Source organism: Fusibacter sp. JL298sf-3, from assembly GCF_053842995.1.
The window spans coordinates 400,780-458,450 of sequence record NZ_CM132608.1; the positions used below are offsets into that span (position 1 = coordinate 400,780).

A 57,671-nucleotide genomic window follows, 5' to 3' on the forward strand; every position below is an offset into this window, starting at 1 on the left:
GATATCCCTTCCTTTAAGTTCTTTACCATCAGCGGTACCGGACGTCCTGATGCCCCGGAGTTCGCTGAAAAAGTCGAAGCACTCTACGCCCTGTCCTATGCGATTCGCATGATGCCTAAAACCGGAGTTGTACCTGAAGGCTACTTTGAGTACACCGTTTACCCCCTTGAAGGCATCTGGGATTTAACAGAAAGAGGTCGCAAGTTCGAGACACTCAAAAAAGAAGAACTCGTTTACACGCTTATGATTCGACAGCCGTTTTTTGTCACTGAGACACTCTTTCAAAGTGCGCAGGAAAAAACTTTTCAAAAGAAGAAAAACCCCGCTATAAAAAAAATCGCCTTCGAGACGATTGCTGAAGGGTTGTGTGTTCAGGCACTGCACAAAGGGCCCTTTGAATCAGAGCGCGAGACTTTTGAAAAAATGCGCGCTTTTGTCGATGCCGAACAGTTGTGCATTCGGACTTTGGCTCATCGAGAAATTTACTTATCCGACTTTAGAAAAACAGCCCCTGAAAATCTTAAGACTGTACTCAGATGGCGCGTTGCACCACTTTCATCTGTCTAGCCCTTTCCTACAGTAAGCAACCCATCTGCTTACTGTAACAAGAGTTGAGCCAAAAAACTTACCGCGAATATTCAACGCGGAAAGCTTTCAGCGAAAATCGGTTAGGGATGCCGAGGGCACTACTAATGTTCATTCAACAGCTAATTTTCTCCCCCCACTATTTTACAACATATTTTTAGTTGAACTCTATGGCCAAATATGCTACACTTTCAATAAATAACAGTTGTAATTTATTGAAAGTTGAAAAGAGGCCCCTATGCAAACAAAAAAAGAAACCGTAGAAGAAGCGCTGTTAAAAGCTGCTGAAGCGGAATTTTACGAGAAAGGCTTTGAAAAGGCATCTCTCAGAACAATTGTGAAAGCCGCAGGCACCACAACTGGCAACTTCTACAATTACTTTAAAGACAAACAAAGTATCTTCAATGCCCTAGTCGCAGAGGTCGCTCTACAGCTCGAGCAGTTGCTGGACCACCATGAGGACCATGGGCGCCCCGATGAACTGTGGCAAGTACAGGATATCACCATTTGGAGAAATACACTCAAACCATTTTTTGCTGCGTTAATGCCCGTCTTTGACAAGCGCGTGGTTTTATTGCTCGAATGCAGTGACGGCACCCCTTACGCAGGGACGAAAGCCACTGTAACGCGCTTACTGGCCGAACACTTTGAATCTCACATCCAACGGTTTGCACCGGAATACCCTATGCCCGAAATGGGCGCGATTTTAGCGGCACTCACCCTCGACGGTATTGTGGCCATTATAAAAACGCATGCCGAAACTTCAAAATGTACCGACCTCATCGTCGAACACATCCTATTTGTCGCTTTAGGCACGATGGGACTTCTATCTGAGAAAGGAGATGCGTCATGTTAACCGTTAAATCCCTGAGTTTTCAATACCCCAAAAGCAAAACTGAAGCCGTTAAAGCGGTAGACTTCGCCATAGAAAGTGGTGAGATATTCGGTTTTCTTGGGCCGAGCGGTGCCGGAAAAACCACTACCCAAAAGCTGTTAATCGGTCTGTTGAGAGGCTATAGCGGTTCTATTCAAATTCTGGGAAAAGAACGTGCCGAATGGCGGAACGATTTCTACGAGCACGTCGGCGTGGCATTTGACTTCCCCAATCTTTACACCAAATTGTCTGCACGTGAAAATTTGAAGCTGATTGCATCGTATTACAGCGGTCCGACAGCTTCTATCGACGACTTACTCGATCAAGTCGGCCTTTTAAAAGACGCCGATCAAAAAGTCGAAGGGTACTCCAAAGGCATGAAAATGCGCCTCAACTTCATTAGGGCGTTGCTGCACAAGCCGAAACTGCTCTTTTTAGATGAGCCGACTTCCGGCCTCGACCCCGTCAATGCCAAAATTGTCAAAGACATGATTGCCGACTTAAAATCGGAGGGCAAAACGGTTTTCATTACCACACACAACATGACCGTCGCCGAACAACTTTGCGACCGCGTGGCATTTATCCACAATGGCGCCATCAGCACTATCGACAGTCCGCTCACTCTAAAAAAACTGCACGGCAGTCCCGTCGTCGACGTGACTTATCTCGAGGAAGGTTTAGAGGAAACGGCAGAATTTCCACTGGAGACGCTTGGGACAAACGCGGCATTTGTCAAACTCATTCAAAGCAAGCCCATTGTACGCATCCACAGTGGTGAAACGACACTGGAAGACATTTTTATCAAACTCACTGGGAGGGCCCTCCAATGAAAGCTTTTTTAAACGCGCTTAAAAGCGACAGTCGGTTTCAACTAAAACAAGGCTTTTATACCATCTATGCCGTAGTAGCCGTCTTGTACATCATCATTTTGAGATGGCTACCTCTCAGTTGGCGCCTCGAAGTGATGCCGTTTGTTCTCTTTACAGATCCCAGCGTCCTCGGACTGTTTTTTATCGGCGGTATCCTGCTCCTCGAAAAGCAACAAGGCATCGTCGACCTCGTACACGTCACGCCGCTCAAGACTTCGCATTACCTTTATGCAAAACTTTTGAGCCTCGCGACTCTAGGGCTGTTTGTCAGCCTAGTTATTACTGCGGCCGTCGGCGCTTCTGTCGCCTATATCCCTTTGGTTCTCGGTATCGTTACGACCTCGATTCTGTTTACGGCCCTCGGCGTTTTTATTGTGACGCGCGCCACGTCTCTCAACGCTTTTTTTATGTACATGATTCCGGTGACTCTCGTCGCCATGACGCCTTGTTTTCTAATCTACTCGCCTTACGACAGCTTTTGGCTGAATCTGTTGCCCAGTGTTGCAGGGTTTAGGCTCGTCTACGGTGCCTTCCACGGTATTCAGTGGGGGGAAAGCCTCTTTTGTACGCTGTGGTTGGTGGGCATCGACCTGTTGCTCGTCCAGAAAATGGTTCGCGTTTACCTGACCAAAATGGTCTATGGAGAATAGGAGGTTCTTATGTCTATACGTTTAAAAAGCGAAGTCAAACAATTGCTACGCGAACCGATTATGGTTCTGTTTTGCCTTTTACCTCTGCTGACGCCGCTGGCATTTAAAGGGTTAATGCACCCTTATCTCGCACACTATTACCCCTTCGCCGTCGAGCACTACACGCCTTATTTTCATTACATGGCATTTGTTTTGGCACCGGGACTTCTTGGGGTTGTCGTCGGATTTAGAATGCTTGACGATCGCGACGGTCACATCTTCGAACTGATGCGTGTTACCCCACTCGGCGCTTCGGGGTATCTCTACTTGCGCCTCGTGTTTACGGCAGTGCTCACCGGTTCGTATGCCCTCTATACTTACGTGCTCTTTCGTCCGTCTTACCTTCTCCCAACCGCTTTAATCGGCCTTGTCATTCTACTCGCCCTATACGGTGCCGTTCTCGGCTTGTTGCTCTTCGCTTTGGCGCCGGACAAAGTCAAGGGGTTGACTTATGCAAAAGGCTTGAACCTGCTGCTGTTGTTTGGATTTGTCGACTTGCTGGATCTAGGGGGGCTCACATGGCTGGCGCGGCTTACCCCGACCTACTGGACATGGCGCTATATCGATGCGCCATCAATAACCGGACTTGCCATAGCTGTCGTCGTTCACGGCATTTGGCTTTCAGGCTGTCTTCTTCAGTTTAAAAAAAGCAACCACACAGCGCTTTAAGCTACGTGGTCGCTTTTTTACTTAAATCTTAAACTGATCAATCATTTGATTTAAATCACTTACAGCACCTGAAAGTGTTTCACATTGTGCCGTAATCACCATTGCAGATGATGCATTTTCCTCCATTGAGGCGGTAACCTCTTCTGCCCCAGCGGCATTGCCTTCGGCTACAGATGCCAACCGCTCAATGCGATGGACAAGTGCATTTTTGTGCTCAGTCATTTCTTGAGTTGACCGGACAATCCGCTCTTTAATCACCTTGACAGCATCTGTCGCATTGGATATCGCTTCAAAGCGCTCATCTGTGTTTTTAACCCCTTCAGCTTGTTTTGCAACGACGCTACGCGCTCTTTCCATCTCCTCTATGGCTTCTTTGGAATCGGACTTTAACTCTGAAATTATCTTTTTGATTTCGTCAGCCAGCTTTATAGAATCTTCGGCCAACTTTCGAATTTCTTCTGCGACAACTGCAAATCCCCGGCCTGCTTCTCCCGCTCTTGCCGCTTCAATAGCGGCGTTTAAGGCCAAAAGATTGGTCTGATCTGAGATGTTTTGTATCATACCGCTCACCGCTTCTATTTTCTCTGCGTTTTCTCCGTTTTTATGGATAATGTCAAAAACAGAGCCGGCTACAGCTTCGTTTTCTTTGGTAGATGTCAAAAGTGCCGACAAGAGCTCCAGTCCTTTGTACTTCTCGGTTTCGATGCTCTCAGTCGCTTTGTCGAGCTGATCGACAAGTTTAAAATTTTCTTCGACGACGGTATTCATCACGGCAACACTCTGCGCCGCCGCTTCAGAATCCGACGCTTGCTCGGTTATCCCAGAAGCAATATCCTCCATGGCCTTAGAAATGTCTTCAGTAGCGTGAGCCGACTGTTCCGAAGCCGTAACCAAATTTTGAGTTGAGGCGGCAATCTCTCCCGTGCTGGATTGTAGCTGCATCATTAAAGACGCGAGGTTGCTGCGCATCTTCGAAAGTCCTGCCGCCATTTTCCCAATTTCATCTCGACGCGAATCGTCACTTCTGTGAAAAGCTCTAACGGTAAAGTCGTAAGACGCCATCCAACCGATTTCCTCTGTGACTTCTTTAATTGGCTGAGCAATTTTCGTACTGGCGTAAAAGACTACGCCCACGCCTATCAAAAGAGAGACGATGAAAAAGATGGCTAGAACTTTAAACAGCGCTTTTATATTGGCCAACGCTTCTTTTTCAGACATTTCTACTGCTAAAATCCAGCTGCCTTCTCCCACCGGTGTAAACGCTACCAGTCGATGAACATCTTCGTACTCGTACTCCCCTGTAAATAGACCCTCGTTTTCAATAGCCCCTTTTAAAACCTTTGCCAAAGACGCAAACTCACCATTGGCGCCCGGATTTTTAATAGCGTTGTACTGCTGACGAACCAACTCCATATCGCGGTCGCCAATGACCGTCCCCTCGTCGTTAATAAGAAAAGCCGTTCCGGTTTCTTTATACGCTATCGCCGAAACTACTTCACTTAAAAAATCTCCACTTTCAACCCCGTAAAAGACGCCGATAACTTGATTGTTTTCATATACCGGTGTTGCAAAAACCACAACGGGTTCCCCAGTTGTCTTACTAAACAACACGTCGGATACATTGGATTCTCCTTTAACTGCCTTTTTAAAGTAACTCCGATCGGCAATATCTGCTGTCGGCTGTCCCTTGCGAAGTTCTATAGCACTTCCGTCTGTTTCTGCAAATCCGAAAGTGACAAATCCCGCCCGTTCAGCTTCTGCTTCCAAAAATCGCACTTTCTCCTCTAAAGACATGCCGCTTTCAAGTGCCATCAACTGCGCTATGCCGTCGACGTATTCGAGTTTGCCAAAGCCGATGGCCCGTATATACTCCGATTCTGAATAGGCGATAGCACTCAATGTCGAATAGGCGCTATCGGTCATATCTTCACTTACAATTTTAAGTACGGCTGCCCCCACGGCGATTAAAACTAGGCATATAATCAATGTGAACACCGCCGTCAATCTCATTTTTATTGATTTCATAACGCCCCCCTAAAGCACATCTGAAAATTTATTGAGACACGCTCGACACGCGTCGGGATGCCCCAACTGTTCGGGTTCAATGCCCATTTTAATCTGAGAGGTCAAATATTCGGTTAAAGATCGTGTGTTCAACTGAATCTTATGCGTTGCGATTAAGGCCACACCTTTGTGCTCGTGAATAACAAACCCGTTTTCAAGTGCGTGCTCGATAACCTCTTCCCATTTACTATCGAACGCTTCTTGCTGTTGCGTCATCTTTTTCATCTATGGCCGTCCTCCCTTTAATTAATAATAGTCTGCCGTCGCCTGCGGATAATGTGTTTTAACGTCTTCAATAGCCACGGGTCTGGAGAAAAAACACCCTTGAAAATATTCGAAACCGATTTTTTTTAGTGTCATATACTGCAGCGCATTTCCCACGCCTTCCACAATGACTTTCACCCCGTGAAAACTGCAAGTTTTTAAAATAACCTCTAATATTTTTTGACTTTTTCTATTGTCTTGGACATCCACGACAATGGTTCGGTCAATTTTTAAAAAATCTAAATTGAGTTCAGCCAACATTACGATATTGGCCGAACCGGCACCGAAGTCATCTAGGCCCACGCGAATGTCTAGTGCCCTCAGTTCTTTTACCACCTTGCTTAAAGATGTTACGTGCTCTACAGGTACATTGCGTTCAGTGATTTCAATCTCTATAAACGGTCTCAGATCACTATCCAGCAAAGCGTTGACGATTTTCTTTAAGAAATCTTCACGCAACAATGTCGTATGACACATATTAATCGCAATTGGCACTATGGGAGCCCCCGCTTCTTTCCAAAGGCTCAACTGCTCTACTGCTTTGTAGAAAACAAAAAAATCAATTAGGTGAGAAAGTTTGTTCTTCTCAAGCACTTTAATAAAGTCTATAGCGCTGTCGCATTTGTTGGGCGCGCCCCCATCTACTCGAATCAAAGCTTCAAGTCCCGAAACCGCACCTGTAGCACCAAATACCTTGGGCTGATAGACGATGTAGACGTCACCGGTCTCAATACGCCTTAGAATCTCGCCGTAACTCAATAGGACATTTCGCTGTGTCAGACGGTACGTCTGCTTCACTGTAATACAGCTTTTGCCGTTATTTTTAGACTGGTATAGACGCTCGTCAGCAAGACCGATTAAACGCTTTGGCGTCAGTACATCGCACTCGGATGCCATTACACCACCAATGCTGAACGACAGCTGATTTAACACCTCTATTTCTGAAACGACAGCGCTGGCAGTGGTCAAGTACTCTTCTAAGCGCTTTAAAAAAGTATGACATGTGATGTCGTAAAAAACGACGATGAACTCATCGCCGCCGTAGCGCACCACATAGTCCCCGCCTGTACTCCGAAGCCCGTTTTTTAAATGATTGACTACGCCGACCAATACCTCGTCTCCCACCGGATGTCCCCAGTTGTCGTTAATCGACTTGAAGTTATCGATATCCACTATGGCAAGTGCCATATCCGTTCCCAGTTGTGCTGTTTTCTTCAGCGCTATGGGCAACTGCTCATTCAGGTACTTTCTGTTATACGCCCCTGTCAACTCATCGGTATACAGTTTTGCTGTCGCCAACTCGAACTTGTGAAAAAAACTGTGCACGGTTTCGTTGTTCGTCTTAAAAAAGTTTCTATCCTCGAGTTTTACAGCGTTCTCAAGCACCAGTTCGCACCCTTCCACATTCACATAGCGAAGCACCACAAAGTAAACATCTTTTCCTAAAAACTCAAATTTGGTATACCGATTTTGTTCCACTAGCGCGCGGGCGGAAAGGCAATTCTCGCAAGCATCGGATTTTTGCCATACGTGAAAACAAGAATAGCCTGTTCGGCTGATGCCACAGGTCTCAAGTTCACAGACCTTCCGTTCAATTGGATCAACCAGTCGTACGCTGTCGAACATTTTTCGTGCGTAATAAATTTCTTTTTCAATTTCCTCTCGCGTCATACACGTCCTCGTCATGGTGTCTCACCTAACCATCTGTTTGTCTCAGTACTATAACACATTTCCCCGCCTGCGCCTTCCATTCGTCATCATCAACCGGTTTATCGGCTTATTCTGCATCTACTCCCCCCACTTCTAAATAAAACGGCATAACGGCCTCTTCAGCTAACGGTTTCGCAAAGTAATACCCCTGAAAGATGCTTACGCCCAACTTTTTGAGGGTCGCCACTTCCGCAGCAGTCTCCGTCCCCTCGACTACCACTTCCAAACCACAAGAAGTAGCTAAAGCGACTATGCTCTTGACGATTTGCTGTCGATGTAAATCGCCGTCAATCCCTTGAATAAGCATGCGGTCAATCTTCAGAACGTCAAAAAAATCCTTGAGAACATAGCTCAGTGAAGCGTGTCCCATGCCAAAATCGTCTATTGCCACGCGAATTCCCCTTTGTTTGAGACGATGGATATGCCCATAGAAGACAGCATCTGTACTAACCAATGTATTTTCAGTGAGTTCGATTTCCAGATAGTGATGGTCTATTGACAGGTGCTCTATCATTTCGACCACACCCTCTGAATAGTCGACATCCTTGCTCAATACATGCGGGTCAATATTGACGGCAATAGGCAGCTTGACACCGTATGCAGTACGCCATTGATGCCATGTGCGCGCATTTTCTTCCGCTACCACAGACATAAACAGCACCTCCAGCTCAAATCGATTGACAATCTCCATCACGAGCATTGGCGAGATGGGCCCGGCTTTTGGATGTAACCAGCGTACCAAAGCCTCCACACCCACGACGCCAACCCCACTTTTAACTTTGGGCTGGTAAAGAAAATACACGGCCCCAGTTCTGTTCTTCAACGCGTGTTCCAAATCGGACTTTAAATACACCAATGTGCGATAAATGGCGCTGTACTCGTACTGGTCGACTTTACGCTTATCTGTTTTAAGCCATGTCTCAACCACGTCGACTTTTTCCGCCAGTCGCTTGTTGTTGTTCACCACCTCGCGCTTGACAAAATAACCATAGACGCTATAGGAAATCCAAAGGTTAGCGCCTTGCAGAACTACACCCCAAACCGACTCCGTTAAATAATACCCCGAAAAGAAAATCGGGGTGACCCAACTGATGTTCTCGTTGACCACCTGTATGGCACCTATGGCGATAAAGAAGTACGTCGTCAGTGTTAAAGCAATCGGCACAAATATGAAGGGCAGAAGATAATTCAAATTTAAAATAACCGGTATGCCAAACAGCAACAGTTCGTTGATGTTAAAAATGGACTGCAAGAGGCCCATCCAATAAATACGCGCCGTCTTACCTTCGTTTCGATGTCTGAAAAAAGCCAAGACAAGTCCGAGTGTTGCACCGCTGCCTCCGAGATAGACGAATGTGTCGATCATCTTTTTACTCATGTTCAGCATATCCAGCGCGCCCCCGTAATGGTCCATGACTATGCGCCCGCCGTGTAGGCCCACAAACCATAAAAACTGAACGGAGAGAGGCAGAGTTATCAAGCTGTGTTTGCCATTGTACAACCAGTCGAATTGGCGCCACAAGTCAATTCGTACAGTGTCTATTCCCGATAGAAACAGCACTTTTATCACCAAGACGAGGGCCATTAGCACCGCTATCGGCAAAATGGCATCATACGCGTCTTGTACAAAGGGATTCAAGAAAGGATTTTCCCATTTCGACAAGCGTTTCTTTAAGGCGTACAAGCCGATATAACATTTTACGCCGATGGCGCTTAAGACAATGGCGAGAAAAACACTTGAAAACGCCGGTTCGAGCTTCGGGATAAGCGCTGTTTCTCCTGCGCCTATTAAAAAAGCCATCGATAAATTCGATAGGACAAAAAAAATGGGTGGAATATCGCATTTTCTTATAAACGCCAATTTTTCACCGTAAAAATACGTCACGAGTATAAAAACATAAATCGGTATTGCCAACAAAGTGACACTTTCTATGCCGTGAAGCATTTTATAAACGGCCTGCGTCTCATGAAGACCAAAATACGTTCGACCTACATTGTCCACCGCTACTGCTGTCGCACCGATTAAAAGTGCAGGCATCAGACACCACATTGCCGATCTCACAGATTGAAAAATCGGCCACTCACTGTAATTCTTATGCATAAACGCCCCCCACGACTCACCCACCAAAACTCTTTTTATTTTACAACATTTTATCTTAATTGATAAAACGTCGTCCTATTTGACGTGTTTTTCGTGATAGACGACACCTAGGGTTCAAGGCTTGTTGTCAAACAACATTTGATGCGCTTTCAGCTTTTCAAATCGCCTTTCGCTGACGTGTTCTCGCGTTGAACATTCGCGAGAAAGCTTTTGGCTCAAGGCTTGTTGTCAAACAACATTTGACCCACTTCCAGCGTTTCAAATCGCCTTTCGCTGACGCTTTCTCGCGCTGAACATTCGCGAGAACGCTTTAGGCTCAAGGCTTGTTGTCAAACAAATTGCCGCAGTGTTGTCACTGCGGCAAACGGTTTACGCTTTCGAATAAGGTTTGTATAATTTTACGACAAAAGTCTCTTTGCTTTCGATTTGAACGAAGCCACCATAGGCCTGTATGATTTCCTCCACAATTTTTAGACCTAGACCATGCCCCTTCGCCTTTTTCCGCGACAACAGCTTTCGGTTTTTCGCCTCGACAATGCCATCAAAAGCATTTTCAACGACGACGACACTCCAACCGGCACTGTTCTTGGAACGAATTCGAATAAAGCGGCAGGCCCTTTCAGGTACCTTTAGGTTGGCCTCAATGGCGTTGGTCAACAGGTTGTTGTAGATGCGTATGGCATCGATGTCCTTGATGCCGCAGGTGGTTTGTTTCATCAGAAGTTGAGCCTCAAACCTGATACCGTGACGCTCACATGTACGATGCGTCTCCTGAAGCATGGCATCCAATAAGATATTGTTAGAGTAGCGATGAATGCTGAGATCGTGTGCCGCAACCACTTCTTCGAACTCCGAAATGAGATGTAATTTACGAGGGTACTCCTCCGTAGAGACCGCTTGGTGAAGTGCTTGAATAAGACCGGTATAGTCGTGCCTAAGTTTTTGATAGTGCTCCAGCTCTTTTTGAAAGGCGGTGTAATGAGCTTTCTGTGATTGAAGCTGTGTCTCCAGTGCCTCAATGACGTCAAACGTATGTACCGGTGTTACTGAACGCTTGTAAAATGAAAGACTGGAAAACAAATTGCTGAACAAGATCATGGCGTAGACGATCAAATAAACCAATGGGTGTAAATCGATAAAGTAAACACTTCTGACGAGTAATTGTAGCAGTGTCAAAATAAAAACACTGACGTTTACAGACATGAGCTCACGCGACTTGTAGTTAAAGGTCACCGCCCCCCTATTGGGCAAAAGGAACCGAACGATTCCAATGAAGAACAACATGCAAAGAAGGCGTGAAACTGAAGATGTAATGGAAAAGAGCATTCGGTCTACGACGACTTCATCCAGCGGAATCCCAACCATAAAAGAGACGAGCGAAGTCGTCGCGCCTATAAATGCCAACTGATAGAAGTTGTTCATTAAGCTCAAGTACAGTGCCTGTATAGGCGTCGCCTTGAAAATCCAGAGTACTTCTAAAAACACCAAAAGCAGATAGAGAAAATAGATCTTCGATTGATGAATGTAAAAAATACGCTGTACGATAATCCCCAAGAGATTGATTGTAACTGCCGTCGCCACTTTAACCGCCGTATAAGTTCTAGCTTCTAAAAAGTGGTCGATGTACCAAAAGACCACTAGACAGTGCAGGCCGATCATAGTCAGTCCTATGACGGTTGCGTAGCTGTATGACGTCCCCATAACCCCTCCCTCATTAATAGACGTCTATACATTGACGCTCTAAAAAATTGCCATAATTTTCTCTAAAACTGTTTTTGTACTTTCGACTAATCGGTACGTGTGCTTGATTTTGTAAGATGATTTCATCTGCACTCACCGACTGAATAGTTTTCATATTGACAATAAAAGAGCGATGGGTCCGCACAAACTGCGTACCGCTCAACTTGCTTTCAAGTTCGTCCATCGTCAAATAAAATTGTACTGGATCCTGTACCGATTGGTGTCCATTGGCGTGAACAATCCGCCTTTTAATTTCAAAATAAGCGATGTCGTTGAGGTAGAGTCGAATATTCTTTTTAGACGTTTGGATCACCAGATATTGAAGTGCTGTTGTACGCACTTTTTCCCTTACTTTAATAAAGGTTTCGCGAAACTTTTCACTGGCGAGCTGCTCTTTTAATATATACTGAAACGGTTGCGTTTCAAAGACGTCAAAAACGTGTGTACGGGAGTTTGTCAAGTAGATAATCTCTCCTTTGTAGCCGAGCAACCGAATCTCTTCAGCCAGATGGATGCCGTTCATCGAAAGCAAATCAATGTCTAAATAGGCAACTGTCGCATTTGTCAACCAGTCGCTGCTGTTGAACAACATGTTTTCCCCGGACTGATATGTGACAACGTTCACATCGTCTCCGATTGAAGCTGCAATAGATTCCAAACGTTTCCTGCAGCTCTGCAAAAACGCTTTTTCATCATCACAGATTATAATGTCCATTCGGCACCTCCTTATTTTTTTAGTACGTTCATTATACAAAAGTCATTTTTTTTAAACAACCCCTGTTGTCGTATTTTTTTTAACAATTTGATATTTCGGTATATATTACAACCAAAAAAAGGACGCACCGACAACCTGCGCGCCCCTCTTTCCACTTCTTATTTTAGAACATCTTTCAAGACCAACGTCTTGGTTAAACTCATTTCCTCCAGTGTGCTAGAAACACCTTCCGTCCCAAGACCACTGTGTTTGTAGCCTCCAAAGGGCATTTCAAAAGATCTGAAAAAGCTCGACCCATTGATTACCGCTACCCCCGCTTGAAAACCATGTGCCACCCTAAATGCACGGCTCATATCCCTCGTAAAAACACAACTGCTAAGACCATACACTGAAGTGTTTGCTATAGCAAGAGCTTCCTCTTCCGTTTTAAATGAAATAATGGGAATCACCGGCCCAAAAATCTCCATATCTCTCGCTACAGCACTCTCAGGTGAAACGGAATCTATCACAGTCGGCATATAGAAAGCGCCTTTTCGAAGCCCTCCACACACCAAGCGTCCACCGGCTTCGACAACCGCCTGTACTTGCGCTGCCACCGCTATCGCCGCTTCTTCTGTTATCAGGCACCCGACATCGGTTGAATCGTCCATGGGATCGCCCACTGTCAGCTGTTCCAAACGGTCTACAAGGCGTTTTATAAAAGGCACTTTTACCGACTCGTGAACGATAAATCGCTTACTCGCACAGCAAATTTGTCCTGTGTTGTATAGACGTCCACTGATAGCTGCCTCTACAGCCAAATCGAGTTCTGCATCTTCAAAGACGAGAAAAGCGTCGTTGCCACCGAGCTCCAAAGCGACGTGTGCCAAGTGCCCAGCTGCTCTTTTTGCTACGTCTTTCCCCACTTCAGTGCTGCCTGTAAAGGAGACGAATGTCACAGCTTCATGAGCGACTACAAGAGGCCCGACGATTGCACCATCACCCGTTAAACATTGAATGGCCCCTCTAGGGACACCGGACTCGGCAAGTAATTCCGTCAACCTGAGAACAGTTAAAGGATTCTTTGACGACGGTAGCACAACCGCGGCATTGCCCATAATCAGTGCAGGTGCAACCTTTTGGTCAAAGAGATCACACGGAAAGTTAAACGGAATAATACACGCGACAACACCTACCGGTTCTCTTACGGTGACTTGCATCGTCTGTTCCTGGCCGGGCTCAGTGCCACTAGGTATACTCATGTCGTACAAATGCTTTGCGCGTTCTACAAAAGCGTTAAAGGCTATGCGAATGTTGCCGATTTCAGCTTGAGCCTCTCTTATGGGTTTCCCTGTTTCTCTTGACAAAAGTTCTGAAAGTGCCGTATGTTCTGATTCAACTGCTTGAACAAATCGGGTAAGGACATTTGCCCTTTGATACAGCGGCACAGAGGCCCACGCCACCTGTCCGCGCTTGGCCCAGTCCATGGCAATTTCTACATCTTGAGCCGAGGCTTTTGGCACCGTATCAATACACGCCCCAGTCGCAGGGTTTAATACTTTGAGTGTTTGTCCATCAGAAGCGGCAACGCGCTGTCCACCAATTATCATGTTCATCTTCTTCCTCCTATTCTTCAAAACTGGTAAAAGACAGCATCAAGCCGCCACAAGTGTTTAGTCCGTCTTTTTCATAACCGTATTCGCCAAAAGTGAAGGTCACAATAAACGGCGTATCTCCGGCAACCGATTGAATATGTTTCTCTACTTCCGGCAGTCTGTCGCCAATGCCGACTTTTCTGCCGCCGCAGTGAACCAGATGATAGGCCCCAATTGCACTGGGGGAACGCTCTTCAAGTGTTATCATACTTGAAGAAACAGCGTCTATAAGCTCGTCGACAGTGGCTTCCACCTTAATAACAGTTGTGTGCTCAGAGACGTCGTTGCCTATCAACATAGAAAAATCGTCGTGTCCCAACATGGGGTGTCTTATAGCGACGAGATCCCCTAGTCGATCTTTTACACCGATGGGGTGAAGGATGGTTTCTATCAGCAATTGGCCTTTCAATAACTCCGCGACATCTTTTTGCATCCAGCGTGCATAGGTCACCAGTGCTTTTTCACCATTGATTTCACAAAGCTCTCGTCTCGACTTAGCTTTTGTTATAATCCCGCATTTGTCCGTTTCTCTGTAAGCGCCGGTAAACACATTGGTCATTTTTTTCTCGGAGTAAAAAAAAGCCACAGCGACCCCTTCAGAGACGCTTTCACATCCGGCAAAGACTTGCCACTCACCACAAATCTTTCTGTCGGCAGCACTTCCTCCAAAAAATGGAACGCGACCTATGACTTCCGTAATCCCCTTGAGATACAACTCTTCATCGCCAGGTGTCGCCGACATGTAAAAGTAATCCGGAGCCGTTTTTTTTCCCGCTGATACCAAAGCGCGTTTAGCCACTTCTACACCGGCAATCTGCGCGTCCAATCCTTTTTCCACACAGGCCACACCGGTGGTTAAAGAATCATCTGACAAGCCCATTATGCCGATAAAGCCGTCGTCCCCCATAGCCATCCCCTCCTGCGTTATGACGCCTTCGAAAGAGGTCCCACCGACCACCTGCGCGCCGGGAGCCGCTTCTGCTATCGATTTGAGCAGCACTTTGTGATCGAATGCGGAACAGGTGTAGACAAAGAGCAATTTAAGCGGAAGATTCTTCTCGAGAATTTTGCCCATTGCTTCTCGAACCGCCAACCGCTCGTCTGTCACTACACTAGAACCGGTTACAGCTTTTAACATAACTACCTCCTATTACATCCGACGCTCTCACTGCATTCAGTTTAAAAAAAAGCCTCTCATTTGTCTATCCCACCTTTACCATATGACAAACCTACTGTTCCACAATACGGAATCTCAACTGTTTTCTCATCGTTAAAAATCGTTTAAAATAATTTGTCGTTTTACAACAGCATTCATACAGAAAGGATGACAGTATGTACCAACAATCAGCCGCACACCGTACATTAAATCTCATTAAGGGCAAATGGAAACTTTCAGTTTTGATGTTAATCGGACGCGAAGGTCCCAAGCGTTTTGGCGAACTCTTAAATTGTTTTCCCGGCGTCTCCCACAAATCACTTGCCCAACAGCTCAGCGCCCTTACCAACGATCAACTTCTCATACGAACGGCTTACACCTGCGTGCCGCCAAAAGTGGTCTACACTTTATCGGATCGGGGAATGAGTTTGCTGGAGGTCATCTACGAAATGGAACGTTGGGGGCATCAACATGGCGATGCTTAAATTTACCATATAGCAATATGTATTCGTTACATTTTTTCTGTTATTTGTCTCATTCTGTTATAAACAGAGCCCTTTTGTGCTAAACTTCACAACAAAGCTTTTGATACGGTTGCAACCACACTTTCACTCAACAAAAAGAGGAGGATTTACCATGAAACAAAAAAATCTTTTGGCTCTGATACTCGTCTTTGCCATAACAGTACCGTTACTTACCGCTGTGCCCTCGCTGGCAGCCGTACAAAGTGACTTGTATGAAAAAGCACCGCTTATCTTACCGTTTTCATCAGATGAAGGCCTTATTAAAAGTGTTGTGACAGATAAAACATTTATTAAAAATCACGCTGAGCTCGCCGATGCAATGGGTTACGTATACACTTCAGGCTCAGACGATTACCTCCCGGGAGAAGGCGCTTATACGGTCAACTACCTTGGCGACGGGCGCTATGGGGTAAAATTCAACTACGACAAATCCGACCGCTACGCTCAAGGCAAGTGGGCAGACCAAAGATTCGAAATGATCTTCTCCAACTTTAAAGTGAACATCGACGGCAACACGTTGTCATTTGGAGAGCCGAGAATTACCAAGCTCGAACCGTCTGCAGTTTTCGTCGACATTGTCGAAAATCAAGACCCGGAGGCAACTGTGACCAAACATCCTAAATTCGTCTACACAACAGAATCGACGTGGGAGCGCACAGACGAATACACTTTTGGTCAAAGTCTCGGTATTGAAAATAAGTACGCCTTTAACGCGGGCTTTATGGGCACAGAAACGACCTTCTCGCTCAATCTCGATTTCACTCAAGGGTGGTCGACAAGCAAGGGAAGCTCTGAGAGCAAACAGTACGAGGAGGTCTTAGACGTAGAGCTTAAACCGCTTCACAAAAGTGTAGTCAAGTTTTTGGCTACGAAAGAAGAAGCTGATCTCCCTTATTCTGCCGATGTCTATGTGACCTACGACGTCACTTTCAAAGGTCTTTTGGGAGAAGAGAACCTTCACAACGCTCCGCCTGAGACCATTAACACCGACGAAGACTACTTTGCTGCACGTCAGCCGATTAGCGATGTGGTCGTCGAGACTACCTTCGGTGGCAACGGAAAGTCCGCAGCACAGGACTTACTCGACCAGTACCTATACGGACATGTTCAAGGATTCAGCGATTGGAACTTCAGCGCATATGAGGGCTATGGCTACCACGTAACCGTCCTCGACGCGCTCTCAAATATTATCAAAAAGAGATACGGCGGCGTCGCCACAGGTACTTTTAAGGCGCTTTCAAAAGTAACAATTCAAGGCATCGTCGAGCCGCAAGTTCCCACTTCATCGCGAGTTAAGCGTTCTTCAGAGCCATTTGGAGAGCTTACTGACGCTGTACAAGGTCTTTCCAACTTACACGATATCATCGTCACTGTCGACTAAACGCTATGTTAACAAGATATCCAGGACATAGAACAGCACTTGATAGGTTCTTGCGTATCAAACCGTTTGGTTAAGCCGTTGTTTTATCAACTCAAACAGGCATCCCCTTTTTATGAGAGGGGATGCCTGTTTTTTTCAGTTGAAGGTCTTTAATTTAAAAGTGCTGCAGCAATTGCCTTTCCAAACGCTTCGGCACCGTCGGGACCATCCGCTGTTATGATGTCTTTGTAGGGGACGACAGGGGCTTCTTGGTAAACGACCTCATGGGCCATCAATTGATGAATCATTATGTCCACCGGATAGCAAGTGCCCTTCCGCCCCGCTAACAAACCGGTTTGCGCTATGACGACAGCACCTGCACAGATACCGGCGACGAGTTTTTGAGAAGCGTAGGCGTCCCGTACAAACTTCAACAGATGCTCATCGTCCCAAAGGTGCTCAATGGTGCCGGTGCCGCCAATAATCGCAACGCAGTCGAAAGCGTTAACGGCAACTGTCTCGTAACAGACTGCCGCCTCGGCAGAACCACCGTAGTCCCCGTCGACAGTGGCAACCGTCGTACTCGCTACGGTGACTTCTATGTCCGCCGCTTCGAGAACAGCTTGGGGTTTAAACAGCTCGTCTTCATTAAATTTAGTCGGCGGGATAATCAGTAAAACTTTTTTCTTCATTTACTCACACTCCTTTTCAAATGATGTCATCATGCTAACACGAATGTAAAAAGTTGCAAATATCGCACTTTTTTGTGCGTTAGTAACCACGAGATTATAATAAAGCGCGCTCAAATAATTGTTTACAAAAAAGTTTAAAAAAAAATGTCCCTTTTTGTACTTCTAAAAACATGATACTTGTATAGGGGCTTTTATCGGTGGTACGAATAGAACTTGCAGAGTAGAAAGGAATTAGAATATGATCGTTAAAATGAACATGATACAGATGGCGGCTGTCTCCGTTTTGGTACTGCAATTGGGCAAATGGATTAGAAACAAAGTGGTTTTTTTGGACACATATTGTGTTCCCGCTCCGGTGGTTGGGGGATTACTTTTTTCTTTGCTGGCACTAGCCGCTAAAAACTTCTTTTTTTTAGAACTTCAAATGGACACGATGCTACAAGACTTTTTTATGATTGCTTTTTTTTCAACGGTCGGGTATATGGCCTCTATTAAAAAACTTAAAAGTAGCGGCAAAGAAGTGCTCTTTTTTTTGCTGGTCACCAGTCTTCTCGTGGTCTTTCAAAATTTAGTCGGTGTCTTTCTCGCCAATGTGTTTGACTTAAACCCACTAATGGGGTTGGCGACGGGGTCTATACCGATGACCGGTGGACATGGGACTTCCGCTTCTATGGCAAAAGTCTTTGAACAGTACAATCAACCGAGTGCATCGACGATTGCAATAGCTGCGGCCACTTTTGGCTTAGTTGCCGGTAGCGGTATGGGGGGGCCATTGGCTTCCCGCCTGATTCGTAAACACCATTTGCGACAGTGCACAGTGGAAGCTCAGCCCATTAAACACAATGAAGTGAGTCACCTAACGCCAGTTACTGCTCCCCGCCTCTTATCCGGCATGTCCGCCATATTAATCGCCATGGGGCTCGGCACCCTTATAGAGGGTGTGCTCAGTAAAACCCATATGAGTTTTCCGCCGTACCTCAGCGCTATGGTGGCAGCGGCACTGCTACGCAATATCTCAGATGCGCTACACGGTATCGAACTCAAGCACAATGAAATCGAAATGCTGGGAAATACTTTCCTGTCTTTATTTCTATCCATGGCCTTAATGGGGTTGAAACTTTGGGAGCTCGCCGATTTGGCTCTGCCGTTTGTCGTTATGCTCATAGGACAATCCGTGCTCATGGCCGCGTTTGCTTACTTTATTACGTTTAATGTTATGGGGCGGGATTACGATGCCGCCGTTATGGCTGCGGGACATTGTGGCTTTGGTATGGGGGCAACCCCCAACGCCATTGCCAATATGGAAGTGGTCACCTCCAAATACGGCTTCAGCTACAAAGCGTTCTTTATTATCCCCTTAGTCGGTAGTCTATTTATCGACTTTATCAACGTGACCGTCATTTCAATTTTTATCAACCTTTTTAATTGAACGACACACTGTGTAGAATAAGCAAAATGCTGTTTAGTACCTTTTGACGTTTTGGTGGACATAACAAATGACGCATAGTTAAAAAATAACACCGATAAAAGTACCATAAAGCAACAAGGCACCGTTTGCCCACCGAAGGCGGTGCAACTTTTGAAGACACCTGAAATGTAACCCATCCCTTGAATCAGAAAGAGGTATTTCAATGCCAGTATACAAAGACCGAGCTCGAGAAACTTGGTATGCAAAATTTAATTACAGCGACAGCACGGGATCCGTTAAGCAAAAATTAAAGCGGGGGTTCCATACGCCAACTGAAGCAACAGAATTTGAGCATGACTTTCTTACAAAAACACAGACGGCACCTACTATGCGTTTTTCGCACCTAGTGGCACTCTACATGAAAGATTGCAAACTCAGGCTGAAGCCGACCACTTATTTAAGTAAAGAATACGCCATTGATTCAAAAATAATGCCCTTCTTCGAGGCAATGCCCCTAGAGAAAATCACCCCCGATGCTATTAAAAAGTGGCAAAGCAGCCTGCTTCTCAGTGAAAAAAACTACGCTCAAACCTACCTCAAATTTCTCAACAATCAGTTGTCTGCCATTTTTAATTACGCAATGAAACACTATGAGTTGGCCGCAAATCCTGTGAAAATCTGCGGTTCCATAGGCAAACAAAATGCCGGGAGTATTGACTACTGGACTTTTGAATCGTTTAACGCGTTTATCAACTGTTCAGACAAACCCATGTACACGACACTCTATGAGATTTTGTATTGGACCGGTATGCGTATTGGCGAGTGCTTGGCACTTACATTAAGTGATTTGGACTTTGATAAAAAGACCGTTACTGTCAGCAAGAATTACGCAAGGCATCAAAAACAAGACTTAATTTTGGAATCGAGTACAGCTAAAAACAAGAGAACCATCGCTATCCCCGAGTTCCTCTGTACCCATATAAAACAGTATTTAGCCACGCGCTCTGACATCAAAGCACCTGAGAGAATTTTTACGATTATCAGAAAAACGGTGGACAAACACTTTTCTAAAACGCTTAAAGAAACGCATTTAAAAAGAATTCGATTACACGATCTCAGGCATTCACACGCCTATCTATTAATTGAACAAGGTTTTTCCCCAGCGCTCATTTCTGAGAGGCTCGGACACGAAAATATTCAAACGACACTACAGACTTACGGCCATTTGTACGATGTCGAACAGGCGAGCATCGCGGAAAAATTAGACAAACTCTACAGCGCTGTTAGAACCCTAGAACACTAGTGTCCTGTCTCGTTGAGATTTAATTAAAAATACCAGATAATCTGTATCCATGCAAGGCAAACTATCGACGACAATGCGGGATAGTGTCGAGAAATTTTAACGCCGCAATGATGCAGAGTAGATGAGCAGTTTTTTTAATTGTGAACGATACAGGACACAAGGACGGTAACCATTCAAAAACAATCTGTACGCAGTCACTGGCATACAGATTGTTTTTTGAGTTATAGAATCGTCTCTGTCGACACCGGAAAGCCCATCTCCTGCGAAAGCTTTTCCGCTATTGACTTCACGTAAGCGGCTACAGCGTCTATCCGTTCGTTTGTCAAGGTGTCGGTAGAACCACTGGCGCTGATTGCAGCGATGATTTCACCGCGATAGTCGTAAATCGGTGCGCTGATACAACGCAGTTCTCTATCGTATTCACCATTGTCTATCGCCCACCCTCTCTGCCGCACCCCGACCAACTCAGATTTTAGAGCGGCTATCGAGGTCGTTGTGGCTTCGGTGAAGGCTTCGAAGTTACAATTGGAAAGGGCGGCCTCTAATGCTTCTGCCGAAAATCTCGACAACAGACATTTCCCCAGTGAAGAACAGTAGGCCGGCACTCTAAACCCAATTTGAGAATAGAGCTTTATCCCAGAGAACATGTCCATTTTTTCCACATAAACCACCTCGTCGCCATCTAAAACACCGAGATGTGCCGTCAAATTGAGCTTAGAAGAAATCGCTCTCAAATAGGGACGCGCTTCTGTTTGCAGTTCTAAACTGTTGATGTAATAGCTGACGACTTCTATGAGTTTTAGCCCCACCTTGTACCGATTGTCTTCAGTTTTATCGAGGTAACCTCTGTCGTACAGCGTACCACAAAGCCTGTGCACCGTACTTTTCGACAGTTCGGTCTGTGCACTGAGTTCTGTAATGCCCATTCCGGAACGCTCGGTGCAAATTTGTTCTAAAAGGTCCAAAGCGCGTTCGATAGACTGTACATTTTGTGAGTTCTTTGACATAGCCGCTCCTTTATTTTTTTAGAATAGTATAACATACGCTTATTGTCCCAACGCATCGTACCACGCTTCATAAGCGCTTTCAAGTGCTGCTTCAACGCGCTCTTTGTCGGCGTGCAACGCCCCCAAACGCTCGTAATCATCTCCACAACCTGTCATTTCACTCTCAAGTCTTCGCAAAGTGTCTTCGAGTTCAGTCACTTTGGATTCAAGTGATGCTGTCGTCGGCGCTTTGACAGGCGGTTTCTGAGGCGCCTTTTTCTTAGGTTCAGGAGGCGCTTCTGTCACTTTAGGACGAGAGGCTTCTCTATAAGTGTCGTAATTACCGTCGTATGAAACCAACTCACCACGCTGTATGGCAACGACCCGCTGGGCAATGGTGTTGATAAAGTAGCGGTCGTGAGAGACAAACACCAAGGTCCCTTCAAAAGCGTCAAGTGCCGCTTCCAGTGTTTCTATAGCTTCTATATCGAGGTGGTTGGTCGGCTCGTCCAAAACCAGCACGTTGACATCTTCATAAAGAATCTTCGACAGTTTAAGGCGGATGCGCTCACCACCGGAGAGACCGGCCAACGGCGCAAAAACCCGTTCACCGAAGAACATGTATCGCGCCAAGTATTCACGCGCCTTCCCTTCGGCAATATCCAGGCCCTCTCGAAACGCTTCCAGTACAGAGAGGGTCTCGTTTGGAAACTCAATTTCCTGCGGCAGATAAGCGCTTTTGACATTGGCGCCAAAAACTGCTTTCCCCGCATCTGGGGTCTCCATTCCCAGGAGCATTCTGAGCAGTGTGCTCTTGCCGCTGCCGTTGGCACCTACCAGCGCAACGCGCTCTCGGTAGTAAATTTTAAGATTGGCCTGTTTAAAAAGAGATGTGGTCCCATACTGTTTTGAAAGCGCTTCTACGACGACGGTTTCTTCTCCGGTACGAGAGTGTACTTCCAAATCCAGACGCATTTGCGCCCCTTTGAGGGTAGGGTTTTTAAGGGCTTCTGTCTTGTCGAGCATCTTCTGAATACTGGCGGCGCGTTTGAAAAACTTGTTGTTATCTGCGCGTATTGCCCAGTCGCGCAGCTGCTTAACCTGCGCTTCCATTTGCTTCACTTCCTTCTTCTGATTGAGGTAGTCGGCATATTGAGCGCGTATGGCTTCTTCTTTCTGATGCTTATATGCGCTGAAGTTGCCCTTGTACGTCTTAGCGGCCTTGTCTTCAATCTCCACGATTTTGTTAACCGTTTTATCGAGGAAATAGCGGTCATGGGAAACGATAATTACAATTCCGGGGTAATCTGAGAGGAAAGCTTCAAGCCACTCGATGGCCTCTGTGTCCAAGTGGTTGGTCGGCTCGTCTAACAGCATAATGTCCGGTTTGTCCAACAAGAGCTTGCCGAGGACGGTTTTGGTCTTTTCGCCGCCGCTCAGTTGTCGAAAAGGCTTTTTCAAAAAAGAGTCGTCAAAACCGAGGCCTGTGACGATTTTCGCCAGCTTTTCTTGTGCTTCGTAGCCCCCTGCCGCTTCATACGCCAAGGTGACAGCGCTGTAGCGGTTCAACAGGCGCGACAATGCGTCGCCTTCTACCGCCTGCATATCTCGCTCGATTTGTCGCATCTCGCTCTCGAGTTCAAAGCACTTTTTAAAACTCTCTTTGAGCACATCGTACACCGTATGTGTCTCGGGGTAGCTCGGTATCTGGTCGAGATAGGAAATCGTCGCCTCTTTAGGTCTTCCTATGTAGCCCTTGTCGTACCCTCTGCTCCAAGAACCGATGTAGATGTTAAGTGGAATAAGCCCTGCAATTAACTTGAGCACGGTACTTTTGCCGCAGCCGTTTTCCCCGATTATGCCGACGCGCTCCCCTTCGTAAGCGCTAAAGCTCAAATCTTCAAAGAGCAAATGTGTGCCCATGTATTTCATAATGTGGTGTAAAGAAAGTTCAAACATTGAGTTCCTGCCTTTCAAAAATGACACTTCATTAGCACTTAGCAACTCTGCGCTTTTATCTGAGCCCTATGCCTTGAGCTGAACATAAAAAAACCGTAGAAAGCAGTTGACTCCTACGGTTTTGCGTACGCAAAATACACGTCTATAACGACGAAAACCCTCTGAGCACCTGCTAAATTGCCTTATTATGAAGTGTACGCTAAATAAACCTAATCTATAGGTTTCAAACAACATCTTTCATAAACTTTTGATGGTCATCAAAATTAGCAATTAGCTGGTGTCATAACAGTTCTCCTTTTATTCTGATTAATTTGAGAATAGCAAATCTTTAACGATTTGTAAAGTCCTCTCGGAACTTTGTCATTGTTCTGTAACACGACCTCGGCTTGAGTGGCATCGATTTCTGACTGTAATGCAAAAAGAGCCGCCTGTAAAGCAGCTCTTTTCTCAGCAAAATCGTCCTGCGCTGTTTACCCCATCGTCTTTTTCGCAAAGGCGAGAACGGTTCCGTCTGCGTCCATAACGTAAGCCACCGTATCGCCCCAATTTCGAGGTTGAGGCGGGCTCAGCGCTTTAGCACCCAGAGATAAGCTCTTATGATAAGTCGCTTCCACATCGGCTACAGTGAGATAGAGCTCACTTCTTACAAGCGGGTGTTCTGAAATCGGTTCGTCGAACGCGTCGCCGATAAGCGCACGAATTCCTCGCCAGGGCATCAGACCAAAGACAAAGCCATCGGCAAGTTGAAACTCCGTCATCCCCGGAACATCCAGTATCGGTTTCAACTCCAAAAGAGCTTCGTAAAAGGCGCTGGCTTTTGCCTGATCCGCTACATAGACAATCATCATTGCATGGGTCATCTAACCACCTCTTTCTCATCGTTCCCCCAAACAGGTACTTTTATCATACCACAGTTTAAAGCGAAAAGCGCGTGCGCTCCGTGATGACCCAGTCACTACCGGCACGATCTCGTGTGAACCCTAACGCGCGCAGAGACTCTTCAGAAAAGGCATCCGATTGAATGGTCAGTTGGTAGTGCACCTCATAGTGCCGGCGGTCGTCTTCCAAATAGGTGTCAAAACTTTTTGCAGCAAGACGCACCCCTTCTAAATCGGCATCTAGAAGTCCGACAATAAAACCGTCGCCAAGTTCACCTTTCGTAATAATCGTAATATGTACACAAAATAAGTCGTCGTATTGTATCGCTTGTTTGATGCGGTAGTAGGTGTTTTCAGTGGCAATTCCCTGGCCTGCAAGCGCCACATTCATTATTCCCGACTGTGCCTCGCGTTCACCAAACGCTTCGAGGTAGCCGATAACTTCGTCCCCTTTAATGGGCTCAGCCACTGCCGGAACCTCTCTTTGCACCTCCCTCGCACAGCCTGCTAAAATCAACACAGATAACATTGTTGCCACTGCAAACCGACCGCTTTTTGTTTTCACACGCCCCACCTTTCTCACACCAATCGTAAACTATTTATTTAAGTGCACTTATTTTATCATATTTATTATAATAATTGGGCACCATTGGGACGTTCTAATTTTTATAATTTTGAAACAATTTAAAAAACGCCTTTTGCGCGGTACACATGACATAGCACTGTACCGCGCAAAGGCGTGCCGGCTATGAAACGATGTGGCTATAACCGCAATTCGTACAAGGCCTTAAGATGCATTTTTTCTTGTAGGATTACCGCGTCGATGGCGTCCGCGCCCCTCTCTCCAATAATGAGTTTCATCTCATTTAAAAACAGCAAGGTGTCTTTTTCCAGCTGAACCGCACAGGCTAGGCCACTTGCATAGTCTTCAACAGCACCTGCTTCTTTTAAAAAAGTCATCGTCTGTGTGAGAAGCGCTTTCACATAGGCGCTGTAGCTCGGTTCTAAAGCGGCGTTTTCGCCAAACGCGACATACTGGGTCTTTAACGTCCTATAAAGTTTTTGGTGATCTGCTTCCTGTTCCGCTAAGTGGACAAAGAGTTGACGCGCCGTCTCATCATCCGTCCACTTTTGCATTTTAACGTAATGCGCCTGACCGACGCCTTCCAGTTCAATCATCACATCGAATAAGTCTTCCAAGCAAAACGTTTCTCTCATGGTCTACTCCTTTACCCCATTTTCAAAAATTGACTGTCCTGTTTGTAGCGATAGCCGGCCCATTGTATATCCTCAGCAATTTGAATCTCCGCATTGAGGGAAACCCCCTCGAGAACTTCAGCCTTAAAAACTTGATACCCCACGCGGTCGACGATGTACCCGATGTGCTCTTTTGCCAACGAGCGGTCGATGTACCGATCGACAAAGGCATAGGTGTTTTTAATAACTTGTACGACGACATCTTCAGAAGCCCACTTCATAAAAGGCAAAGCAATTCTCGGGTTTTTCTTTCCCGTCCTGCCCATGATGACCATGCGGTAATAAGGGGTTTCACTGCGGGTCCAAGCGCCCGTTGGACATTTGAGGATACACTCGCCGCATCCAATGCATTTTTCAACATCTCGTTCGATATTAAAAGCCTTGACTTCTAAGGCGCCGGTGACTTTCTTTCGGCAATTCTTTACACAGGCCTCGCAACTGATACAGCGCGACACATCGTACTGGGGCTCCGTGGTGCAAATAATCCCGAAGTCCTGCATATGTGCCTTAATGCAATCGTTCGGGCAACCTGTTACCGCTATTTTAAAGTGAAAATCGTGTGGGAAACAGGTGCGTTCGAGACGCTTTGCAATTCTCGTGGTGTTGTCGTTGGCATATGGGCAAACTTTGTCGCCGATACACGCGGAGATATTGCGTGTCCCGGCTGCAGGATAGCCGTTTTCAGTCACTGCCACTTCAAGGTGAAGCGCATGAATCAGCGGCTGCACGAGCAAATTGATTTCGTCCATTTTATCGAAGTCAATGTGGGGCACCTCAAATCCTTGACGCGCTGTCAAATGTACAGTGCCGTCTCCATAGCGTTCTGCAATAGATTGTATCAGCGTAAAGTACTTGGCTTCCAAATGGCCGCCCGGTACGCGAATTCTGAGGGCGGTTTTATTCCGCGTCTTCGTAATTCTATAAGCGTTTTTCGTCACTACTTTTCTGTTGATGCTCATGACACCCTCCTAGTCGATTAATGTCTTTGCTTTGACATAGTTGAAAACTGGGCCCTCGAGACATACATAGGTCTCGTCGATTTTGCAGTGGCCGCATTTGCCGATGCCACAACTCATCTTGCGCTCAAAAGACACCCAGATGTTTTCTTCTTTAAAGCCCGCTTTAATCAACGCTAAGGTCGTAAACTTCATCATAATCGGCGGTCCGACGACGACAGCGATCTTTTCTTCAACGCGCGTCAAATCCAGCTTGTCCAAATGGGTCGTAATCAAACCGGTTTCTCCGCGCCACAACGCGTTTGCGCTGTCCACTGTCACAGTTACCGGTACAGTCTTTGACCACCGCTCCAAATCTTCTGTAAACAGACGGTCTTCCGGGCTTTTAAAACCCACGAGAACTTCTAGCGTACTCCCCGCTTCAACCAGTTGGTCGATGGTCTTTCGCACCGGGGCGAGTCCCGTACCCCCTGCGATAAAAGCGACGTCTTTTCCCTTAAAGTGTGTGAGATCAAATCCGTTGCCGTAGGGCCCACGCATGTAAAGGTCGTCGCCCACTTCAAGCTGAAAAACTTCGTCTGTCAGCCGGCCGACTTTTCTGATGGTCATTTCTAAGGCCTCGTCGTCAAAGTGACAGATGGAAATCGGCGCCTCACCGACGCCGGGGATAGAGATTTCCATAAATTGTCCCCCGACGACAGGGCCCTTGTACGCCACTTTAAAAGTGAAGTCAATGGCCGTTTCTTTTCTAATATCAAGCAACCGGTAAGGTTGCGGCAAGTATGGATTAGTCATGTGTCCGTTCCTCCTTTACAACATCGCTCAGTTTTTGAATGCATTTGGAAAATGAAATGTATTCCGGACACACCGCATCGCATCTGCCGCAACCGACACACATATGCGTGCCGAAGCGTTTGTGAAAATCGTTGATTTTGTGCAGGGTCTTAAACCGCATTTTCTCTCCGTTTTTATTTCTGAAACTGTGGCCGCCTGCCATGTCGGTGAAGCCTTCCACATGACAGCTCGCCCATACGCGGCGCCGCTCGCCTACCCGTTTGTCATCGCTAAGGGCCACATCTTGCATGGTAAAGCACGCACAGGTGATGCAAGAGGTGTTGCATCTGCCACAGGCGATACAGCGACTGGTGTACTCAGTCCACAGCGGGTTGTCAAAATGTGCGTTTGTCACCTGATCCACTGCCGGAATTTCTATCTGAATTTTATTTTGTTCAATAAATTGTGGCTCAAACGCACTGTGCGCACAGTGGTTTAAAACGGCGTTTTCAAGCGCGGGGTCGACGATTTTAAGATGAACGCCCTCCGCGTCGAAACGCACAGCTGCATCGTAGTCGTCCGTGCGATGGCTGTTCATGGAAACGCAAAAACAGGTGTCAAAGCCTTCAGTACATTCCAGCAGAATGAACTTGACTTTTTTACGACGTCTTTCATAATAATAGTCCGTCGTATGGCCGTTTTTCAGAAAAATCGTATCGAGTTTGCGAATCCCATTGATGTCACACGGCCTTAAAAAGATGACACTCGGCTTGTCGTCTATTGCCGGCACCTCTGTTTTGCCTTCTAAAAAGTAGAAGAGGGTTTCTCGAATGGGGTACAGGGTTTCTTTTGGCGAAAAATAAGATTTTTCATCGTTGACCAAGTCCTGTAGACGGTTCACCACGCCGTAGCCGATGACATCGGTTTCGGCAAACTTGCCCTTGTCGCGCCTACGAACGGGGCCGTAGACATTAAATGAAGCCGACAGCGTTTTCAAGTAGTCGTCGAACAACGCCTCGGATAGTTTATAGCTCATAAGTGTCCTCCTTCTCGCATGTCCCAAAATCTAAGTGTTCCAATAAGCATTTCTGTATGGTGGGGTAGCTGAGCAGTGCGCGCTCATAACAAGTAACCGCCTTTACTTGAAGCGCCAACTGTCTATAAAGCGACCCAGCGCCTATCGCGTAATCCTTTTGTACGTGATGTCCGTTTACAGTAAACAGTGGAAAGAGCACCGCACACGTCTCCCGCGTCCAGTCTCCAACATCCGATTTAAGGGTATGCAGATGCACATTGGCATGTCTTTCGGCATAGACATTTAAAAAAGCTGCCATCTCTTGTGCCTCAGACGCCGTCGTACCGTGTGCGGCAAAGATTACCGGACAGTTGACTGGGCCGACAATGTCGTAAACAGCCGCCGCAAGTGCCTCCCTCAATGCCTCGTACGCCAGGATGGGTCGTCCAAGGGTGACTTTGCTCCCGTAAAGCGCCTTGAGCCGCATCACTTCTTGGTAGTCGATGCCATTCATGAGGTGAAGCGGGACAATGTGCACGGTGTCATAAGCCGCGGTGTTTTCAGAAAGGACTTCAGACAACCGCGGAACCCTAACAGGTGCCTTACGTATGGCGCGCTCTGAGTTAAAGGCCAATTTCACGTCAGCCTTTAGCGCGCCTTGACAAAGTGCTGTAAAGGTTTCGAGTTCCTCTATTGCCTGTTCAACCGAACTCCCAATGTGATTGATGATGACTAGCGCTCTTTTCATCGGTTAAGCCTTCCCCATGTAATAATACCCGACGCCCAGCATCAAACTGCCGCCGACGAAGTTCCCCAAGGTCACCGGTATGAGATTTGCCGCCATCCCGACCAAAGAAACCGTTTCCGGGTGCGGTATGAGCAACCCGATGACAAAGATCGTCATGTTGGCGATGCTGTGCTCATAGCCTGACGTAATAAACGCAAAGAGACACCAAAAAATCATAATCAACTTACCGGATTCACTTTTCATTTTTACCGCACAGAGCACCGCCAAACAGACCAACAGATTACATAAAATCCCTTTGAAGAAGAGCGGGACAAACGCGGCGTTCATCTTGGCCTCTGACAGTTTTAAAACAAAAGCACTTGTAGCCGACCCCTCAATATCGGTCATCACAAACAACCCGCCGACGATTAAAGCCCCTATAAAATTGCCCACGTAGCTGAGGCCCCATACTTTTAAAGCGGCTTTCAGCGAAACCGTTTTGTCGAGAACCCCGACAGTCATTATGAGGTTGTTCCCTGTGAAAAGCTCTGATCCCGCCATAATAACGAGACTCAAAGCGATGCCAAAGGAAACGCCCATCAAGAGTTTGGTTACGCCTAGTTCCGCCGCTGTGCCAATGCCCCCAATGACCATAATGAGTATAATGCCAAGCCCCACATAAGTACCTGCCCACGATGAAGCCATCAGGTACTTGAGAATCGATGACTCTGCAAAGGCGCTTTTTTTAACCGCCGCCTCTGACAATGCCCGTTTTGTTTCGTTAAACATTTAACCCTCCTTTATACAGTTTTTGCATTGTCAGTAGTCTAGCACGGTTTGCGGTGTTTGACTGTGATATTTATCACACGTCCTAAGTGTTTACCGGCAACTGGTGCCCCTATGGGCGTTCTCCACCTGTGGGCGTCATTAAAAAAACCGGTAGATTAGAGGTGTTTCTCCAATCTACCGGCCAAAGGCGGTTAGCTATTTCATTTTTCTATAGTAGGTCAGCAAATCGGCTTCTTTTACATACAAAAAGCCGTCTTCCCATTTTAAAGCCCCCAGTTCTTTTAAGACTTTCATCGCACGTGAAATCGATTCGCGCGTCGTCCCGAGCATATAGGACAAATACGTCGCCGAGAGTTTCATATCGATGCGTTGCCACACACCTGAAGAGGTGCCATGGTCTCGTGAGAGCTTCCACAATTTAGCCGCCAACTTTTTGTCAATGCCAATGGGCACCGTGTTTTTCAGTTGCCGGTACAGCCGTCTTTGCTTGCGTCCCAAAGAATTCATAATGTTCATCGTCAGTTCGAAGTCCTCGCGCATCAGGTGCCGCATGCCCTCTTTGGGGAAGGCCGCAACGACGGCATCTTCAAAGATTTCGCAGTCCACAGTGACCGGCAAGTCGTCAAATACGACTTCGTTGAGCAAGTCGCCGGCGCCTAAGATATAAAAAACCCGCTTGGCACCGTTGCTCGAAATCCGGTACAAGGCCACTTTGCCTTTTAGCACCGCGTAAAAATGCTGTATATGGTCGCTTTCGTGAAAGAGCATCGCTCCCTGAGGCAGCCTTTTCAGTACAGCCATTTCACAAATGCGCGTCCGGCTGTCTTCTTCTAAATTCTTAAACGCATTCACGACACGTAACTCGTTCCATTCCATAGACCACCTCGCTCATTCCCTTTGCACTTATTATAGCGCATCCCCTTATAAGGTGGCAAAGACTTTCTGAGCCGCAAGAGTCACTTGAACACTTTAACTAGCGCATGTCTTCTACCGCTCTATCCAGCAAATCAAGTGGCAACGGCCCGTGGCTTAAAAGCGCTTTGTGAAAAGCCTTGAGGTCAAAATCGGCTCCTTGTTCGGCTTTCAAAGCCTCTCTTAACGCTACAATTTGGATTTCGCCAATTTTATAAGCGAGCGCTTGACCGGGCCATTTTTTGTAACGGTCGACTTCTGCCTCCGGATGGATGTCAAAGGTCTGCTCTTTAATGTACGCAATTGCGCGTTCATCAGACCAACCGAAATAGTTTATGCCCACATCTGCAACGAGTCGTCCTGAACGCAAGAGTTCAAAGAGCAAACTGCCCACTTCGCCCCGTTCCGTTTTAATGAGGCCCTCTTCTCGCGCCAGTTTTTCGGCGCTTCTTCAGCAAAGACGGCGTCGGTCTGCCCGGCGAACACTTCTAAAACAGCGTTGAGTTCTTTCAAGCTGTCAGCCAAAAATCGAACTCTGGTGTACTGCTTTAAATCGATAAAGTAAGGCAAATAGCCCTCTTCGTCTAATTGCGTAGTGAGCCAGTTGTACAGGTCCGCGGAAAACGCCTCAGAAGTTTCACAAGTCTCCATGTAAGCCTTCCACGAGGCCTCACCGGTGGAAGGCGGCCCCTCAAACCCTCTACGCGTTTCAAACACATAAGGTGCTACAATTCCGCCGAAGGCCACACTGTTTTCTCGTTGCCCTCTCAAAGCGTAGTCCACCATGAAGTTAAACAGCGCTTCATCAAACGGGTCGATACCTTCAAGACGTTCCAATTGCTGTTTTAATGCAGCATAGTCGCTCTGAGACTTCGTCAGGCTCTCTTCTGAAAGCACCGGAACTACAGCGTAAAGCTGTGGGTTTTCTTGGGTATAGCCCGTTCCCTCCTGCGCGCCGTAAATGTAGTCGAGATAAATGGTATTCTTGAGCTCATAAAGCGCCTCTAAACTGTCTGCCTCTGCAAAGTCGTATGCAATGTCCACGTAAGTTATCGGCTTAGAATCCGCCGCATATGTGGGTGGGGGCTTCTGTTCGTCCCTATGCAAAAAGCACTCTCAATTGAGAGTGCTTTGAAGAGCGTAATTAGCGCTACAATAGAAATAAGACTTCCTTTAAGATCTTAGACCGTGTCCTTCTTTTCCAAATACTTGAGCGCTTTTGTCATTTGCTGATTGATAATAGTGACTCTGGACTGCAGTTTTTCTTGTTCCTCACGGATTTGCTTCAACTTATTGAGCACTGTAAAAGCCAGCAAATACAAAATGATGCCATTGAGTGCAACCAGTAGAATCATGTGTTCCCCCTCGTATTAGGTTGTCTGTATAGCGATTAGATCAGGGCGTTTGAAAATCGAAAGTTCCTTTTCACTTTTAACTTTTTCCAGACACGTGTCCAACAACTTGAACAGTTCCTGTGACAGTGCCTTCGCCTCGTCCAATGAAGCTTTAGCACCTCTGCTGTCACCTGCTCTTACAGCGTGTTTCGCACGATCTCCAAGGCCGTGAAAAGTTCTGTGTAGTGCATCGACTTTGCCCCAAGGCTCTTCGATTACAGTACCCCTTAAATCCAATGCGTTGTAAAAATGCCCAAAGGCACATTTGTCCGGGTTGATTTGAAGCGGCGCTTCTGTTTGAGCATCGACCATTTCCTCGAGTTTCTTGAGCCAGTGCTTATGCGCCGTTTTTGCAGCGAGAATCCCGTCAATTAACTCCGAGTTTGAAATGCGATGCGCACTTGTGTTGATGGCCTGCATCTGCGTCTTTAAAATCTTAGCCAACTGATTGTCGATTTCGGCTATTTTCTGCGACTGCTGATAGCTCTCTTCAGCACTGTTCACAATCGTATACGTCATTTCACTGAGACGCTCGGCGTCACGGCTCGACGACTCCATCGCCCTGTTGATTTCATCTGCAGCAATGCTGATGCTGTTCATCTCACCGGTAATCTCACTGATGTTGTCGACGGTGTTGTTCAGTAGCGTCACGTTTTCGACGATGGTGCTCGTAATGCCTTCGACCATATGACTCATTTCCGTCGTCGATGTAATGGTGTCTTCTACACTGACACTGCCATCACCTGTGGCGGTCTTCACTTCTACTAAAAACCCTCGCATGCTTTCTAAATGTTCTTTTGTGTCTTCAGAGAGCTTTCTGATTTCAGAAGCGACCACAGCAAAGCCCTTGCCGTGTTCGCCGGCCCTTGCCGCCTCAATAGAAGCATTTAGTGCGAGCAAGTTCGTTTGATTGGCAATAAGAGACACCCCTTCCACAATAGCGTCAATCTTTGAAGTGAGTTCAAAGAGTTGCTGCATCTTGTCGTTCATGTCTTCCGCTTTTTGCATAACCGTTTCTCTCAACACGTTGATGGCCTCTATGTCGCGTATACTGGCATCGTTTTTCTCAACGAGGCTCTGTGCGTCGCTAGACAGCGTATTGAGTGTTTCTGAAGTCGTTTGAATCGTGTCGCGCACAGTGTTCATGCTGGCCGTCGTTTCTTCCACTATGGCGAGATTGGATTCGCTTAAATCAGTCAGTTCTCTTGAAAATGTCGTCAATGTCGAAGCCGAATGTTCAATCTCCACATCGAAGTTGCTCAAAGCCGTGACAGCAGAGAGCAACTCTTTAGACGATGCATTCATCTTCTCCTCGCTATTGAACAGCTTCTTGAAGTAATCGAAGAATCGAGCATGAACGTGGTAATCCAGTTTCGGCTCTACCGCTTCCCTCCCATCGAACTTACTTTCCACGTATTCAAAAATTCCGTGGGTTTCTTTACAAGTCTTGTGTTTGTGTTTAAACATCTTTCAGACCTCCATACCTTTCCGTAATATTTCCCCTCGCCTTTAAGCATACACGAATTCTACGCGTTATGAAAGTAAATTTGACATTTTGATTCTGTAAATATAGGAATAATGCGTAATATAACTTTTTTTCAGCTATCTGGTACAATTATGCGCAGTGCATTGCCATATCTGGTAAACTGTACATACGGTGTTTGAGCGGTGTGTTTCAACCTTTCTCATGTATAAACCAATGATTCTACTCACTAAAAAAAATCAATAAGAAGACCATAACACACCGCTTTTTCACTGTAAACACCCCGTTTTCGAGGGTTGTTTTTTATGCAAAAGAAGGGTTGCCGCATCCAAAAGATGCAACAACCCTTCTTTATGTTAGAGTGTTTTCAACCGCGTTTTAAAATATTTTGTACCGTCTATTGGCAAAGAGTTCTGTACCGTGTAAGTTCTTCTTCAGACCCCCTGACAAAGTGCCCAGGTTTAACTTCTTCAAACCGCACGTCCTTTCCGTCATACGCGTGTATCGATGGATCGTACTTGATGAGCTTACGCTTTTTTTCGTATGCCGGATTGGGATGCGGAACTGCCGATAACAACGACTGGGTATACGGATGAAGAGGGTGCTCACAAATCTCATTAGCCGGTCCCATCTCAACAAGCTGCCCGTAGTACATGACACCTATGCGGTCCGAAAAATACTTGACGACGGATAAATCATGAGCGACGAACAAGATGGTCAAACCCATTTGCTTTTGGATGTGGTTCATCAAGTTGAGCACCTGCGCCTGTACGGAAACGTCTAGAGCCGAAACCGGTTCATCCGCTATAACGAGATCCGGATTTGTAATCAGCGCACGTGCCACACCAATGCGCTGACGCTGTCCTCCGGAAAATTCATGTGGGTAGCGCGAGGCGTGCTCACGCGTCAATCCCACCACGTCCAGCATTTTGTAAACACGGTCCATCAGTTCTTTTTCAGAATGACAAAGGTTGTTGATCCTGAGACCTTCACCGATAATTTCTTGTACGGTCATCCTCGGGTTGAGCGACGCTATCGGGTCTTGAAAAATCATCTCTATTCCCGCCGTCGCTTTGCGCCTCTCTCTATCGCCCATTTTTTTGGCGATGTTACATCCTCTAAAAAGTACTTCACCTGCCGTCGGTTCGTAAAGTCTGATAATCGCACGTCCGGTAGTCGTCTTGCCACAGCCGGATTCGCCGACGAGTCCAAAGGTTTCCCCCTTGTAAATGCTGAAGCTCACATCGTCTACCGCCTTAACTAAGAGCTTTTTTCGACCGTGCCCACTAGAAAAGTGTTGTTTAAGGCCCTTGACTTCAAGCACTTTTTCACTGTAGTCAATATCGCTGCCCTTTAATGCGGCCATGTTATTGGTCAGTCGACTTTCTGAATAATCCTTCGACTGTACTCTAGGCGCATCAGGATGCAAGAGCCAAGTGGCGGCAAAGTGCGTTTTGCTCACTTGGTACCTCGGTGGTGGCAATTGAAAGTCCACATTGAGGGCAAATTGATTGCGCGCTGCAAAGGCGTCCCCCTTCGGCGGACAGAGCATGTTCGGCGGCGTTCCCGGAATCGCGTAGAGTTCACGGTTGCCGTCAGTACTCAAATCCGGCATAGAGGCGAGAAGTGCCATGGCATAAGGCGTTCTCGGGTCGTCGAAGATTTCTTCCACAGAACCTTCTTCTATTATTTTACCCGCGTACATAACCGCCACTCGGTCGGCGACGTTGGCCACAACGCCGAGGTCATGCGTGATAAAGACGACGGCAATGTCGCGTTTTCGCCGCATGTCCTTAATCAGTTCGAGAATCTTAGACTGGACTGTGACATCGAGTGCCGTGGTCGGTTCGTCACAAATGAGCACCTTGGGGTCACACGCCAGGGCGATAGCGATGACAATGCGCTGGCGCATCCCCCCTGAAAATTGAAATGGGTATTGATTATAGCGCTTTTCGGCTTCTTTAATCCCGACATCTGCCATAATTTGAATGGCCTTTTCCGTAGCCGCTTTCTGTGACATTTTTCTTTTTAGCCGCAGAGATTCCGTAATCTGCTTGCCGATTTTCATAACGGGGTTTAATGAGGACATCGGGTCTTGAAAGATCATAGCGATTTCAGAGCCGCGTATGGTGCTCATCTCGTTTTCACTCAGCTTTAACAAATTTTTGCCCTCGTAAAGCACTTCACCGCTTTCAATGTGGGCGTTTTTGGACAAAATGCCCATAACGGTTCGCGCCGTAACCGACTTACCGGAACCGGATTCGCCGACTATGGCGAGGCATTCGCCGGTCTTCAGTTGAAACGATATGTCTCGAACCGCTTGTACTCTCCCGCCGTATGTGCTGAAGGTCACGCTCAGGTTTTTGACTTCAAGAATGTTTGGTTTCACAAGCACACCTCCTATTCTATGCCGCGTAGCGTCGGGTCGAAGGCGTCTCTCAAGCCGTTACCCAATAAGTTAAAGGACACCATAAGTACAGAAATCAAAAGCGCGGGAAACAGTGTCAAATGCGGATGGTCGATAAGTACTTTTTGGCCTTCTGCCAAAAGAACCCCTATAGACGGCTCCGGCGCTTGCATACCGAGACCGAGGTATGCGAGAAAAGACTCGGCAAAAATGGCACTTGGCACGGCGAGTGCGGCCATGGTAATGAGTACCCCAAGTGCGTTGGGCAGTATATGCCTGAAGATGAGCACGCGGTCGCGCGCACCTAGTGTTCTCGAAGCGAGGACGTACTCCATGCGCTTGTACTTGTAAAACTGCGCGCGGATCATCTGCGACATGCCCATCCATCCCTTTAGACAGAGTGCAAGTGCAATGGGCAAAATCCCCGTTCCATAATACAAGATAAAAAGAATCATAATAACGATAGTCGGAACGCCGGAAAGGACTTCAATAAACCGCTGCATGGCAAGGTCCACTGCGCCGCCGTAATACCCTTCTATAGACCCGTAGACGACGCCGATTAGCAGGTTGACCGTCACTGCAATCACCGAAATCAATAGAGAAACTCTCGCACCGCGCCAGACCCGCGTCCACTGGTCTCTGCCAAGCGAGTCGGTTCCAAAGTAAAAATACTTGTCCTTCACCCCTCTATGGATATACTCGTCGAACCTAATATCCGCCATCTTAGTGCCGCTGAGTTCGTATTCGTCTACAATCTCCACCATAGAATCGGCGTATTTTTCTTCTATACTCGTGTAGCGCACGCGTTTAACCTTAGTGCCGTCAAACATGCCGATTTTCTCAAACAAGGGAATCCGTGCCGGCAAATAAGCGAGCCTCGTGTCTTGTTCTTTAAACGTATAAGGCGTCATTAGGGGGCCGACCAATGCCATAAACACCACGAGTGCAATGACTACCAGCGCAAGTACAGACGCTTTATTTTTAATGAAGCGCAACATGGCGTCTTTAAAAAAACCGATGGCTTCTGTTTCAAACGCCTCATCCTTTAGCGCTTCGTCCAAGTTGTGTGCGTAGTCAAAGGGGGCTTTTATCTGCTGCAACGCTTTGTTGACATCTTCCATTATCTCTTCCCTCCCATTCGAATTCTCGGATCGATAATGCCGTACGACAAGTCGACCAACAACGTGGAGAACAAGCCGATAACTGAGTAAAAGAGCAAGACGGCTATTGCCACCGGATGGTCCTTGGCGTTAATGGCCGAAATCATCACTGGCCCCATGCCGGGGATGCCGAAGATTTGCTCAATAATTAACGAACCGCCGAGTATCCCCATAAACATGGGAATAATCATATTCGCTAGTGGGATAAAAGAGTTTCTTATGGCGTGCCGAAAGACGGCAGACACCTGTCTCAAGCCTTTTGCCTTGGCGAGCAGCATGTATTCTGAGTTCAGATTTTCAGAAACTTCTGAGCGGACATAGCGCGTCAAACTGGCAATACCGCCAAAAGAAAGCGCCAATATCGGTAAAATCATCGAGTGAAATTTGGCCCACGTCAATGTCTTCTCAGTGGACAGTAAAATCGGAAACCAGCCGAGCTTAAAGGCCAAATTGTACTGTAACAACGATGCAAAGACAAAAGACGGCACCGATATAAAGATAATGACGACAACATTAATCAAGTGGTCGTAGAAGGTGTTCTTCTTAAGCGCCGCCGTTATACCAAATAGCGTGGCAAACGGTATAATCAAAATCAAAGAAAATATATTCAGCTGCAAAGTGATGGGAATTTTACTCTTAATCACTTCGAAAACCGGCACTTTAGGCTGTATTGCCAAACTGACGCCGAAGTCCAGTCGCAGTAAATCTTTTAAAAAGTAGCCGTATTGAACAATCATCGGCTCGTTGACATGGTATTTTGCTTCGATTACAGCGCGTACATCCTCGGGCATTGTGCGCGATTTGATAAAAGACCCGGGCATCATTCTGATGGTGATAAAAGCCACCGACACAATGAGAAATAACGTCACGACAAGCAAAACCAGTCTCTGTAACGTATACCTAACCATAACTTTCCCCTCTCTAATGTTTGTTTTTTCTGTCTATTGAATAAAGCCACACATTCGTATGCGATTTTGTGTGCCCTAGGTGGTTTTTGACAACGCAGATGCCCCCTAGTGATTTACGCCGATACTTTAGTCATCGCAATAAAACTTTGAGGGCAACGCTCGTTGTCTTAAAAGAGTGTTCTTCTCTTTGAGAAGAACACTCACACCTGTTATTCCAGTGGGTCTAGCTCAGATTGGTAAATACCGAATCCCGCACCGGGCACGTATTTTCCACCTGTAATAAGGTGTACGCGATCTGAGAACAGAAAAGGGGTTTGAGGTTCGTACATCGGTACAAAAGGAACGGCTTCAAACAAAATTTCTTCCATTCTGGCAAGTGCCGCCAACCGCTCCTCAGGCTTAAAAATTAAGTCGCCTTTAACGGTGCGATCGAAGAGTGTATCAAATTCCTCACTCTTGTGCTGGTCGATTTTCGAAGGGTAATTTGCCGTATAGACATTCATACCCGACCACGGGTTGAATCGGCTACCCACCCAGCTACCAAATGCCATTTCATAGTTGCCGTTTTCCATGTTTTCATAGGAGGTCTGCCAAGGCACCGCCTTTAACACCACGTCGATCTTATCTTCTCCAAACAATTCTTCGTACTCTTGTTCAAGGAGTTCTGCAATCCGCTTAAGGTTATCTGAGGAATCAAAATAAGCGATTTCTACAGTTACTTTACCATGTGCTGAGTACACTTCTTCCATATAAGATTTCGCCAGTTCTGTATTGTATCCGTTGTTTTCCGGCATGACGGCTTTGGCTTCTTCCGTGTCTCTATAAAAAGTACCGGCGACTGGATCGGAGATTTTAGCAGAAGACACAATGTACCCCGCAGGAATGCCCGTCTTTATAATGTCGTATGCTATAGTATCTCTGTTCATGCCGTAGTACATGGCTTTACGGAAATTGACATCTCTCAAAAACGCTTTGTCTTCATGGGCCATGTTGATGAACATCGACCATACAGCAGTGGATGTGGAGAACACGAGCCTAGGGTCTTCACCGTACTTGTCGTAGTCGGGACCACTAATGCTTACAAAATCCGTATCGCCGTTTTCAAAGAGCTGCATACGCGCGGTTCTATCTTCGACAACGCGCTCGTCGATATATTCCGGAACATTGTATGCAGCCATTGGCGACTCCTGAACTTTCTTATAGCGCCTGTACTGGTCGCGCGTCCACTCGATGAGCTCGTAAGCGCCACAAGAAGCTGTTGTCTCAAATGAAGTCCCGTAAGTGTTTTCCGTACGGTCTTCGTTAAAGTTGGCTTCGTAAATCTCAGGATGCACAGGTGATAAAACGCCGCCACCTGCGAAGTTCAGTTTCATATCGATTTCAGCAATGGGATACGCCAGTGTAAGTTGCAAGGTATTTTTGTCCAGTGCTTTAATACCGACGTTTTCAAAATTGGTTTCTTCGCCGCTGAAATAAGCTTCTGCGCCGACGACGGTCATGTCGTCAAAGAACACTTGCGCTCTGTAATTAGCGAGCTTCGGATCGAGCAACATTTTGTACGAGTACAAATACGTTTCGGCGTCAATAGGCGTTCCATCCGTCCACTTTAAGCCGTCTTTGATTTTAAACGTCCAAGTGACGCGGTCTTCTGCCATAACGGGGACATCTTCGGCATGGTTCCCTATAATGGCATAGTTCTCTGTTTCTTCGTCGTAAATCGCCTCTAAAAGAGACCCGTAAATCAAAGACATGGTGTCGCTCTCGGCTGTTGTTTCGTAGACGTGCTGATTTAGCGTCGTTATTTTTCCGCCGGTGATACGCATCACCATCTTTTCAGGATCGACCGCCACAGGCGTCTCGTCTTTCTTATCTTCACCTGAACTGTCACTGTTTTCATCGACCTTTGTTACCTCTTTGTCATCGGCTTCATTGCCGCCGCAACCGGTGAGAGCAGTACCCACCAACACAAATACCAGTAATAACGCAAGCAACTTCTTCACTTATAAAACCCCCTTCATAATTTTTATAAAAAACGGCTATCACCACGTCCAAAACCAAAATCGGTCTTGTATTTTCTTTTATATTTTGATATATTTGGATTCATCAAACTACAAAGGAGTATAGGACATGTTTGCGATGCCAGTTTTTTCGATAGGTCTTGCCGGGATATACTTTATTTTAGATACCGGTTCCCCAGTGTTTTACAGACTCTCAAATGCCGCTTTTATTGTGTGCCTGATTAATCTAGCCGTTGCCGCGTGGTATTTTCTAACGGCGCACGGCGCTTTTCGTTCCATTCGCTACTTCGGGTACAAACTGAACTTGATGAGGCTCCACTTTTTAAAACTTGAGCGACACGGCGTGTCAACAGAAGTCGAAGACTACCACACGTTTATCCAAAGGCGCTACACAAAGAGCAAACCCTACGGGTTTTATGCAGCAATTGGTGCAATCAGTGGCTCTTTGGCACTGTTCTTTGCTTGGATGCATTAAGAAGTGTTCTGTTAGGTGATTTTCTCTATATAAACCAAAAGCTTACGCTTTTAAAAAGGAACAATTATCCTATTAGATATGTTATTTTATGTATATTGGTCATTATACACGACTTGATTTTTTCAGTCAAGGAATATGACGTAATTTTCTAAATATTATAATTTGTCGTATTTTACCACTCAATTACGACAATTCAACTTCAAACAGAATTAATTATTAATGCACTTTCTTTAATATCTAAATTTTATCTATTTTAACATTATCATGCATAGCAATGTTCCCTGCTTTGTGTAGCAGCTAGGGGCAAATAAAAAATCCGAAGCCACGATGTGTGCTTCGGATTTTTTATTTAAAGCGCTTTAACTGCTTTAATCAGCTCTTGCATTTCATCTTTTGACAGTGTGACACCTTTTCCCATTTTACCTTCATCATGCTGCCAATCGCGTATGTCGTATTTCGCCGGCCTATCGTTCCAACTGACCTTATTGAGCTCTTTTGTCCAGCCCTTAGCATTTTCAGATAGAACTGCTAAATGCTCTTCTATTTCGTATTTTATCGTCGCCATCTAGTCCTCCCTATTTAGTCAAGTGTTTTTCCTTGGAATTTCAAGGAATTCACAAATTAATATCTCAGTAGAATGAGCCGCAATCATGGATATTTCTCGGTATCAAGTACGAAAATAGTGGTTTAGGGTACACGAAGTAAAACGTCGTATTTTTTCGCTTTACATGGCCTTGTGTATACCCATCCCTCTATGACAGCGCACCTCCCGTATCTACCAGGATCATCTTACACTTCTGCAAGTGTCCTAACTTCCTTCGTTCCGCCTATCCATAACCAGGGTGTCAGCTTAGCTCCTCGTCAGGGTCTTTGCCCTCTGGAAAATATTCCTGCCGACTACTGGCTCATTCTTTGTTTTTGATTACTGACTGGCTTCCTGCAACAGCACTCTTTCAGTGGACGTTTTCCTGCTACAGTCTGCGTTTTTTCTTTTCGGGTACTTCCTGTTTTTCAGCTTCCACAAGTTCTTTATCGTAGCTGGCTTCAAGAATCAAACCTGTTTCGATTGCTTGATTCTTGAGGCCAGCTGCGATTCTACCGTGAAGCTTATTTGTTACTTTATGATGCTTCTAAATATTCTGCCGGTCTTCGGATGTCACTAAGCATTTTTGAGCCGTTATAACGCACACCCTTTGTCAGGATAGCCCAGAATATACGAAGGACTTTACAAGCCACTGCTACCACCGACTGCATCTTCTTTAGCGGATTATTCTTCCGCATCCTGTAGTAAGCATGGATTTCCTTAAAATCATCGTTCTTTCCGATGACCGATATAGCTGCTTCATATAAAACATATCGCAATCGTTTACGGCCCCTATAGCTTATGTGGCTCTCGCCCTTATGTTTTCCCGAGCTCGTACTTACAATCGCATAACCGGCCAATTTCTGTAGCTGCTTGGGGTTATCAAAACGTCCAATGTCACCCACCTCCGCTATGAAGCCACTGACGGTCTTCATTCCTATGCCTTTAATCTCCAACAACTTATCAATATCGGGAATCTCTGATAGCTTTTCTTCTATCTTTCTCATCAATTCATCCATTCGATGCCTATAAACTTCATAGTCATTTAGCAATAGTCTGATCTCCAGTCGTGCGCACTCTTTCGCCTCACGGTTTCCGATGCTGTTAGCTGCGGCCGTCATCAAGGTCATTGCCCTCTTTAGGCCAGCGCCTCTCAGCTTTGCGTCTCTCCAAATCTTATTTACACCGTCCACGCCCAGCCTTACTATGTCTGTTGGCAGCGGTGCTTCTTTGATAATCATCATTCCGCTGACAGCATCTAGATTCCTGTAAACGTCTTTTATCTCCGGAAAATAGATACTGTACCATCTGGCCATGCGGTTCTTGATTCTTGTGAGTTCTTCCTGTACCCGAAACCTCAGGTTGGAAAGTCCTCTTAGCTCTGCATAAACGCCTGTTGGTATATACGGATAGGAAAATCTACCTTCATTGACCAGCGTTGCTATTGTTTTAGGATCCTTGCGATCACTCTTGTTTGGAGTGTTATCATCAAGTTCTTTGGATTTCTTCACATGATGAGGATTCACAAGAACCGGTCTCATTCCGTTGTCCTGCAGGAATGACCCTAGGTTGAACCAATAATGCCCTGTTGGTTCCATTACAGGGATCACAACTTCTTTTCCCGATTTTTCCGCAATATCTTCCATCCATGCTTTGAACAGCCTAAAGCCCATTTCTGTGTTGCTAAACTCTAATGCACTTTTTGAATACTCGTAATTTCTCCAATCAAATGCTCGAGCGAAATGCGTTTCACTGTAAGCGTCAATGCCAACGATTAATGTTTTTACAGTGATTGATTCAATTTTTGCGTTTTGTGTGTTAAAATTCATTTTAGAATACCTCTCTGTTCAATAAGATTTTTTTTACTAACCGACAAAGTCAGTAATCTTATTTTACTCTGAGGTATTTTTTTCTCAACCTTCTTTCTTGAAGTTCCCTATATTTAAATCATACAGGAAGCTCCTCTAAGAATTATCATTTTTCATCATCCGTTTTTAAGACATCTTCCAATGTGGTACGCACAGTGGTTTCACTCTGGCGATACGCCGCCTGCGCCGACGCGCTTGCGTCTTCAATAATCTCAAGCAACTCCCTTGCCGAGATTAAATCCGATCCCGCCCCTCGTATAATAATTTGTTGCAAGCCATCTGACGTCACAACTGTTATACGGTATTTGTCTTTGTTCTGATAAGCGTATTTTTCAATGTATTGGTCCGCAGTCTGCGCTTCTGCGGTATAGACCACACGTATGTTGTGGTAATCGGTCATTTCCTCACGGCGTCCTTTGACTTTGTAGGCATCGAAAACCACAATGAGCTCGCATTGCCGAAGCCCTTGGTAGTTGCTCAAGATATCCAACAGTTTACCTTTTGCCGCCTCCATGTGCGATTCCGCCATCGCTTTAAGCTCGGGCCACGCAAATAGAACGTTGTAGCCGTCGACGAGCATAATTTCTTTTAAATGTCGGTTAGGGCGATAAGGACGCCCCTCAGAAGTGCTGTAAGTGACTTTGGGACGCTTTTTTAACCACACTTCTTTTCTCCCTTGATTGGCGTAGGAAGCGCGACTTAAAATGTTGTCGATTTCCTCGAGACTGATACTTTCTCTCTGCGTTTCTCGAGGGATGTCTTCTACGTCTTCTAGAGCCCCTGGGCGCTCAGGAGGCAAATGGGCCTCAAGGTGCATATGCGCTTTGACTTCGTCCCACGGCACCGTAAAGCTCGATCCCTTTGTACAAAAAACAGATCCTGTCGGGTTGTCGGTGTCGCGTTCTGAATCGTAACCTGACGCCTCGATAACAGCTTCCGTATTGTGGCAAGGGGCGTAGCCTTTCGGGGTCATAAACAGTTGGCCGATGCCTTTGGTATACGCCACAAACGACCGCTGATAGTTGCGCATAGTGGCCACCGGCGCACTGCCGGTCAGTGTGGTTGAACCGCCCGTCGCCTGCGTCACTTCGCAGGTGCCATGCATTCTTTCAATGTCCGACATGGCACGTCCCACAAGAGTTTCTTGCAAGGTCATTTGAAAATCGTAATAAGGTTCTAGAAGCACGTTCTTCGCTTCTTTGAGCCCTTGACGCAACGCTCTAAAAGTCGCCTCTCTAAAGTCGCCGCCCTCTGTATGGCGGTTGTGACCGCGTCCGGCGACCAGCGCAATGCGCATGTCGGTAATATCGGCCCCTGTGAGCACCCCAATGTGTGCGCGCTCTTCCAGATGCGACAGCACTAGGCGTTGCCAATTTTTGCTGAGGACGTCTTCACTGCAACGCGTTTCAAAGACGAGACCGCTGCCCCGCTCCCCAGGCTCCAGCAACAAATGGACCTCTGCGTAATGACGGAGCGGTTCAAAATGGCCCACCCCTTCAACAGTATTGGCGATGGTCTCCTTGTAGACAATATGTCCCGCATCGAAGTCAATAGACGTGTCAAAGCGTTCTAACACTATACTTTGAAGAATTTCAGTTTGCACTTCCCCCATAATCTGAACGAGGATTTCGCCGTATTTCTCAACCCATACAAATCGGTACGTCGGTTCCTCTTCCTCAAGCTGTTTGAGTTTTGGCAAAAGCACCTTGGGGTCGTCGCCATCGGACAAAAGTATTCGATAGGAGAGCACCGGTTCTAAAATCGGCTTTTCAGAAGCCTTTGAGATGCCAAGTCCCTCTCCAGGTCTCGAGGTCACAGGCCCAGTCACTGCGCAGACAGTTCCTGCTTCAACGTGTGAGACGGCGCTGTATTTCTCGCCTGAATAAAGGCGTATCTGATTGACCTTCTCCTCCCAGTGATGGCCTTTTAAAACGTCTTTCACTGCGAGCTCGCCACCGACAATCTTCATATGCGTCAGTCGCATCCCCTGATCATCTCGTGTCACTTTAAATATTTTAGCGCCGAACTCAGTCCCGTACGCCGGTGCGACGGTATAGGTATCAAGCCCCTCGAGAAAGGCTTCTACCCCTTCTACTTTTAAAGCGGAACCGAAGTAGCACGGAAATAGCGTGCGCTTCTGGATCGCCTTTGAAAGCGCCGACTTTGAAAGTGCTCCCGCCGATAAATAGGTGTTCATCGTCTCTTCACTGGTAAGGGCCACTTCCTCGAAGAACGCCGCACTTGGCTCTGTGTCAAAAGCCATGCATCGCTCGTCCAACTGAAGGCGTAAGTGGCGCATCACATCTTCGCGATTGGCGCCGGGTTGATCCATTTTGTTGACAAAAATAAATGTTGGGATGCCATAGCGCTTCAAAAGTTGCCATAGGGTCTTCGTATGCCCTTGGACACCATCAGTAGCACTGACGACCAAAACCGCGTAGTCCAGCACCTGTAATGTGCGCTCCATTTCTGCAGAAAAATCGACGTGTCCCGGTGTATCCAACAAAGTGACGCGCTTTTCACCTAAGTCAAAGAGCGCTTGTTTTGAAAAGATGGTGACGCCTCGCGCCTTTTCCAGTGCGTAGGTGTCTAAAAAAGCGTCTTGGTTGTCGACGCGTCCGAGTTTCTTTATTTGACCGGTTAAATAGAGCATGCTTTCAGACAGCGTCGTCTTACCAGCGTCGACGTGTGCCATAATGCCCAGTACTATTTTTTTCATGTGTCTATCAGTCCTTTGGTTTTCTTTATAACTACCATCATAACAGGTTCAGGCCGATATGACAATTGGCATTAAAGAGAGGAGGCGAAGGTCAATCGCCTTTCCGCGTACGATAGACCACTAATCAAAATACAAAACCCACTTGTTTCCATATTTTCTTTATGATACAATTGTGTTGCTATAAACAATTATAAAGGAGCTCTATTATGAAAAAGAAGAAAATTTCTGCCGCTTTGACGACCGTGTTGCTCTCTACAGCACTACTAACACCCAGCTTTTCTACCACAGATATCAACTATGCTGAGTCTCTAAAAACCTTGGGCCTTTTAAAAGGCAGCGACAAAGGTTTCGAGTTGGAACGCACGCCGAATCGCGCTGAAATATCGGCAATGCTCATTAATTTAACAGGCGCAACTGAGGAACTCCCAAAAGAAAACTACCTGCATCCATTTAACGATGTTCCCAAATGGGCCGATGCTATCGTCGGTTACATGTATGAAAAGGGGATAACTTCAGGTATAAGTGCTGATTCTTTTGGTGCCAATCAGCCTGCGACAGCTCTCGACTACATGACTTTTGTGTTAAAAGCACTGGGGTATGACAACAGTGATTTTGACTACAGAGCTTCTGTTGATTTTGCAACTGAAATCGGTCTCGTAGACGAAGCAACAGCGACGGCTCTAAAGACGAACACTTTTCAACGCAAAGATATGATTTTAATTTCCTTCATGGCCTTAGAAACCCCTCTAAAAAACACCCCTGATAAGACCCTGAAGTCGCATTTAATAGGCATAGGTGCCATTGCGTCGGACACACCTCCCGGCAGCCTATCGGGTTATTCGGCAACTTATACCGTCGACCTCGGCGATGTTACGATGTCGCATATTTTAGAAGATACCTTATTCGACATCACCATCGAGCAAAAACCATTGTTTCACCTTATCAACTGCCAATACAAAACCGGCGCATTCACCGAATGGGCAGGTGAACCGCTAGTGGTCGATATAAAAACCTTTGAAAACGGTCAGCAGTTGGCACATAGACACAACATCATCGACAAGTACCAGCCTCAATCGGCAATGCAGTCGAAATTTGGTTTTTCAAGTAAAGCCGATAAAACGATGACACTCACAATAGAAGCCATGCACATTGACCGCTATTACGAAGAAAACGCATCGTCAATTGCTAAAGATACCCCTATTACCACCCTCGACGTCGACGACGTTCAATCTCTTGAAGAAAAATTAAAAACTGTACCGTTTTTCTTCCTCGATAACCATGTGTCAGCTGCCAATATTTATGTTTCAGAAAATAAAGAAATGGGCACCAAGCTGATACAGGCTTCTTACTTGAGAAAATTGCATAATTTATAACCGTTGATTTAACAAGTTTTTAAAGAAACAAAAAGGAAACTTCACCCCAAACGTCGAATTATATAAGTGGCAGCAAACACAATCCAAACGAAGGAGGAAGTTTCCACTTATGTATATTCGACAAACATGTCTATTTTCCTTTGAAGAAATTATGAACTTTCAGCAAGAAACGAAATTGGAATTAATTCTTGCTCAGATCAACATCTCACCTTTGGTTGCGGCATTATCTAAACAGAGTCATTTGAGAGGTCCAAAAGGTTACAGAGTCGCACCGATGATTTACGCATTAATTGCTAAGCAAATTCTGAGAATTTCGACCACCAGCGAGTTGGTGAGACAGTTGAAAGAGAACCCAGTGTTACGTTATAACTGTGGTTTTGAGGTGTTATCCAAAGTACCATCAGAAGCCACTTTCAGCAGATTCGCAGATAAGCTGTCAGAATCAGATGCGTTGCTGAAACTATTCGGTGATTTAGTTGTTCATGCTAAAGAATTAGGAATTGTTGATGGTAGTCATATTTCAATAGACTCTACTAAGGTAGATGCTTTCGAAGCCTCAAAACCAAAGAAAGATATTGTAGATGACGGCACCAACCCAAACTGGGGAATGAAGCGCGATACTCACGGTAATAACATTCGTTGGTTTGGATGGAAACTTCATATCCTGAGCGATTCATACAGTGAATTACCACTTTCAGTTATGGTAACACCAGCGAATGTTCATGATGGAACAATTGCAGTTCCACTGATTGAAGAGTTTCTAAAGCAGTATAGAGATCTGTTTAGACCATTGTTCTATGCGATGGACTCTGGATATGATTATAATTCTGTCTATGATGCAGTAATAAATCACTTTGAAGCTACTCCAATCATAGCCTACAACCCAAGAGGCAGTCACGCCGCCCCAGAAGGGTTAGATGATGAGTTTCATCCAGTCTGTTCTGGTGGTTACAAACTCGTTTATTGGGGGATTGACGGCGATTACATGAAATTTAGATGTCCACAAGTACTGGGGAAATGTAACTGTCCACATGGGAGTGCATGGTGTTCATCAAGCAATTATGGTTATACGCTCAAGATAAATCGTAAAGAAAATCCAAGACAAATCGGATATCCGTTAAGATCATCTGATCAATGGAAGACTCTATACAACAAGCGAACTTCTGTTGAACGTTGCAACGGTCGACTAAAGACGATTTTAAATTTGAATTCAATCCGGTCTAAAGGTATCAAGAAAGCAACTGTTCATGCGTTGTTAAATTGCATTGCGTTGGTTGCAGGAACCATCGCTTCAAAAGTTAAAGTAAACAGAAATGAGGAACTCTTAGTAGCATAATGAACAACAAAAGATTGAAATTTGAAAGCATGGCAGGGGCTGTTACTTAGGATTAAGCCTTTTTCTCAAATTATCGAGTTAATTATGCAAGAGTCTCACTTATTAGAGTCGTTACAAAATAAAATAGCCCTCTTCGAGACGCGCACTTTTCCGGCTTTAGAGTTCTATGCGCACGACACCTCATATATTTCGTCGGGATCCAATGAAAACATCGCCAAAATAATCAAGCCTTCAGCGTATAGCAATCCAATGTTTGTACTGTTAGATGAAAACCGTCACCCAGTAGAGTTCCTTATACTCATCGACTAAAAAAAGCGCACCAAAAAAGCAGGACTGCTCATAAGAGGCGCCTGCTTTTTTTATGTTCATACAATTTATTTAAGTTTCTGTCCACCGTAATGCGTCTTCCATTTATCAAACAACGGATTTTCCCACATCTCCCCTTCAAAGGGTTCGTAAGAAACGACGATGGCTTTAAATGTCTCTACTGAACACGTTGTGCTCAATGAAAAACCGGAACTTTCTCCATAGAGTTAAATCGTTAATAGATGCTTGATTTAACCATTTGAAGCAAGGGCTATTATGACTACCCCAAACGGTACGACTGCGCATTTGAAAACAATGCGTCCTCGTGTGTAGACACGATGACAAGCGTTCCCGACTCAGCTAGATGCTCGAGTAAAATGGCGACACTTCTTTTTAAACCGGGAAAAACATGTGCCGTCGGTTCATCCAAAAGGTAAAGAGATGCCTTTTTAGAGACACAGGCCAACAGATTAATCAGTTGCTTTTCTCCCCCTGACAAGACATCAAACGGTTTGTCCCATACCTCATGCAAATCAAAGAAAGGGGTTTTAAACACGTTTTTGTATGCCTCTTGTGTCAGAAGTTCTTCGAGAACGCTTTCCAAGACCACGGTGGACATGTATTCGCGTACAGTCAATCCAATGTCCGTAGACTGCTGCAACATGATAGAAACACAGTTCTTTCTAAAGTAATTTGTATCAATAGCCTCTAAGGGCAATCCATTAATCGAAAGCTCACCTTCTAATTGTCTATTACCGTATACACCTGTCAGCAGCATAAACAAAGTGGATTTTCCCACACCGTTTTCTCCCAAGAGGATGTACAGGTTGTTTGATTCAAATGTGCCGGTAAGACCTGCTCGATACAGAGTGCGCTCTGCACCTCGGTATCTGTAGTTGAGACTGTTGAACTCTATGGCCTCCACCGAATCTATTACCCCTTCGCCATCGATGTCTTCTTGGATGTGAAGCACATCGTTTAATCGCACAAGAGAAGCCTTGTATTTTTGGTAGCCGGCACCCACGGTTAACAATTCTTCGGTTGTGCCCAGCAGCATGGCAAAGTATTGTATGACGTAGGTAAAGACACCGAGGGTCATGTGACCGTTTAATACCGCTAACCCACCTATTGCAAACCCCAGAAACTGAAAGGTGGCGTTGGTGCCTATTTTTACTGAGGAAAGAACGTAATTTAGAAGAACGTTCTTGCGAATACACGCCATTAAGACGGACTCTTTTACTCGAAGTCCTTTTTGGGCTTCTTCTTCTCTCTTTCGCGCTTTGATCTCAGTGTAGTTTCTATAGCAGGTATTTCGAACTGAAAAACAGGCGTCCCCCGCCTCTATGGTTTCTTTTGATGCGGCATACAGTTTTTCTTTGAACAGCCAATAGATGAAGAGATATACCGGTATAAACACGGCCAGCGACAAGAGAATATAGGCGTTGACACTAAACAAAATGGCTGATGCGACGAACATCAGCAAAAGGTTGCTGGCCAATGTGCTGACGGTGATGTAAAAAAACTCTATGATTACAGCACTGTCTTGTAAGATTCTCGAATGCAGGTAGGTGCCTTCATATGCAATTACCTGCTCTGTGTTGCTCTTAAAGAGTCGCCCTAATATTTTTTGATTCAGTTTCAGGATTGACGCTTCTTTTTTTACCCAGCTCAAGCGCGTTGCAAAGTAGCGTACGATTAGTTGAACTGCGGTAAGGGCGATTAACCAAGCCAACCCGCGGTAGAAGGCTCTCATGCTCTTCGAGTAAACAAAGACGTCGACCAACTCGCCCTGTATCAAGGGAATGGCCAGTACGATCAGGGTCAGTAGCATGTTGAGCACGACCAAGCTGAGGATGTAGCCTATTTGGGCAATGAGTTCTTTTTTTAAAAAACGGTTCATAAGTTGTATGCCTTTCATTATGTATTTTGTCTATTCTAACATTTCATAACAGTTATTTCAACATTGTGGTGTTTTAACCATAAAAAAACGACTGCCGCGATAGTTGGATTTTGGGGGTCTAACCTTTTTGGGGGGGGGTTCATACGTGGGGGTAACTGGGGATTCTCAGTATTTATTCATCTAAGTTTAAATGCCCTTTTAAGATGTTAAGCGACTTGTAGATACTAAAATTTCAAGCCGGGCTAACAAGTGTGGCCTTTATAGTTGTTTTGGTATTGGTTTCGCTAGGCACTGGGAGCTGCTCATAAAAAAGCGGTAGAAAGACATCTATGTCTAACTACCGCCTCATTCGCGATAGTTGGATTTTGGGGGTCTAACTTTTAATTTTTTTCTTACTTAATTTCTAAATTGAAACCTTCAATTTCATCTACTGCTTCTTCTAAGAGCTGAATAAACTCACTTGCATCATTACCGAGTTTATTTTTGAATAAATCAACCCTTTGAATTTCAACAACAAGTGGTAAATCAACCCATGCAGTCAAGCCGTCCCATAATGCATTAAGATTCTCTCCGTAATAGTCTGGAAGCTCTAGCTTGTCTTTTAAAAATTTATGAAGCCGTTCTATACTTTCAAAATTATCTCCATGTAAAATCACTTTATCCAATGTTATCAACTCTTATTCTATCTTAGTAAATATTTTATAGTGGCCTGTACTCTTGTAAACAAGTCCACCATTCGAATACAACAACCTATCCGAACTTCTGTAACTAGAATCATATTTTATATCCGCTTTATACCAGATACGCCCGTCAGAGGTCTGTAAAGGATTTTCCTTTGTTCTTAAAAATATCTCCGAAAATGCTTTTTCCGGGTGTAACGTCATCCAGATTACCTAATTTAGAATTCCCCCCAAGAGCTTCTGCCTCTAAAGTCATCTGGAAATTTACCATTATATTACGACACATCGAGATACATCATCAAATTTCTTAAGGATTTTACTCGTCCTCTCAGATGTAAAACTGCAGTCAGTTCAATAGTCATTATACAATAAAGTTGATGATGAAGTATCTAAAAACAGACTACTCCATCACCAACTTTCAAATATGTCTCACAATATACTTACTAAGATTAGATGTCTAACTCCTCTTCAGTATACCATTCACTATTCACTTCACTGAAGTCTTGCCAAGATTCTTTTAGTCCATTTTTATGTGTGAAATTATCTAAGTAGACGAACTTATTACAATTTAAATCCTCGATAGTTTCCCACACAATCTCACACTCATCACAAACATAAACATGTCTGTTTAGTTTCTTAATGAACACTCTTATCACATGACCATATGCACCTGGCAAACATTCTCTGCAGAAAATTGTTTTCCCTGACATTTTAAACTTTTCCATAAACATTCTCCTACGGTTTGACTTTAGAAGCTAGTATCGGATAAGCAGATATTATTTCATTTGTACCAGATTTAGTAACAACTCTGATATATGTTTCTCCTGCTGTACCTACAACATCCCCATCCATAAAAATTTCAAACACATCGTTGGATAGGCTATACTTAACTGGACAGATTTCTGGGCCTGTCAAGCATTCTGTGTAAATTTGAATTAGAACTTAAGGTGTTGAGTGATACGATCCTCAAAAATGAGAACCAATTCATTGAGCACTTTGGGCCAATTATGAACAGGTCTGGACCATGTCTTTTGAATATCGTTAATGCGTAAAAAGAGTAGCTTAAAGAGCGACGTTTCGTTTGGAAATGCCCCTTTTCTATTCGTTACTTTTCTGAGTTGATTGTGATAACTTTCTATGGTGTTCGTTGTATAAATCAGCTTTCTTATGTTTTCTGGGTAGGTAAAAAGGTTCTCTATCGATGACCAGTTTTTCTCCCAAACGGCAACTGCTGCACCATTTTTTGCCCAGTTTTCTTTAAACGCTTCAAAGAGAACCTCAGCTTCATCAAGACTTACAGCCCGATAAACGGATTTTATATCCTTGGTAAATTTAACCCAGTCTTTACGTGGAATATAACGCGTAGCATTACGCATAAGGTGAACTATACAGCGCTGTAGGTTAACATTTGGATAGATAACTTGAATCGCGTCTTCAAGACCTGATAGGCCATCTAGCGACACAAATAAGATATCTTTAACACCACGACGTTTGATTTCTTCGAGGATTTGTAACCATTCACGGCTGTTTTCACCTTCAGATAGCCAAAAACCTAGAACTTCTTTTCTGCCTTCTACATCAATGCCAATGATGTTATAAAGCGCTTTTTGGCCAGCACCTTGTTCTGTTTTGACAGGGACATACATGGCATCTACGAAGACAAAGGGGTAAAAGGGTTTAAGCGCTCTAGACCTAAACTCAGTAATCAGAGGAATGATTTTATCAGTAATTTTCGACACCGTTTCATGGCTCATTTTAAAGCCATAGATTTCATCGATTGTTGCTTCAATATCACGCTGAGACTGGCCTCTGCCATACATAGAGAGTACTTTCTCTTCAATGCCAACGACATCCTTTTGACCCTTCTCAACAATTTTGGGCTCAAAACTAGACTCTCGATCGCGTGGAACGTTAAGCTCGACATCACCAAGCTGGCTTAGGACTTTCTTTCGAGTTTTTCCATTACGTCTGTTCGTTGTTTCAGCAGCGCCATGTTCATTTTTATAATAACCTAGGTGTTCATCTAACTCTGCCTCAAGCATGTTTTCTAGGGTTTCTGCAAACATATCTTTAAGTGCTTCTTGAACGTCTAGGGCAGTTTTGATTTCGTAGTTTTCAATGAGGTGTTCCATGAGTTGTTTCGATGCTGGGTTCTTTTTTCTTTTTGCCATTGTTTATAAGCCTCCATCTGGTCTTAGTTGATTATAACAAATCATACTTTACACAGACAATCTTACACGCCCAGCACATGCAGTGGGCTTTTTCCGTGTAAATGAATAGGAACCCATGATTCAGCTGTAATTGTAATTTGATGGGATATATTACTCTTTATATCGCAAATTTTTCAGCTTTATGCAGTCTATTCCTACTTAGTTTTTTTGAATTCTGTGACAACTATTACATCTGGTTGGATGGTGTAGAAATGCAGTCAGTTCAATTACAATTATACTATGAAAAAGTGATGGAACGACAGTTTAGTCAAATCCATCACTTTCTTTGATTTTATCTAGAATATTTCTTGTATTCAGTAACCCAAATATCAATTAATTCTTTTAGTTCCAATGTTTCAATTTGACAATTGTTATTTGATTCATCTGGGTTCAATGTATCAATAACTTTAGTCATCTTCTTTTTAATTTCTATACAGCAAATATTTCCACAAATCTCTTCAAACTCTGATTCCATGCTTAGTACTAATTTAATTTTTTCCATTACCCAGTCATAGCTATCTGTACCGTCTTCGATATCTGCAAATAGAAATGTTTCAATTAGTTTTATTGGTTCTTCTAATCGAATCACCAAACTCTCATCACCATTTCCTAACTTTACCTTTTCAAAATAATTTTCATATTTAATACAACCACCTCCAACTATAATTTGGGAAACGCAAAAATAATTTTCCCAGCACTATCAATATACATTCTAATTTTCATGCCACTAGCAAGTGTACCTTCAAATGTATTCCCAGTAACTAAAACCTTATTTGAGAAAGCTTCATTAATTGAGTCAACAACTTGTTGCGGGGTCCAATTCTTAGGGAACATTGTTGAGTATCCACCATTAGTCACCTTTGCAACTCCATCAACCTCTACTTTTGCCTTATAAACTCCAAACTGATTTTGTGCACTTTCTGTTCCAGGAATCACCTTTCCTTTTGAACCAGGAAGCCCTTCATAGTGGAAGCCGACAGCTTTGCCACTACTATTTAACTCACCTGCTAAAATATGTTCAAGTCATCCATTTTTGAAGTTATCAGCATCGGCTATTTTTGCTAGTTCATCAACAAGATTACTCATCCCCTTAGATGTATAACTGCAGTCAGTTTAGTATATAGAAGAAGGTGGAGAATTCTCTCCACCTTAAGTCTCCTTAATAACTAGTCAACCTCTTCAATATCTTTCAACTCTGACCATAGTGGCTGTAATCCTCTTTTTTCCATTACATCTCTAAAACTTCCACATTTATCTGGGTCAAAATCTTCTGTAAACCAAATGGTGTCACATTCGTCACATATGAATATCTCTGTGTCATCTTTTATTATCTTTGCTCTTTGGATAGCTCCTTGTCCCAAGCAAAATGGACATATCTTCATAATTTCCTCCTATTTAGCCTTTGGGAAAGCTGATATAATCTTAGATGTTCCTTCTTCAATAACAATAGCCATCACATCTTCCCCATTCGTTCCAATTACTTTACCCATCGGAATTTCAAGAAGTCGATTTCCATTACTTTGTAGAACAGACTTTGTCGCTTTACTTCTCAATGCCCAAGCTTCATCGATTACACCGAGTACTTTATCTTTTCCCATATTAAACACAGTGTGTAGTGGTTTCTTTGGATTAGGAGTCAAATGTTCTAGAACATGTAACACTCTATTCCCCTGAGTAGAACCCATTCCATATTCTAGTCCATTAGTAGATATCCAACCAGTAACTTCACCAGCAGCATTTTTCTTTACTGTTAATTGACCAAGTTGCACAAACTCGTCAACCTTAGAAACAAGATTACTCGTCCCCTTACCTGCAACCAAAACAGCAGACAACTTCAACTGAACCGTCTCTATAACACTCTGTGCATAGCTATTAAGTTTTGCTCCAATATCATTAACAGTTTGTGATACGCTATTGAATAAAGCAGCAGCCCCCTTTAACCAAGTACCTTCTAGATAGGCACTAGCACCGTCTAAAAAACCAGTTAGAGATGATATAAAATTGCTTCCAAACGATTTTAAATCGTCTAAAAATCCGGTGATTCCACCACTTGACTTAACAATAGCCTTCACAACACCAGAATCTGCTGCAAGTTCCGCTGCAAAATAAATTTCTTTTAGTACTGTCTTTGCTATATTGCCAAAGCCCCCACCAACAAGTGCAATGACATTTATCATCACATTAATAGCATTGTCAATAGTATCTTACACCAATTGAATAAGAAGGCAGTTGCATTGTTGAAATTACCAACGATCCTATTATAGCAACTATCAGTCGAAGGACCTTAAGTTCTCCAGATAATTTAATTATAGCAGCTTTGTCATTGAGGTCAACGCCGCCATAAGTTTTTGGTTGTATTTCAATTGTATAACCGCAGTTTTAACATTTTGCTACTTCATTCATATCCATGCACCCTTTCCCCGTCAAACCTTGTTGCATAAAAAAAAATGCGCCTAAGCGCATTTCTTTAAAGGTTAATTTTCATCTATTCAACAGCCCGCGCATAGGGCGCCGGCCACTTGTAGTCCGCCACCTTAAGGGCATGCGCCGCACGGTGTGGGAAATATGGGTCTCTGAGCAATGCTCGACCCAAATAAATTAAGTCGGCTTCCCCACGGGCAAGCACGGACTCGGCGTGTTCAGGTGTAGTGATCAATCCACCTGCAATCGTCGGCAAACCGGTACACGCTTTAACCACTGACGCCATTGGGACTTGATACCCCGGAAATGTCGGAACGGGCTCAGGTGTCGCACCACCGGAGCTGACGTGTACCACGTCTACGCCAAGTGCCTTTACCTTTGCAACCATAGCGCCGATGTCTTCAGGGCAATTGCCGCCTTCCGCATAGTCTTCTGCGGAAACTCTTAAAAGAATCGGTTTCTCAGCCGGCCACTTGGTCTTTACGGCGTTTAATACATCTTTTAAAAACCTCAAACGGTTCTCTTCAGAACCGCCATAGAGATCTGTGCGCTTGTTCATCACAGGCGACAGAAACTGGTGAATCAAATAGCCGTGCGCGCCGTGGATTTCGATGGCGTCGTAACCAGCTGCTTCAGCACGCTCTGCGGCACTTGCAAAAGCGGCAACCGTTTCATCTATCAGCGCCTGCGACATGGCCGTGGGAACCGCATAGCGCTCGCTGAAACGCTCTGCCGACGCGCTGATAGGCGTCACCCCTTCGACACCGCATTTGGCACCGGCGTGTCCAAGCTGCACAGCAACTTTGCCCCCCATTTGATGAACACTGGATACAAGCTGTCGATGCGCTTCAACCTGAGCTTCTGTATAAAGACCTAAATCGGCACTTGAAATACGGCCTCTACTCTCCACGCCGGTAGCTTCCACAACAATCAGCCCAACGCCACCAACAGCGCGAGACGCGTAGTGCTGTACGTGAAATGCCGTTGCGATACCGTCCTCTTCTGCACAGAAAAGACACATTGGCGCCATTACCAAACGATTTTTAAGCATTAAATTTTTAACTTGAAACGGTTCAAATAGTTTTGCCATGGTGTACATCCTTTCACATTTTAATTCGTTAACCGAAATATATCATAAATTGGGCTATTTGTACAGGTTCAAATGCATGGCAGATTTAACAGCCGCCACTGTCTCAGCACCAATGGCCTGCGCTTTAGCCGACCCCTCGGCGATAATAGAGACGACGTCATCCACTCTATTTTCGTAGTGCGAACGCCGTATGCGGATGGGCTCGAGCAACGTGTTGAGCACCTCAGTCAATCGACCCTTACAGGCGACACAGCCCAAGGTTGCCCCACTGCATCTCGCCGATATATCAGGGGCCTCAAGTGGATTAAAGACGTTGTGATAAGTGGCAACCACACAGCGCTCAGGGTGGCCTTTGTCTTTCAGTGAAATCCGCGAAGGGTCCGTTACCGCCGATCGCACTTTAGTGGCCACAACATCTGCCGCATCGGATAAATAGATGGCGTTGCCAAGGCTTTTGCCCATTTTGCTGTTGCCATCGAGCCCCGGAAGCCGGGGCACATCACTCAGCAAAGCTTCTGGCCTTTTAAGTACGTCCCCATAAAGGCTGTTGAACTTCCTTACGATGCGGTGCGTCTGTTCGATATGCGGCAACTGATCTTCGCCGACCGGCACCAAATCTGCGTGAACACAGGTTATATCCGCCGCTTGACTAACGGGATAACCTAAAAACCCATAGGTCAGCTCCTTGGTGCCGTACTGTGCCATCTCCGACTTAATCGTCGGGTTGTGA

At 45.3% G+C, this 57,671-nt stretch carries 54 protein-coding genes and 1 pseudogene (2 of these 55 only partly in view); 13 read left to right on the forward strand and 42 right to left on the reverse strand.

Translation table 11 applies throughout. The features are described 5' to 3' along the window. The 5 genes from ACR6HW_RS01980 to ACR6HW_RS02000 all read left to right on the forward strand — a co-directional run. Nucleotides 1-567, forward strand: the 3' portion of a protein-coding gene (locus ACR6HW_RS01980) for a GyrI-like domain-containing protein (protein WP_455729497.1). 66 nt of this gene lie to the left of the window's left edge; 567 of the gene's 633 nt are visible here — the last part of the coding sequence; the start codon falls outside the window, past its left edge; it ends in the stop codon at nt 565-567. Nucleotides 568-823: 256 nt separating this feature from the next. Beyond that, entirely contained in the window at nt 824-1,441 is a 618-nt protein-coding gene (locus ACR6HW_RS01985) for a TetR/AcrR family transcriptional regulator (RefSeq protein WP_455729498.1), read from the forward strand. Continuing rightward, complete coding sequence (locus ACR6HW_RS01990; RefSeq protein ID WP_455729499.1) at nt 1,435-2,289, forward strand: ABC transporter ATP-binding protein; 855 nt, start codon at nt 1,435-1,437, stop codon at nt 2,287-2,289. The genes ACR6HW_RS01985 and ACR6HW_RS01990 overlap by 7 nt, the downstream gene beginning before the upstream one ends. Beyond that, nucleotides 2,286-2,978 carry a fluoroquinolone export ABC transporter permease subunit gene (locus tag ACR6HW_RS01995; RefSeq protein ID WP_455729500.1) on the forward strand — a complete coding sequence of 231 codons (693 nt, stop codon included), beginning with the start codon at nt 2,286-2,288 and terminating at the stop codon, nt 2,976-2,978. Before ACR6HW_RS01990 ends, ACR6HW_RS01995 begins: the two co-directional genes overlap by 4 nt. Before the next feature lie 9 nt (nt 2,979-2,987). Beyond that, nucleotides 2,988-3,686 carry a hypothetical protein gene (locus ACR6HW_RS02000; RefSeq protein ID WP_455729501.1) on the forward strand — a complete coding sequence of 233 codons (699 nt, stop codon included), beginning with the start codon at nt 2,988-2,990 and terminating at the stop codon, nt 3,684-3,686. Nucleotides 3,687-3,707: 21 nt separating this feature from the next. Here the strand turns inward: ACR6HW_RS02000 and ACR6HW_RS02005 are convergent, their stop codons facing one another. The 8 genes from ACR6HW_RS02005 to ACR6HW_RS02040 all read right to left on the reverse strand — a co-directional run bounded on the left by ACR6HW_RS02005 (nt 3,708) and on the right by ACR6HW_RS02040 (nt 15,052). Further along, entirely contained in the window at nt 3,708-5,711 is a 2,004-nt protein-coding gene (locus ACR6HW_RS02005) for a methyl-accepting chemotaxis protein (RefSeq protein WP_455729502.1), read from the reverse strand. Nucleotides 5,712-5,720: 9 nt separating this feature from the next. Then, a complete protein-coding gene (locus tag ACR6HW_RS02010) occupies nt 5,721-5,975 on the reverse strand; it encodes a hypothetical protein (protein ID WP_455729503.1) in 255 nt (84 codons plus the stop codon). A 21-nt stretch (nt 5,976-5,996) separates the two neighbouring features. Next, on the reverse strand, nt 5,997-7,685 hold the full coding sequence (locus ACR6HW_RS02015) for an EAL domain-containing protein (RefSeq protein ID WP_455729504.1): 1,689 nt from the start codon (nt 7,683-7,685) through the stop codon (nt 5,997-5,999). Nucleotides 7,686-7,791: 106 nt separating this feature from the next. Then, nucleotides 7,792-9,825, reverse strand: coding sequence for an EAL domain-containing protein (locus ACR6HW_RS02020; RefSeq protein WP_455729505.1), 2,034 nt, complete (start codon nt 9,823-9,825; stop codon nt 7,792-7,794). Between the two features lie 369 nt (nt 9,826-10,194). Then, complete coding sequence (locus ACR6HW_RS02025; RefSeq protein ID WP_455729506.1) at nt 10,195-11,526, reverse strand: sensor histidine kinase; 1,332 nt, start codon at nt 11,524-11,526, stop codon at nt 10,195-10,197. A 13-nt stretch (nt 11,527-11,539) separates the two neighbouring features. Next, nucleotides 11,540-12,280 (reverse strand): LytR/AlgR family response regulator transcription factor, encoded by a 741-nt coding sequence (locus ACR6HW_RS02030; RefSeq protein ID WP_455729507.1) that lies wholly within the window; start codon nt 12,278-12,280, stop codon nt 11,540-11,542. A 158-nt stretch (nt 12,281-12,438) separates the two neighbouring features. Further along, complete coding sequence (locus tag ACR6HW_RS02035; RefSeq protein ID WP_455729508.1) at nt 12,439-13,875, reverse strand: aldehyde dehydrogenase family protein; 1,437 nt, start codon at nt 13,873-13,875, stop codon at nt 12,439-12,441. 10 nt (nt 13,876-13,885) lie between these two features. Next, the gene (locus tag ACR6HW_RS02040; protein ID WP_455729509.1) at nt 13,886-15,052 is read right to left on the reverse strand and encodes an FIST signal transduction protein; all 1,167 of its coding nucleotides are present in this window, start codon (nt 15,050-15,052) and stop codon (nt 13,886-13,888) included. Nucleotides 15,053-15,246: 194 nt separating this feature from the next. Here ACR6HW_RS02040 and ACR6HW_RS02045 point away from each other — a divergent pair, with 194 nt between their 5' ends. Both ACR6HW_RS02045 and ACR6HW_RS02050 read left to right on the forward strand, forming a co-directional pair. Next, nucleotides 15,247-15,555: a winged helix-turn-helix transcriptional regulator gene (locus ACR6HW_RS02045; RefSeq protein ID WP_455729510.1), complete on the forward strand. Its 309-nt coding sequence runs from the start codon at nt 15,247-15,249 to the stop codon at nt 15,553-15,555. A 151-nt stretch (nt 15,556-15,706) separates the two neighbouring features. Further along, complete coding sequence (locus tag ACR6HW_RS02050) at nt 15,707-16,975, forward strand: aerolysin family beta-barrel pore-forming toxin (protein ID WP_455729511.1); 1,269 nt, start codon at nt 15,707-15,709, stop codon at nt 16,973-16,975. A 149-nt stretch (nt 16,976-17,124) separates the two neighbouring features. Here ACR6HW_RS02050 and ACR6HW_RS02055 read toward each other — a convergent pair whose 3' ends face one another. Next, the gene (locus ACR6HW_RS02055; RefSeq protein ID WP_455729512.1) at nt 17,125-17,646 is read right to left on the reverse strand and encodes a DJ-1/PfpI family protein; all 522 of its coding nucleotides are present in this window, start codon (nt 17,644-17,646) and stop codon (nt 17,125-17,127) included. A 250-nt stretch (nt 17,647-17,896) separates the two neighbouring features. Between ACR6HW_RS02055 and gltS the strand changes: the two genes are divergently transcribed. Next, nucleotides 17,897-19,075: a sodium/glutamate symporter gene (gene gltS, locus ACR6HW_RS02060; protein WP_455729513.1), complete on the forward strand. Its 1,179-nt coding sequence runs from the start codon at nt 17,897-17,899 to the stop codon at nt 19,073-19,075. 202 nt (nt 19,076-19,277) lie between these two features. Further along, complete coding sequence (locus ACR6HW_RS02065; RefSeq protein ID WP_455729514.1) at nt 19,278-20,357, forward strand: site-specific integrase; 1,080 nt, start codon at nt 19,278-19,280, stop codon at nt 20,355-20,357. Nucleotides 20,358-20,578: 221 nt separating this feature from the next. Here ACR6HW_RS02065 and ACR6HW_RS02070 read toward each other — a convergent pair whose 3' ends face one another. The 19 genes from ACR6HW_RS02070 to ACR6HW_RS02160 form a co-directional block, all read right to left on the reverse strand. Continuing rightward, complete coding sequence (locus ACR6HW_RS02070) at nt 20,579-21,364, reverse strand: IclR family transcriptional regulator (RefSeq protein WP_455729515.1); 786 nt, start codon at nt 21,362-21,364, stop codon at nt 20,579-20,581. Nucleotides 21,365-21,403: 39 nt separating this feature from the next. Next, nucleotides 21,404-23,302, reverse strand: a complete 1,899-nt coding sequence (gene abc-f / locus ACR6HW_RS02075; RefSeq protein ID WP_455729516.1) for a ribosomal protection-like ABC-F family protein — start codon at nt 23,300-23,302, stop codon at nt 21,404-21,406. Nucleotides 23,303-23,772: 470 nt separating this feature from the next. Beyond that, nucleotides 23,773-24,162 (reverse strand): VOC family protein, encoded by a 390-nt coding sequence (locus tag ACR6HW_RS02080; protein ID WP_455729517.1) that lies wholly within the window; start codon nt 24,160-24,162, stop codon nt 23,773-23,775. Nucleotides 24,163-24,217: 55 nt separating this feature from the next. Next, the gene (locus ACR6HW_RS02085) at nt 24,218-24,745 is read right to left on the reverse strand and encodes a hypothetical protein (RefSeq protein ID WP_455729518.1); all 528 of its coding nucleotides are present in this window, start codon (nt 24,743-24,745) and stop codon (nt 24,218-24,220) included. 197 nt (nt 24,746-24,942) lie between these two features. After that, the gene (locus ACR6HW_RS02090; RefSeq protein ID WP_455729519.1) at nt 24,943-25,398 is read right to left on the reverse strand and encodes a hypothetical protein; all 456 of its coding nucleotides are present in this window, start codon (nt 25,396-25,398) and stop codon (nt 24,943-24,945) included. An 11-nt stretch (nt 25,399-25,409) separates the two neighbouring features. Next, complete coding sequence (gene asrC, locus ACR6HW_RS02095; protein ID WP_455729520.1) at nt 25,410-26,396, reverse strand: sulfite reductase subunit C; 987 nt, start codon at nt 26,394-26,396, stop codon at nt 25,410-25,412. Between the two features lie 9 nt (nt 26,397-26,405). Continuing rightward, a complete protein-coding gene (gene asrB / locus ACR6HW_RS02100; RefSeq protein ID WP_455729521.1) occupies nt 26,406-27,188 on the reverse strand; it encodes an anaerobic sulfite reductase subunit AsrB in 783 nt (260 codons plus the stop codon). Beyond that, on the reverse strand, nt 27,181-28,203 hold the full coding sequence (gene asrA, locus ACR6HW_RS02105) for an anaerobic sulfite reductase subunit AsrA (protein ID WP_455729522.1): 1,023 nt from the start codon (nt 28,201-28,203) through the stop codon (nt 27,181-27,183). Before asrA ends, asrB begins: the two co-directional genes overlap by 8 nt. Continuing rightward, nucleotides 28,193-28,930: a sirohydrochlorin cobaltochelatase gene (locus ACR6HW_RS02110; RefSeq protein WP_455729523.1), complete on the reverse strand. Its 738-nt coding sequence runs from the start codon at nt 28,928-28,930 to the stop codon at nt 28,193-28,195. Before ACR6HW_RS02110 ends, asrA begins: the two co-directional genes overlap by 11 nt. Nucleotides 28,931-28,933: 3 nt before the next feature. Next, nucleotides 28,934-29,698, reverse strand: a complete 765-nt coding sequence (locus ACR6HW_RS02115) for a formate/nitrite transporter family protein (RefSeq protein WP_455729524.1) — start codon at nt 29,696-29,698, stop codon at nt 28,934-28,936. A 195-nt stretch (nt 29,699-29,893) separates the two neighbouring features. After that, nucleotides 29,894-30,574, reverse strand: a complete 681-nt coding sequence (locus ACR6HW_RS02120; RefSeq protein WP_455729525.1) for a Crp/Fnr family transcriptional regulator — start codon at nt 30,572-30,574, stop codon at nt 29,894-29,896. Between the two features lie 97 nt (nt 30,575-30,671). Beyond that, nucleotides 30,672-31,004, reverse strand: coding sequence for a DUF885 family protein (locus ACR6HW_RS02125; RefSeq protein ID WP_455729526.1), 333 nt, complete (start codon nt 31,002-31,004; stop codon nt 30,672-30,674). Then, the gene (locus ACR6HW_RS02130) at nt 30,944-31,654 is read right to left on the reverse strand and encodes a hypothetical protein (protein ID WP_455729527.1); all 711 of its coding nucleotides are present in this window, start codon (nt 31,652-31,654) and stop codon (nt 30,944-30,946) included. Before ACR6HW_RS02130 ends, ACR6HW_RS02125 begins: the two co-directional genes overlap by 61 nt. A 137-nt stretch (nt 31,655-31,791) precedes the next feature. Beyond that, complete coding sequence (locus ACR6HW_RS02135; RefSeq protein WP_455729528.1) at nt 31,792-31,965, reverse strand: hypothetical protein; 174 nt, start codon at nt 31,963-31,965, stop codon at nt 31,792-31,794. A 15-nt stretch (nt 31,966-31,980) separates the two neighbouring features. Beyond that, nucleotides 31,981-33,471 carry a methyl-accepting chemotaxis protein gene (locus ACR6HW_RS02140; protein WP_455729529.1) on the reverse strand — a complete coding sequence of 497 codons (1,491 nt, stop codon included), beginning with the start codon at nt 33,469-33,471 and terminating at the stop codon, nt 31,981-31,983. A 413-nt stretch (nt 33,472-33,884) separates the two neighbouring features. Next, the gene (locus tag ACR6HW_RS02145) at nt 33,885-35,876 is read right to left on the reverse strand and encodes an ABC transporter ATP-binding protein (protein WP_455729530.1); all 1,992 of its coding nucleotides are present in this window, start codon (nt 35,874-35,876) and stop codon (nt 33,885-33,887) included. Nucleotides 35,877-35,887: 11 nt separating this feature from the next. Beyond that, complete coding sequence (locus ACR6HW_RS02150) at nt 35,888-37,015, reverse strand: ABC transporter permease (protein ID WP_455729531.1); 1,128 nt, start codon at nt 37,013-37,015, stop codon at nt 35,888-35,890. Continuing rightward, nucleotides 37,015-37,962: an ABC transporter permease gene (locus tag ACR6HW_RS02155; RefSeq protein WP_455729532.1), complete on the reverse strand. Its 948-nt coding sequence runs from the start codon at nt 37,960-37,962 to the stop codon at nt 37,015-37,017. Before ACR6HW_RS02155 ends, ACR6HW_RS02150 begins: the two co-directional genes overlap by 1 nt. A gap of 209 nt (nt 37,963-38,171) precedes the next feature. Continuing rightward, nucleotides 38,172-39,962: a peptide ABC transporter substrate-binding protein gene (locus tag ACR6HW_RS02160; RefSeq protein WP_455729533.1), complete on the reverse strand. Its 1,791-nt coding sequence runs from the start codon at nt 39,960-39,962 to the stop codon at nt 38,172-38,174. 127 nt (nt 39,963-40,089) lie between these two features. Here ACR6HW_RS02160 and ACR6HW_RS02165 point away from each other — a divergent pair, with 127 nt between their 5' ends. Beyond that, nucleotides 40,090-40,455 carry a hypothetical protein gene (locus ACR6HW_RS02165; protein ID WP_455729534.1) on the forward strand — a complete coding sequence of 122 codons (366 nt, stop codon included), beginning with the start codon at nt 40,090-40,092 and terminating at the stop codon, nt 40,453-40,455. 349 nt (nt 40,456-40,804) lie between these two features. Here ACR6HW_RS02165 and ACR6HW_RS02170 read toward each other — a convergent pair whose 3' ends face one another. The 3 genes from ACR6HW_RS02170 to ACR6HW_RS02180 all read right to left on the reverse strand — a co-directional run bounded on the left by ACR6HW_RS02170 (nt 40,805) and on the right by ACR6HW_RS02180 (nt 45,625). Beyond that, on the reverse strand, nt 40,805-41,020 hold the full coding sequence (locus ACR6HW_RS02170) for a YdbC family protein (RefSeq protein WP_455729535.1): 216 nt from the start codon (nt 41,018-41,020) through the stop codon (nt 40,805-40,807). A 554-nt stretch (nt 41,021-41,574) separates the two neighbouring features. Continuing rightward, nucleotides 41,575-42,867, reverse strand: a complete 1,293-nt coding sequence (locus ACR6HW_RS02175) for an IS110 family RNA-guided transposase (RefSeq protein ID WP_455729536.1) — start codon at nt 42,865-42,867, stop codon at nt 41,575-41,577. Nucleotides 42,868-43,012: 145 nt separating this feature from the next. After that, nucleotides 43,013-45,625 (reverse strand): NYN domain-containing protein, encoded by a 2,613-nt coding sequence (locus ACR6HW_RS02180; protein ID WP_455729537.1) that lies wholly within the window; start codon nt 45,623-45,625, stop codon nt 43,013-43,015. 206 nt (nt 45,626-45,831) lie between these two features. Here ACR6HW_RS02180 and ACR6HW_RS02185 point away from each other — a divergent pair, with 206 nt between their 5' ends. The 3 genes from ACR6HW_RS02185 to ACR6HW_RS02195 all read left to right on the forward strand — a co-directional run bounded on the left by ACR6HW_RS02185 (nt 45,832) and on the right by ACR6HW_RS02195 (nt 48,643). Continuing rightward, a complete protein-coding gene (locus tag ACR6HW_RS02185) occupies nt 45,832-46,998 on the forward strand; it encodes an S-layer homology domain-containing protein (protein ID WP_455729538.1) in 1,167 nt (388 codons plus the stop codon). 109 nt (nt 46,999-47,107) lie between these two features. Beyond that, entirely contained in the window at nt 47,108-48,334 is a 1,227-nt protein-coding gene (locus ACR6HW_RS02190) for a transposase (protein ID WP_455727774.1), read from the forward strand. Between the two features lie 21 nt (nt 48,335-48,355). After that, on the forward strand, nt 48,356-48,643 hold the full coding sequence (locus ACR6HW_RS02195; protein WP_455729539.1) for a hypothetical protein: 288 nt from the start codon (nt 48,356-48,358) through the stop codon (nt 48,641-48,643). A gap of 65 nt (nt 48,644-48,708) precedes the next feature. Here ACR6HW_RS02195 and ACR6HW_RS02200 read toward each other — a convergent pair. The 11 genes and pseudogenes from ACR6HW_RS02200 to trpS form a co-directional block, all read right to left on the reverse strand. Beyond that, nucleotides 48,709-48,852 (reverse strand): annotated as a pseudogene (locus tag ACR6HW_RS02200) (DUF5780 domain-containing protein); the annotation flags it as partial. 68 nt (nt 48,853-48,920) lie between these two features. After that, nucleotides 48,921-50,540, reverse strand: coding sequence for an ATP-binding cassette domain-containing protein (locus ACR6HW_RS02205; protein ID WP_455729540.1), 1,620 nt, complete (start codon nt 50,538-50,540; stop codon nt 48,921-48,923). 392 nt (nt 50,541-50,932) lie between these two features. Beyond that, a complete protein-coding gene (locus ACR6HW_RS02210) occupies nt 50,933-51,196 on the reverse strand; it encodes a barstar family protein (protein WP_455730847.1) in 264 nt (87 codons plus the stop codon). 473 nt (nt 51,197-51,669) lie between these two features. Then, a complete protein-coding gene (locus ACR6HW_RS02215; RefSeq protein WP_455729541.1) occupies nt 51,670-51,945 on the reverse strand; it encodes a hypothetical protein in 276 nt (91 codons plus the stop codon). A 210-nt stretch (nt 51,946-52,155) separates the two neighbouring features. Further along, entirely contained in the window at nt 52,156-53,391 is a 1,236-nt protein-coding gene (locus ACR6HW_RS02220) for an IS256 family transposase (RefSeq protein ID WP_455729542.1), read from the reverse strand. Nucleotides 53,392-53,722: 331 nt separating this feature from the next. After that, on the reverse strand, nt 53,723-54,019 hold the full coding sequence (locus tag ACR6HW_RS02225; RefSeq protein WP_455729543.1) for a hypothetical protein: 297 nt from the start codon (nt 54,017-54,019) through the stop codon (nt 53,723-53,725). A 71-nt stretch (nt 54,020-54,090) separates the two neighbouring features. Beyond that, entirely contained in the window at nt 54,091-54,444 is a 354-nt protein-coding gene (locus tag ACR6HW_RS02230; RefSeq protein ID WP_455730848.1) for an EndoU domain-containing protein, read from the reverse strand. A 152-nt stretch (nt 54,445-54,596) separates the two neighbouring features. Next, nucleotides 54,597-54,812, reverse strand: coding sequence for a hypothetical protein (locus tag ACR6HW_RS02235; RefSeq protein ID WP_455729544.1), 216 nt, complete (start codon nt 54,810-54,812; stop codon nt 54,597-54,599). A 9-nt stretch (nt 54,813-54,821) separates the two neighbouring features. Continuing rightward, nucleotides 54,822-55,610 carry a hypothetical protein gene (locus ACR6HW_RS02240; protein WP_455729545.1) on the reverse strand — a complete coding sequence of 263 codons (789 nt, stop codon included), beginning with the start codon at nt 55,608-55,610 and terminating at the stop codon, nt 54,822-54,824. Nucleotides 55,611-55,915: 305 nt separating this feature from the next. Continuing rightward, nucleotides 55,916-56,941, reverse strand: coding sequence for an oxidoreductase (locus tag ACR6HW_RS02245; protein ID WP_455729546.1), 1,026 nt, complete (start codon nt 56,939-56,941; stop codon nt 55,916-55,918). 54 nt (nt 56,942-56,995) lie between these two features. Then, on the reverse strand, nt 56,996-57,671 hold the 3' portion of the coding sequence (trpS, locus tag ACR6HW_RS02250) for a tryptophan--tRNA ligase (RefSeq protein ID WP_455729547.1). The gene runs 314 nt beyond the window's last position; the window shows 676 of its 990 coding nt (coding positions 315-990); the start codon falls outside the window, past its right edge; the stop codon is at nt 56,996-56,998.

Excerpts from the sequence above, each read along its gene's own strand:
- ACR6HW_RS01985 (WP_455729498.1), top strand. The coding sequence starts at position 824 with ATGCAAACAAAAAAAGAAACCGTAGAAGAAGCGCTGTTAAAAGCTGCT.
- ACR6HW_RS01990 (WP_455729499.1), top strand. The coding sequence starts at position 1,435 with ATGTTAACCGTTAAATCCCTGAGTTTTCAATACCCCAAAAGCAAAACT.
- ACR6HW_RS01995 (WP_455729500.1), top strand. The coding sequence starts at position 2,286 with ATGAAAGCTTTTTTAAACGCGCTTAAAAGCGACAGTCGGTTTCAACTA.
- ACR6HW_RS02000 (WP_455729501.1), top strand. The coding sequence starts at position 2,988 with ATGTCTATACGTTTAAAAAGCGAAGTCAAACAATTGCTACGCGAACCG.
- ACR6HW_RS02005 (WP_455729502.1), bottom strand. The coding sequence starts at position 5,711 with ATGAAATCAATAAAAATGAGATTGACGGCGGTGTTCACATTGATTATA.
- ACR6HW_RS02010 (WP_455729503.1), bottom strand. The coding sequence starts at position 5,975 with ATGAAAAAGATGACGCAACAGCAAGAAGCGTTCGATAGTAAATGGGAA.
- ACR6HW_RS02015 (WP_455729504.1), bottom strand. The coding sequence starts at position 7,685 with ATGACGCGAGAGGAAATTGAAAAAGAAATTTATTACGCACGAAAAATG.
- ACR6HW_RS02020 (WP_455729505.1), bottom strand. The coding sequence starts at position 9,825 with ATGCATAAGAATTACAGTGAGTGGCCGATTTTTCAATCTGTGAGATCG.
- ACR6HW_RS02025 (WP_455729506.1), bottom strand. The coding sequence starts at position 11,526 with ATGGGGACGTCATACAGCTACGCAACCGTCATAGGACTGACTATGATC.
- ACR6HW_RS02030 (WP_455729507.1), bottom strand. The coding sequence starts at position 12,280 with ATGGACATTATAATCTGTGATGATGAAAAAGCGTTTTTGCAGAGCTGC.
- ACR6HW_RS02035 (WP_455729508.1), bottom strand. The coding sequence starts at position 13,875 with ATGAACATGATAATTGGTGGACAGCGCGTTGCCGCTTCTGATGGACAA.
- ACR6HW_RS02040 (WP_455729509.1), bottom strand. The coding sequence starts at position 15,052 with ATGTTAAAAGCTGTAACCGGTTCTAGTGTAGTGACAGACGAGCGGTTG.
- ACR6HW_RS02045 (WP_455729510.1), top strand. The coding sequence starts at position 15,247 with ATGTACCAACAATCAGCCGCACACCGTACATTAAATCTCATTAAGGGC.
- ACR6HW_RS02050 (WP_455729511.1), top strand. The coding sequence starts at position 15,707 with ATGAAACAAAAAAATCTTTTGGCTCTGATACTCGTCTTTGCCATAACA.
- ACR6HW_RS02055 (WP_455729512.1), bottom strand. The coding sequence starts at position 17,646 with ATGAAGAAAAAAGTTTTACTGATTATCCCGCCGACTAAATTTAATGAA.
- gltS (WP_455729513.1), top strand. The coding sequence starts at position 17,897 with ATGAACATGATACAGATGGCGGCTGTCTCCGTTTTGGTACTGCAATTG.
- ACR6HW_RS02065 (WP_455729514.1), top strand. The coding sequence starts at position 19,278 with ATGCCAGTATACAAAGACCGAGCTCGAGAAACTTGGTATGCAAAATTT.
- ACR6HW_RS02070 (WP_455729515.1), bottom strand. The coding sequence starts at position 21,364 with ATGTCAAAGAACTCACAAAATGTACAGTCTATCGAACGCGCTTTGGAC.
- abc-f (WP_455729516.1), bottom strand. The coding sequence starts at position 23,302 with ATGTTTGAACTTTCTTTACACCACATTATGAAATACATGGGCACACAT.
- ACR6HW_RS02080 (WP_455729517.1), bottom strand. The coding sequence starts at position 24,162 with ATGACCCATGCAATGATGATTGTCTATGTAGCGGATCAGGCAAAAGCC.
- ACR6HW_RS02090 (WP_455729519.1), bottom strand. The coding sequence starts at position 25,398 with ATGAGAGAAACGTTTTGCTTGGAAGACTTATTCGATGTGATGATTGAA.
- asrC (WP_455729520.1), bottom strand. The coding sequence starts at position 26,396 with ATGAGCATCAACAGAAAAGTAGTGACGAAAAACGCTTATAGAATTACG.
- asrB (WP_455729521.1), bottom strand. The coding sequence starts at position 27,188 with ATGACTAATCCATACTTGCCGCAACCTTACCGGTTGCTTGATATTAGA.
- asrA (WP_455729522.1), bottom strand. The coding sequence starts at position 28,203 with ATGAGCTATAAACTATCCGAGGCGTTGTTCGACGACTACTTGAAAACG.
- ACR6HW_RS02110 (WP_455729523.1), bottom strand. The coding sequence starts at position 28,930 with ATGAAAAGAGCGCTAGTCATCATCAATCACATTGGGAGTTCGGTTGAA.
- ACR6HW_RS02115 (WP_455729524.1), bottom strand. The coding sequence starts at position 29,698 with ATGTTTAACGAAACAAAACGGGCATTGTCAGAGGCGGCGGTTAAAAAA.
- ACR6HW_RS02120 (WP_455729525.1), bottom strand. The coding sequence starts at position 30,574 with ATGGAATGGAACGAGTTACGTGTCGTGAATGCGTTTAAGAATTTAGAA.
- ACR6HW_RS02135 (WP_455729528.1), bottom strand. The coding sequence starts at position 31,965 with ATGATTCTACTGGTTGCACTCAATGGCATCATTTTGTATTTGCTGGCT.
- ACR6HW_RS02140 (WP_455729529.1), bottom strand. The coding sequence starts at position 33,471 with ATGTTTAAACACAAACACAAGACTTGTAAAGAAACCCACGGAATTTTT.
- ACR6HW_RS02150 (WP_455729531.1), bottom strand. The coding sequence starts at position 37,015 with ATGGAAGATGTCAACAAAGCGTTGCAGCAGATAAAAGCCCCCTTTGAC.
- ACR6HW_RS02155 (WP_455729532.1), bottom strand. The coding sequence starts at position 37,962 with ATGGTTAGGTATACGTTACAGAGACTGGTTTTGCTTGTCGTGACGTTA.
- ACR6HW_RS02165 (WP_455729534.1), top strand. The coding sequence starts at position 40,090 with ATGTTTGCGATGCCAGTTTTTTCGATAGGTCTTGCCGGGATATACTTT.
- ACR6HW_RS02170 (WP_455729535.1), bottom strand. The coding sequence starts at position 41,020 with ATGGCGACGATAAAATACGAAATAGAAGAGCATTTAGCAGTTCTATCT.
- ACR6HW_RS02175 (WP_455729536.1), bottom strand. The coding sequence starts at position 42,867 with ATGAATTTTAACACACAAAACGCAAAAATTGAATCAATCACTGTAAAA.
- ACR6HW_RS02180 (WP_455729537.1), bottom strand. The coding sequence starts at position 45,625 with ATGAAAAAAATAGTACTGGGCATTATGGCACACGTCGACGCTGGTAAG.
- ACR6HW_RS02185 (WP_455729538.1), top strand. The coding sequence starts at position 45,832 with ATGAAAAAGAAGAAAATTTCTGCCGCTTTGACGACCGTGTTGCTCTCT.
- ACR6HW_RS02190 (WP_455727774.1), top strand. The coding sequence starts at position 47,108 with ATGTATATTCGACAAACATGTCTATTTTCCTTTGAAGAAATTATGAAC.
- ACR6HW_RS02205 (WP_455729540.1), bottom strand. The coding sequence starts at position 50,540 with ATGAACCGTTTTTTAAAAAAAGAACTCATTGCCCAAATAGGCTACATC.
- ACR6HW_RS02215 (WP_455729541.1), bottom strand. The coding sequence starts at position 51,945 with ATGGAAAAGTTTAAAATGTCAGGGAAAACAATTTTCTGCAGAGAATGT.
- ACR6HW_RS02220 (WP_455729542.1), bottom strand. The coding sequence starts at position 53,391 with ATGGCAAAAAGAAAAAAGAACCCAGCATCGAAACAACTCATGGAACAC.
- ACR6HW_RS02235 (WP_455729544.1), bottom strand. The coding sequence starts at position 54,812 with ATGAAGATATGTCCATTTTGCTTGGGACAAGGAGCTATCCAAAGAGCA.
- ACR6HW_RS02245 (WP_455729546.1), bottom strand. The coding sequence starts at position 56,941 with ATGGCAAAACTATTTGAACCGTTTCAAGTTAAAAATTTAATGCTTAAA.